The sequence below is a fragment of the Kitasatospora sp. NPDC098652 genome, assembly GCF_044760155.1.
Lineage (GTDB): Bacteria > Actinomycetota > Actinomycetes > Streptomycetales > Streptomycetaceae > Kitasatospora.
In genome coordinates, this window is the sequence record NZ_JBIWAQ010000006.1 from 1 (window position 1) to 56449 (window position 56449).

At 72.4% G+C, this 56449-nt stretch carries 51 protein-coding genes (1 of these 51 cut by a window edge); 36 read left to right on the forward strand and 15 right to left on the reverse strand.

The window, feature by feature from the left end; genetic code table 11:
• Nucleotides 1-204: 204 nt before the first annotated feature.
• Nucleotides 205-3351, reverse strand: coding sequence for an isoleucine--tRNA ligase (gene ileS / locus ACIQWA_RS15420; protein ID WP_402482466.1), 3147 nt, complete (start codon nt 3349-3351; stop codon nt 205-207).
• Nucleotides 3352-3987: 636 nt separating this feature from the next.
• Between ileS and ACIQWA_RS15425 the strand changes: the two genes are divergently transcribed.
• The 4 genes from ACIQWA_RS15425 to ACIQWA_RS15440 all read left to right on the forward strand — a co-directional run bounded on the left by ACIQWA_RS15425 (nt 3988) and on the right by ACIQWA_RS15440 (nt 6748).
• The gene (locus tag ACIQWA_RS15425; RefSeq protein ID WP_360244465.1) at nt 3988-4455 is read left to right on the forward strand and encodes a TraR/DksA family transcriptional regulator; all 468 of its coding nucleotides are present in this window, start codon (nt 3988-3990) and stop codon (nt 4453-4455) included.
• Nucleotides 4456-4601: 146 nt separating this feature from the next.
• Complete coding sequence (gene lspA / locus ACIQWA_RS15430) at nt 4602-5273, forward strand: signal peptidase II (protein WP_402483294.1); 672 nt, start codon at nt 4602-4604, stop codon at nt 5271-5273.
• 67 nt (nt 5274-5340) lie between these two features.
• A complete protein-coding gene (locus ACIQWA_RS15435; protein ID WP_402482470.1) occupies nt 5341-6279 on the forward strand; it encodes an RluA family pseudouridine synthase in 939 nt (312 codons plus the stop codon).
• Nucleotide 6280: 1 nt separating this feature from the next.
• Nucleotides 6281-6748 (forward strand): GNAT family N-acetyltransferase, encoded by a 468-nt coding sequence (locus tag ACIQWA_RS15440; RefSeq protein WP_402482473.1) that lies wholly within the window; start codon nt 6281-6283, stop codon nt 6746-6748.
• Between the two features lie 69 nt (nt 6749-6817).
• On the opposite strand, the gene ACIQWA_RS15445 is transcribed toward ACIQWA_RS15440, so the two are convergent.
• Nucleotides 6818-7837, reverse strand: a complete 1020-nt coding sequence (locus ACIQWA_RS15445) for a mechanosensitive ion channel family protein (RefSeq protein WP_402482475.1) — start codon at nt 7835-7837, stop codon at nt 6818-6820.
• Between the two features lie 127 nt (nt 7838-7964).
• On the opposite strand from ACIQWA_RS15445, the gene ACIQWA_RS15450 reads away from it, so the two are divergent.
• Nucleotides 7965-10838 carry an alpha/beta fold hydrolase gene (locus ACIQWA_RS15450; protein ID WP_402482478.1) on the forward strand — a complete coding sequence of 958 codons (2874 nt, stop codon included), beginning with the start codon at nt 7965-7967 and terminating at the stop codon, nt 10836-10838.
• Entirely contained in the window at nt 10835-11725 is an 891-nt protein-coding gene (locus ACIQWA_RS15455) for an ABC transporter permease (protein WP_402482480.1), read from the forward strand. The genes ACIQWA_RS15450 and ACIQWA_RS15455 overlap by 4 nt, the downstream gene beginning before the upstream one ends.
• Before the next feature lie 54 nt (nt 11726-11779).
• Here ACIQWA_RS15455 and ACIQWA_RS15460 read toward each other — a convergent pair whose 3' ends face one another.
• Nucleotides 11780-12397: a TetR family transcriptional regulator gene (locus tag ACIQWA_RS15460; RefSeq protein WP_402482483.1), complete on the reverse strand. Its 618-nt coding sequence runs from the start codon at nt 12395-12397 to the stop codon at nt 11780-11782.
• Between the two features lie 107 nt (nt 12398-12504).
• Nucleotides 12505-13773, reverse strand: a complete 1269-nt coding sequence (locus ACIQWA_RS15465; protein WP_402482486.1) for an MFS transporter — start codon at nt 13771-13773, stop codon at nt 12505-12507.
• Between the two features lie 158 nt (nt 13774-13931).
• On the opposite strand from ACIQWA_RS15465, the gene ACIQWA_RS15470 reads away from it, so the two are divergent.
• The 3 genes from ACIQWA_RS15470 (at nt 13932) to ACIQWA_RS15480 (ending at nt 15837) form a co-directional block, all read left to right on the forward strand.
• Nucleotides 13932-14309 carry an ArsR/SmtB family transcription factor gene (locus tag ACIQWA_RS15470; RefSeq protein ID WP_402483297.1) on the forward strand — a complete coding sequence of 126 codons (378 nt, stop codon included), beginning with the start codon at nt 13932-13934 and terminating at the stop codon, nt 14307-14309.
• Between the two features lie 83 nt (nt 14310-14392).
• Nucleotides 14393-14971 (forward strand): dienelactone hydrolase family protein, encoded by a 579-nt coding sequence (locus ACIQWA_RS15475; RefSeq protein WP_360244441.1) that lies wholly within the window; start codon nt 14393-14395, stop codon nt 14969-14971.
• A gap of 107 nt (nt 14972-15078) precedes the next feature.
• Nucleotides 15079-15837, forward strand: a complete 759-nt coding sequence (locus tag ACIQWA_RS15480) for an HAD family hydrolase (RefSeq protein ID WP_360244438.1) — start codon at nt 15079-15081, stop codon at nt 15835-15837.
• Between the two features lie 35 nt (nt 15838-15872).
• Here the strand turns inward: ACIQWA_RS15480 and ACIQWA_RS15485 are convergent, their stop codons facing one another.
• The gene (locus tag ACIQWA_RS15485; RefSeq protein WP_402482490.1) at nt 15873-16319 is read right to left on the reverse strand and encodes an Lrp/AsnC family transcriptional regulator; all 447 of its coding nucleotides are present in this window, start codon (nt 16317-16319) and stop codon (nt 15873-15875) included.
• A 93-nt stretch (nt 16320-16412) separates the two neighbouring features.
• Between ACIQWA_RS15485 and ACIQWA_RS15490 the strand changes: the two genes are divergently transcribed.
• The gene (locus tag ACIQWA_RS15490; protein WP_402482493.1) at nt 16413-17228 is read left to right on the forward strand and encodes an LLM class flavin-dependent oxidoreductase; all 816 of its coding nucleotides are present in this window, start codon (nt 16413-16415) and stop codon (nt 17226-17228) included.
• Complete coding sequence (locus tag ACIQWA_RS15495) at nt 17225-17662, forward strand: nucleoside deaminase (RefSeq protein ID WP_402482495.1); 438 nt, start codon at nt 17225-17227, stop codon at nt 17660-17662. The genes ACIQWA_RS15490 and ACIQWA_RS15495 overlap by 4 nt, the downstream gene beginning before the upstream one ends.
• An 84-nt stretch (nt 17663-17746) precedes the next feature.
• Here ACIQWA_RS15495 and ACIQWA_RS15500 read toward each other — a convergent pair whose 3' ends face one another.
• Nucleotides 17747-19858, reverse strand: coding sequence for a transglycosylase domain-containing protein (locus tag ACIQWA_RS15500; RefSeq protein WP_402482498.1), 2112 nt, complete (start codon nt 19856-19858; stop codon nt 17747-17749).
• A 567-nt stretch (nt 19859-20425) separates the two neighbouring features.
• Here ACIQWA_RS15500 and dnaE point away from each other — a divergent pair.
• The gene (dnaE, locus tag ACIQWA_RS15505) at nt 20426-23959 is read left to right on the forward strand and encodes a DNA polymerase III subunit alpha (protein WP_402482501.1); all 3534 of its coding nucleotides are present in this window, start codon (nt 20426-20428) and stop codon (nt 23957-23959) included.
• 28 nt (nt 23960-23987) lie between these two features.
• Here the strand turns inward: dnaE and ACIQWA_RS15510 are convergent, their stop codons facing one another.
• Complete coding sequence (locus tag ACIQWA_RS15510) at nt 23988-24875, reverse strand: LysR family transcriptional regulator (RefSeq protein WP_360244420.1); 888 nt, start codon at nt 24873-24875, stop codon at nt 23988-23990.
• 72 nt (nt 24876-24947) lie between these two features.
• On the opposite strand from ACIQWA_RS15510, the gene ACIQWA_RS15515 reads away from it, so the two are divergent.
• The 6 genes from ACIQWA_RS15515 to ACIQWA_RS15540 all read left to right on the forward strand — a co-directional run bounded on the left by ACIQWA_RS15515 (nt 24948) and on the right by ACIQWA_RS15540 (nt 31333).
• A complete protein-coding gene (locus ACIQWA_RS15515) occupies nt 24948-25835 on the forward strand; it encodes a dihydrodipicolinate synthase family protein (RefSeq protein WP_402482503.1) in 888 nt (295 codons plus the stop codon).
• A 113-nt stretch (nt 25836-25948) separates the two neighbouring features.
• Nucleotides 25949-26995, forward strand: a complete 1047-nt coding sequence (locus ACIQWA_RS15520; RefSeq protein ID WP_402482506.1) for an aspartate-semialdehyde dehydrogenase — start codon at nt 25949-25951, stop codon at nt 26993-26995.
• 249 nt (nt 26996-27244) lie between these two features.
• On the forward strand, nt 27245-28537 hold the full coding sequence (locus tag ACIQWA_RS15525; protein ID WP_402482509.1) for an NYN domain-containing protein: 1293 nt from the start codon (nt 27245-27247) through the stop codon (nt 28535-28537).
• Nucleotides 28538-28638: 101 nt separating this feature from the next.
• Nucleotides 28639-29640: an ABC transporter ATP-binding protein gene (locus ACIQWA_RS15530; protein WP_402482512.1), complete on the forward strand. Its 1002-nt coding sequence runs from the start codon at nt 28639-28641 to the stop codon at nt 29638-29640.
• Nucleotides 29637-30446, forward strand: a complete 810-nt coding sequence (locus tag ACIQWA_RS15535) for an ABC transporter permease (RefSeq protein ID WP_402482514.1) — start codon at nt 29637-29639, stop codon at nt 30444-30446. Before ACIQWA_RS15530 ends, ACIQWA_RS15535 begins: the two co-directional genes overlap by 4 nt.
• Nucleotides 30447-30553: 107 nt before the next feature.
• Nucleotides 30554-31333: a hypothetical protein gene (locus ACIQWA_RS15540; protein WP_402482517.1), complete on the forward strand. Its 780-nt coding sequence runs from the start codon at nt 30554-30556 to the stop codon at nt 31331-31333.
• A 105-nt stretch (nt 31334-31438) separates the two neighbouring features.
• On the opposite strand, the gene ybaK is transcribed toward ACIQWA_RS15540, so the two are convergent.
• The 3 genes from ybaK to ACIQWA_RS15555 all read right to left on the reverse strand — a co-directional run bounded on the left by ybaK (nt 31439) and on the right by ACIQWA_RS15555 (nt 34482).
• On the reverse strand, nt 31439-31933 hold the full coding sequence (gene ybaK / locus ACIQWA_RS15545; protein ID WP_380407525.1) for a Cys-tRNA(Pro) deacylase: 495 nt from the start codon (nt 31931-31933) through the stop codon (nt 31439-31441).
• A gap of 25 nt (nt 31934-31958) precedes the next feature.
• Nucleotides 31959-32699: an LON peptidase substrate-binding domain-containing protein gene (locus ACIQWA_RS15550; protein WP_402483300.1), complete on the reverse strand. Its 741-nt coding sequence runs from the start codon at nt 32697-32699 to the stop codon at nt 31959-31961.
• Between the two features lie 400 nt (nt 32700-33099).
• A complete protein-coding gene (locus ACIQWA_RS15555; protein WP_402482520.1) occupies nt 33100-34482 on the reverse strand; it encodes a sporulation protein in 1383 nt (460 codons plus the stop codon).
• A gap of 193 nt (nt 34483-34675) precedes the next feature.
• Between ACIQWA_RS15555 and rfbB the strand changes: the two genes are divergently transcribed.
• From rfbB to ACIQWA_RS15570, 3 genes are read left to right on the forward strand one after another with little or no spacing between them, the layout of a single operon-like run.
• Complete coding sequence (gene rfbB, locus ACIQWA_RS15560) at nt 34676-35701, forward strand: dTDP-glucose 4,6-dehydratase (RefSeq protein WP_402482523.1); 1026 nt, start codon at nt 34676-34678, stop codon at nt 35699-35701.
• A complete protein-coding gene (locus ACIQWA_RS15565) occupies nt 35691-36920 on the forward strand; it encodes an ATP-grasp domain-containing protein (protein WP_402482525.1) in 1230 nt (409 codons plus the stop codon). Before rfbB ends, ACIQWA_RS15565 begins: the two co-directional genes overlap by 11 nt.
• Nucleotides 36917-38050, forward strand: a complete 1134-nt coding sequence (locus tag ACIQWA_RS15570) for a DegT/DnrJ/EryC1/StrS family aminotransferase (protein ID WP_402482527.1) — start codon at nt 36917-36919, stop codon at nt 38048-38050. The genes ACIQWA_RS15565 and ACIQWA_RS15570 overlap by 4 nt, the downstream gene beginning before the upstream one ends.
• A gap of 71 nt (nt 38051-38121) precedes the next feature.
• On the opposite strand, the gene ACIQWA_RS15575 is transcribed toward ACIQWA_RS15570, so the two are convergent.
• Nucleotides 38122-39291, reverse strand: a complete 1170-nt coding sequence (locus tag ACIQWA_RS15575) for a UDP-N-acetylglucosamine--N-acetylmuramyl-(pentapeptide) pyrophosphoryl-undecaprenol N-acetylglucosamine transferase (protein ID WP_402482530.1) — start codon at nt 39289-39291, stop codon at nt 38122-38124.
• A 316-nt stretch (nt 39292-39607) separates the two neighbouring features.
• The gene (locus ACIQWA_RS15580; RefSeq protein ID WP_402482533.1) at nt 39608-41185 is read right to left on the reverse strand and encodes an oxidoreductase; all 1578 of its coding nucleotides are present in this window, start codon (nt 41183-41185) and stop codon (nt 39608-39610) included.
• 90 nt (nt 41186-41275) lie between these two features.
• Between ACIQWA_RS15580 and hisD the strand changes: the two genes are divergently transcribed.
• The 8 genes from hisD to hisF are packed head-to-tail and all read left to right on the forward strand — an operon-like array spanning nt 41276 to nt 47082.
• Nucleotides 41276-42610 (forward strand): histidinol dehydrogenase, encoded by a 1335-nt coding sequence (gene hisD / locus ACIQWA_RS15585; RefSeq protein ID WP_402482535.1) that lies wholly within the window; start codon nt 41276-41278, stop codon nt 42608-42610.
• Nucleotides 42607-43719: a histidinol-phosphate transaminase gene (locus ACIQWA_RS15590; protein WP_402482538.1), complete on the forward strand. Its 1113-nt coding sequence runs from the start codon at nt 42607-42609 to the stop codon at nt 43717-43719. Before hisD ends, ACIQWA_RS15590 begins: the two co-directional genes overlap by 4 nt.
• A gap of 6 nt (nt 43720-43725) precedes the next feature.
• On the forward strand, nt 43726-44319 hold the full coding sequence (gene hisB / locus ACIQWA_RS15595; protein WP_360245228.1) for an imidazoleglycerol-phosphate dehydratase HisB: 594 nt from the start codon (nt 43726-43728) through the stop codon (nt 44317-44319).
• On the forward strand, nt 44316-44468 hold the full coding sequence (locus tag ACIQWA_RS15600; RefSeq protein ID WP_188302392.1) for a hypothetical protein: 153 nt from the start codon (nt 44316-44318) through the stop codon (nt 44466-44468). Before hisB ends, ACIQWA_RS15600 begins: the two co-directional genes overlap by 4 nt.
• Before the next feature lie 31 nt (nt 44469-44499).
• Nucleotides 44500-45135, forward strand: a complete 636-nt coding sequence (gene hisH / locus ACIQWA_RS15605) for an imidazole glycerol phosphate synthase subunit HisH (RefSeq protein WP_360245222.1) — start codon at nt 44500-44502, stop codon at nt 45133-45135.
• Nucleotides 45136-45152: 17 nt separating this feature from the next.
• Complete coding sequence (gene priA, locus ACIQWA_RS15610; protein ID WP_402483303.1) at nt 45153-45878, forward strand: bifunctional 1-(5-phosphoribosyl)-5-((5-phosphoribosylamino)methylideneamino)imidazole-4-carboxamide isomerase/phosphoribosylanthranilate isomerase PriA; 726 nt, start codon at nt 45153-45155, stop codon at nt 45876-45878.
• Nucleotides 45875-46315 (forward strand): RidA family protein, encoded by a 441-nt coding sequence (locus ACIQWA_RS15615; RefSeq protein ID WP_402482542.1) that lies wholly within the window; start codon nt 45875-45877, stop codon nt 46313-46315. Before priA ends, ACIQWA_RS15615 begins: the two co-directional genes overlap by 4 nt.
• Nucleotides 46312-47082, forward strand: coding sequence for an imidazole glycerol phosphate synthase subunit HisF (gene hisF, locus ACIQWA_RS15620; protein ID WP_360245216.1), 771 nt, complete (start codon nt 46312-46314; stop codon nt 47080-47082). Before ACIQWA_RS15615 ends, hisF begins: the two co-directional genes overlap by 4 nt.
• Before the next feature lie 110 nt (nt 47083-47192).
• On the opposite strand, the gene ACIQWA_RS15625 is transcribed toward hisF, so the two are convergent.
• Nucleotides 47193-47972, reverse strand: a complete 780-nt coding sequence (locus tag ACIQWA_RS15625; protein WP_402482546.1) for a VOC family protein — start codon at nt 47970-47972, stop codon at nt 47193-47195.
• 215 nt (nt 47973-48187) lie between these two features.
• On the reverse strand, nt 48188-49174 hold the full coding sequence (locus tag ACIQWA_RS15630) for a LuxR C-terminal-related transcriptional regulator (RefSeq protein ID WP_360245210.1): 987 nt from the start codon (nt 49172-49174) through the stop codon (nt 48188-48190).
• Between the two features lie 355 nt (nt 49175-49529).
• On the opposite strand from ACIQWA_RS15630, the gene ACIQWA_RS15635 reads away from it, so the two are divergent.
• The 7 genes from ACIQWA_RS15635 (at nt 49530) to aspS (ending at nt 56177) form a co-directional block, all read left to right on the forward strand.
• The gene (locus ACIQWA_RS15635) at nt 49530-49745 is read left to right on the forward strand and encodes a hypothetical protein (RefSeq protein WP_360245207.1); all 216 of its coding nucleotides are present in this window, start codon (nt 49530-49532) and stop codon (nt 49743-49745) included.
• A gap of 37 nt (nt 49746-49782) precedes the next feature.
• Nucleotides 49783-50058, forward strand: coding sequence for a hypothetical protein (locus tag ACIQWA_RS15640; RefSeq protein ID WP_360245204.1), 276 nt, complete (start codon nt 49783-49785; stop codon nt 50056-50058).
• 103 nt (nt 50059-50161) lie between these two features.
• On the forward strand, nt 50162-51598 hold the full coding sequence (locus ACIQWA_RS15645) for an FG-GAP-like repeat-containing protein (RefSeq protein WP_402482551.1): 1437 nt from the start codon (nt 50162-50164) through the stop codon (nt 51596-51598).
• 98 nt (nt 51599-51696) lie between these two features.
• A complete protein-coding gene (locus tag ACIQWA_RS15650) occupies nt 51697-52836 on the forward strand; it encodes an FG-GAP-like repeat-containing protein (protein ID WP_402482554.1) in 1140 nt (379 codons plus the stop codon).
• A gap of 291 nt (nt 52837-53127) precedes the next feature.
• A complete protein-coding gene (locus ACIQWA_RS15655; protein WP_402483306.1) occupies nt 53128-53607 on the forward strand; it encodes a SigE family RNA polymerase sigma factor in 480 nt (159 codons plus the stop codon).
• Between the two features lie 95 nt (nt 53608-53702).
• On the forward strand, nt 53703-54263 hold the full coding sequence (locus tag ACIQWA_RS15660) for a PASTA domain-containing protein (RefSeq protein WP_402482557.1): 561 nt from the start codon (nt 53703-53705) through the stop codon (nt 54261-54263).
• A gap of 603 nt (nt 54264-54866) precedes the next feature.
• Complete coding sequence (gene aspS / locus ACIQWA_RS15665) at nt 54867-56177, forward strand: aspartate--tRNA(Asn) ligase (RefSeq protein ID WP_402482560.1); 1311 nt, start codon at nt 54867-54869, stop codon at nt 56175-56177.
• A gap of 57 nt (nt 56178-56234) precedes the next feature.
• Here aspS and ACIQWA_RS15670 read toward each other — a convergent pair whose 3' ends face one another.
• On the reverse strand, nt 56235-56449 hold the 3' end of the coding sequence (locus ACIQWA_RS15670) for a TIGR03085 family metal-binding protein (RefSeq protein WP_402482563.1). Its footprint extends 424 nt past the window's final position; only the last 215 of its 639 coding nucleotides appear in the window; its start codon lies off the right edge, out of view; it ends in the stop codon at nt 56235-56237.

Consider the following 56449-nt stretch of genomic DNA (forward strand, 5'->3'; position numbering starts at 1 on the left):
GGCGCCGTTGGCGGTCTGAAAATCACCCGTCACGCCCCTCTCCGCACCCACCCCCTCCACCGCCCCCTCCCGCAGCGCGTCCCTCTCGCCTGGGGTGGGGGAGGGGGTGGGGGGTGGTGGGGGTGGGGGTGGGTGGGTTGGTGGGGGTGGGTGGGGGAATGCCTACGGCCCCCGGCGGGGTGCCGGGGGCCGCGGGGGTGGGGGTCAGGCCTTGCGGAGTTGGAAGGCGAGGCCGAGGGAGTCGTCGGTGAAGGTGTCGGAGGTCCAGTCGGCTGCGCCGGCGGCGAAGTCGGTGGCGAGGACCTCGTCGGCGACGAGGGGGCCGTGTTCGGCGATGGCTTCGGCGGTTTCTTCGGAGGTGGCGCGCCAGCGGAGGATGATGCGGTCGGCGACGTCCAGGCCGGAGTTCTTGCGGGCCTCCTGGATCTGGCGGATGGCGTCGCGGGCGATGCCGAGGCGCTTGAGTTCGGGGGTGATGGCCAGGTCGAGGGCGACGGTGGCGCCGGACTCGTTGGCTACGGCCCAGCCCTCGCGGGGGGTCTCGGTGATGATGACCTCGTCGGGGGAGAGGGTGATCGGCTCACCGTTCAGGTCGACGCTGGTCTCGCCGGTGGCGCGCAGTTCGGCGGCGAGGCGGGCGGCGTCGGTGGCGGCGACCGCCTTGGCGACGTCCTGCACACCCTTGCCGAAACGCTTGCCCAGGGCGCGGAAGTTGGCCTTGGCGGTGGTGTCGACGAGTGAGACGCCGCCCGCCCCGGACGGGGACAACCCAGTGAGGGATTCGAGGGTGGCGACGTTGAGCTCCTCGGCGATCTGCGCGCGCAGGTCGGCGGGCAGCTCCTCCCAGCCCTGGGCGGCGACCAGCGCGCGGGAGAGCGGCTGACGGGTCTTCACGCCGGACTCGGCGCGGGTGGCCCGGCCGAGTTCGACCAGGCGGCGGACCAGGGCCATGTGGCGGGAGAGGTCGGCGTCGATCAGGGTCTCGTCGGCCTCGGGCCAGGTGGCCAGGTGGACGGAGGAGGGGGCCTGGGGGTCGGTGGGGACGACGAGGTCCTGCCAGACCCGTTCGGTGATGAAGGGGGTGAGCGGGGCCATCAGGCGGGTGACCGTCTCCAGCGCCTCGTGCAGGGTGGCGAGCGCGGCGGCGTCGCCCTGCCAGAAGCGGCGGCGGCCGCGGCGGACGTACCAGTTGGAGAGGTCGTCGACGAAGCCGGAGAGCAGCTTGCCGGCCCGCTGGGTGTCGTAGGCCTCGAAGGCCGCGTCGACCTCGCGGACCAGGGTGTTCAGCTCGGAGAGCACCCAGCGGTCCAGCTGCGGGCGGTCGGCCGGGGCCGGGTCGGCCGCGGAGGGCGCCCAGTTGGAGGTGCGGGCGTACAGGGCCTGGAAGGCGACGGTGTTCCAGTAGGTGAGAAGGGTCTTGCGGACCACCTCCTGGATGGTGCCGTGGCCGACCCGGCGGGCCGACCAGGGCGAGCCGCCGGCCGCCATGAACCAGCGGACGGCGTCGGCGCCGTGCTGGTCCATCAGCGGGATCGGCTGCAGGATGTTGCCCAGGTGCTTGGACATCTTGCGGCCGTCCTCGGCCAGGATGTGGCCCAGGCAGACGACGTTCTCGTAGCTGTTCTTGTCGAACACCAGGGTGCCGACCGCCATCAGCGTGTAGAACCAGCCGCGGGTCTGGTCGATCGCCTCGGAGATGAACTGCGCCGGGTAGCGCTTCTCGAACAGTTCCTTGTTCTGGTACGGGTAGCCGTACTGGGCGAAGGGCATCGAGCCCGAGTCGTACCAGGCGTCGATGACCTCGGGCACGCGGGTCGCGGTGCCGCCGCAGTCGCGGCAGGCGAAGGTGACCGCGTCGATGTACGGGCGGTGCGGGTCGAGGCCGCTCTGGTCGGTGCCGGTGAGCTCGGACAGTTCGGCCAGCGAGCCGACGCAGGTGAGGTGGCCCTCCTCGCAGCGCCAGATCGGCAGCGGGGTGCCCCAGTAGCGGTTGCGGCTGAGCGCCCAGTCGATGTTGTTGTTCAGCCAGTCGCCGAAGCGGCCGTGCTTGACCGTCTCCGGGAACCAGTTGGTGGCCTCGTTCTCGCGGATCAGCGCGTCCTTGACGGCGGTGGTCCGGATGTACCAGGACGGCTGCGCGTAGTAGAGCAGCGCGGTGTGGCAGCGCCAGCAGTGCGGGTAGCTGTGCTCGTACGGCAGGTGGCGGAAGAGCAGGCCGCGCTCCTTGAGGTCCGCGACCAGGGCCTCGTCGGCCTTCTTGAAGAACTGGCCGCCGACCAGCGGGACCTCGGGGGCGAAGGTGCCGTCGGCCAGCACCGGGTTGACCACCGGCAGGCCGTACTTGCGGCAGGTCGCGAGGTCGTCCGCGCCGAAGGCGGGGGACTGGTGGACGATGCCGGTGCCGTCCTCGGTGGTGACGTAGTCGGCGTTGAGGACGTAGTGGGCGTCCTCGATCTCGACCAGGTCGAAGGGGCGGCGGTAGGCCCAGCGCTCCATCTCGGCACCGGTGAAGGACTCGCCGGTGGTCTCCCAGCCCTCGCCGAGGGCCTTGGCGAGCAGCGGCTCGGCGACGACCAGGTTCTCCGTGCCGTCGGTGGCCACCACGTAGGTGACCTCCGGGTGGACGGCGGCGGCGGTGTTGGAGACCAGGGTCCACGGGGTGGTGGTCCAGACCAGCAGGGCGGCCCGGCCGGCGAGGGGGCCGCTGGTCAGCGGGAAGCGGACGAACACCGAGGGGTCGACGACGGTCTCGTAGCCCTGGGCCAGTTCGTGGTCGGACAGGCCGGTGCCGCAGCGGGGGCACCAGGGGGCGACGCGGTGGTCCTGGACGAGCAGGCCCTTGTCGAAGATCTGCTTGAGCGACCACCAGACGGACTGGACGTAGGAGGGGTCCATCGTCCGGTAGGCCTCGTCGAGGTCGACCCAGTACCCCATGCGGGTGGTCAGCTCGGCGAAGGCGTCGGTGTGGCGGGTCACCGAGTCGCGGCACTTGGCGTTGAACTCGGCGATGCCGTAGGCCTCGATGTCCTGCTTGCCGGAGAAGCCGAGCTCCTTCTCGACGGCCAGCTCGACCGGGAGGCCGTGGCAGTCCCAGCCGGCCTTGCGGGCGACGTGGTAGCCCTTCATGGTCCGGTACCGGGGGAAGACGTCCTTGAAGACGCGGGCCTCGATGTGGTGGGCCCCGGGCATGCCGTTGGCGGTCGGCGGACCCTCGTAGAACACCCACTCGGGGCGCCCCTCGGACTGCTCCAGGCTGCGCTGGAAGACCTTGTTGTCCTGCCAGAACGAGAGGATCTGGTGTTCGAGGGCGGGGAGATCGACCTGTGCGGGGACGGGGTTGTAGGAGCTCATCGCGGGTGTCTACCTCCGGCGGATGCTGGGACTGAATCCTCCGGAGGGACGAGACGGCCTTCGCCGACCCGCGGTACCACCCTCCTTGGCCGCGGTGGTGCGGTGCGGCCCTCTTGTTTGGGGTTGCTGCCGGGTCTAGTGGGCCGCTGGGTGGCGGCCGTTCTTCCGGCGGCTCCGGGGTGATCTTCCCGCCGTGCACACCCCCGGGCTCGCACCGTCCCCGGGTCGCTGGTGGCTGCGTACGTCGGTACTCGTCCCATCTGCGCCTTGCAGGGCCAGTGTATCGGCCGGGCGAGACGGTTTGTCCAAAGGGATTCGGGGGAGTGGGTGCCGGGGGCCCCATCCGGGCTGGTCGGCGGGGGCGGTTAGGCGGGGGTGAGGTGGGCACAAGTCTGTCAGCGCGCGGGGCGTGGCGGCTGGGGCGGCTGCCTGGGTGGGATCATCCTGAGGCGCCGGTATGTCATGTTGTGACCGGTTTTGATCGGGATTATCGTTCCGGCACTGGAAGCCGCCGGGAACCGGCGGCTCGATTCGTTCGTAGATGGGGTCGAAGCCATGGCTGAGAAAGCAACCGGCGCGGGTACCGCCACCAAGCGGGCACGCAAGGCCGTGGCGGCCGATCCAGGGGAGGGGACCGTGACCACTACCGCACCTCAGAACACCAGCACCGACACCGTCACCGTGCCGCGCGGCGCGGAGGCGGTCGACCCGGCCACGCTGCCCGTCCGGCCCGGAGAGGACCCCTGGACCTCGGAGGAGGTCCACGAACTGCACGACGAGCTGATCAACGACCTGGAGCGGCTGCGCGGCGAGATCGACGCCGCCGACGCCGCCATCGCCGGCCTGATGCGCGACTCCAACGACGGAGCGGGCGACGACCAGGTGGACGCCGGTACGAAGAACATCTCGCGGGAGAGCGAGCTGGCGCTCGCCAACAACGCGCGGGACAGCCTCGCCCAGACCGAGCGCGCGCTGGAGCGGCTGGAGGGCGTCGGCTTCGGCACCTGCGAGTCCTGCGGGCAGGCCATCGGCAAGGCCCGGATGCAGGCCTTCCCCCGGGCCACGCTCTGCGTGCAGTGCAAGGCCAAGCAGGAACGCCGCTGAGGAAGTCCGCCGACCGGACCGGCGGGCCGGGCGACCGGGGCGACGCGGGGGGTCGGGCTTGCCGTACGCTCGACCCCGTAACCTCGCCTGACCCGTCGGTACGGACGCGTTCAGGCCCTCGTCGGCTCACATCGGCAGCGGAGCGGATCATCAGTACGCAAGGTTCCCCCCAGACCCGGGACGAGGCCGTCCCGAACCCCGCCGATGGCGTGGAGGTGGCCGTGGCCGAGTCCAGCGGGCCCGCGGGCGGCGAGTCGGCTCCCGGCGGTGACACCGCCGTCGCCGGTGGTGCCACGGCGGTGGAGAAGCCCAAGGGCCCGCGCCGGATCGGGGTGCTGCTGGTCGTCGCCGTCCTCGCGTTCCTGATCGACCTGGCCAGCAAGCTGCTGGTCGTCGCCAAGCTGGAGAACCACGCGGCGATCAAGGTGGTCGGTGACGTCGTCACCCTCCAGGTGATCCGCAACTCCGGCGCCGCCTTCGGCATGGGCCAGGCGCTGACCGTGGTCTTCACCATGATCGCCTCCGCCGTCATCGTGGTGATCTGGCGGATCGCCCGCCGGCTGTACAGCCTCCCGTGGGCGATCGCGCTCGGGCTGCTGCTCGGCGGCGCCCTCGGCAACCTCACCGACCGGCTGTTCCGCGCGCCGGGCGTCTTCCGCGGCCACGTCGTGGACTTCATCTCGGTCCAGCACTTCGCGGTCTTCAACCTCGCCGACTCGGCGATCGTCTGCGGCGGCATCCTCGTGGTGCTGCTCTCCTTCCGCGGCAGCAACCCGGACGGGACCGTCCACCAGCAGGCGGAGAAGAGCGGCAAGTAGCCCTCCGGCCGCTGCCCGGAGCAGCGAGCGGGAAGGGGCGCGGCGGGTTTCCGGCATACTCGTACGGGTGAGTACCGCAGCGCAGATCCGCAGCCTCCCCGTTCCCGACGGCCTGGAGGGCGAGCGTCTCGACGCCGCCCTCGCCCGGATGTTCGGCTTCTCCCGGACCAAGGCCGCGGAGCTGGCCGCCGACGGCAAGGTGACGCTCGACGGCGCCGTGGCCGGCAAGTCGGACCGGGTGACCGCCGGTTCCTGGCTGGAGGTCGAGATCCCCGCCCCCGCCGCCCCGGTGCAGATCGTCGCCGAGCCGGTCGAGGGCATGCGGATCGTCCACGACGACGACGACATCGTGCTGATCGACAAGCCGGTCGGCGTCGCCGCGCACCCGAGCCCCGGCTGGACCGGCCCCACCGTCATCGGCGGACTCGCCGCGGCCGGCTACCGGATCTCCACCTCCGGCGCCGCCGAGCGCCAGGGCATCGTGCACCGGCTGGACGTCGGCACCTCGGGCCTGATGGTCGTCGCCAAGTCCGAGCGGGCCTACACCGACCTCAAGCGGCAGTTCCACGACCGGATCACCGACAAGCGCTACCACACGCTGGTCCAGGGCCACCCGGACCCGCTGAGCGGCACCGTCGACGCGCCGATCGGGCGCCACCCCAGCTCGGACTGGAAGTGGGCGGTGACCCGCGACGGCAAGCCGTCCGTCACCCACTACGACCTGATCGAGGCGTACCGGGCGGCCTCCCTGATGGCGATCAAGCTGGAGACCGGCCGCACCCACCAGATCCGCGTCCACATGTCGGCGCTGCGCCACCCGTGCGTCGGCGACCTGACGTACGGCGCCGACCCGACGCTGGCCAAGCGGCTGGGGCTGACCCGGCAGTGGCTGCACGCCGTCTCGCTCGGCTTCGAGCACCCCTCGGACGGGCAGTGGGTCGACTTCAGCAGCGAGTACCCGGCCGACCTGCAGAAGGCGCTGGACATCATCGCGGCGGAGAGCTGAGATGACCGACTCGGTGCGGGTCCGGGTCGCCGAGGGCGAGGCGGACCTGGAGCTGGTCCGGGCGATCCGGCGCGAGGTGTTCGTGGTCGAGCAGAACGTGCCGGAGGAGCTGGAGTACGACGCGTACGACGCGACCTCGGTGCACGTGCTGGCCGTGGGCGCGGACGGGGCCGGGCTCGGGACCGGGCGGCTGATCTTCGGTGCCGAGGCGCTGGAGCTGACCGGGGGTGTCGAGGGCCGGGTGCTGCTCGGGCGGCTCGCGGTGGTGGCGGCGGCGCGGGGGACGGGGCTCGGGGCGGACCTCGTCCGGGCGATCGAGGCGGCCGGGCGTGAGCGCGGGGCCGTCGAGGTCGAGCTGCACGCGCAGGTGCAGGCGCTCGGGTTCTACGAGCGGCTGGGGTACGCGGCGGAGGGGCCGGTGTACCAGGACGCCGGGATTCCGCACCGGACGATGACGAAGGCGATCTAACGGCGGTTGGTGCGAATCCCCGTGTCCCGAGAGGGGCGCGGGGATTTCGTGTTTGGAGGGCGTGCGGGGTCAGTCGGGGGTGGTGCGGAGGCGGGGGAGGGCGTGGGGGTGCTCGTCGCGCAGGTGGGCGATGAGCTGTTCGCGGATGTCGAAGCGGAGTTGGGCGGCGTCGTCGGGGGTGCGGGCGGTCATGGTGGCGCGGACGAGGATGGTGCTGGGGGTGGTGTCGGTGACGACGAGGGCCCACTCCTCGCCGTCCCAGCGGGGGTGCTGCTCCAGCAGGGTGTGCAGGGTGGCGCGGAGCTCGTCGACCCGGGTGGTGTGGTCGAGGTGGAGCAGGACGGCGGCGAGCAGGCCGGGGTCGCGGCGGGTCCAGTTCTCGAAGGGCTTGTTGACGAAGTAGGAGACCGGGACGACCAGTCGGCGGTAGTCCCAGAGCCGGACCACCAGGTAGGAGAGGGTGATCTCCTCGACGGTGCCCTGCTGGCCGTCCACCACCACGGTGTCGCCGATCCGGACGGTGTCGCCGAAGGCGATCTGCAGGCCGGCGAAGAAGTTGCCCAGGGTGCTCTGGGCGGCGATGCCGGCCACGATGCCGATCAGGCCGGCCGAGGCGAGCAGGCTGGCGCCGACGGTGCGCATCGCGGAGAAGGTCAGCAGCATCACGGCGAGGGTGACCACGACGATCACCGCGCTGACCACCCGGCGCAGCATGCCGATCTGGGTGCGCACCCGCTGCACCCGGGCCGGGTCGTCGGAGACCGTCTCGTACCGGCGGAGCAGCGCCTCCAGGGCGGCGGCCGCCACCCGGACGGTGAGCCAGCCGAGGGAGGCGATCAGGAGCAGCAGGAGCAGGTGGCGGGAGCCCTCGTCCGCGGTTCGGTGGAAGATCCGTCTCAGCGGGTTGGCGGCGAGCAACAGGGCTGAGACGACGGCGAGTTGGAGCGGGATCCGGCAGCGGCGGAGCAGTGCCCAGACCGGGGCCTCCGGGTGGCCGGCGCTGATCCGCTGGAGGGCCTGGTCGACGGTCCAGCCGACCGCGAGGGTGGCGGCGACGGTGGCGAGCAGGGTGATCAGCGGCCAGAGCACGGGGACCTTCTCGATGGGGGAGAGGCGGGTGAGCCGTACGATACCGGCGTTTAGCGGGTGGAACCGGACGAAAAGGGGTGGTGGCTTTATCGGGCGCCTACCCCGGCGGCGGATACGATCAGCCCCCATGGAGCTCGGTGGGGCATGGCGTCGATGGCGCGGACGGGGAACGTCGGTGCGGCGCAGGCTGCTCGCCGGGGTGGTGGCCCTGGTGGCGGTCGCCGGGGTGGGCACGGTGGCGGTGGCGTCCGACGGCGAGCAGTCGGTCCGTGAAGAGGATCGTTTCCTCAGCATGCCGGAGACGCCCGGCAGCACCCAGCAGGTCCAGTTGGACACCTCCTTCTTCACCACCGGCAGCGCCCCGCGACCCGCCGTCCTGCTCGCGCACGGCTTCGGCGGCTCCAAGGAGGGCGAACGGGACCGCGCCCAGCAGCTGGCCCGGCAGGGCTACGCGGTGCTGACCTGGTCCGCGCGCGGTTTCGGGCACTCCGGCGGGAAGATCGGGCTGAACGCGCCCGACCGGGAGGTCGAGGACGTCAAGCACCTGGTGGACTGGCTCGCCCAGCGGCCCGAGGTGAAGCTGGACGGGCCCGGCGACCCCAGGGTCGGGATCACCGGGGCCTCGTACGGCGGGGCGATCTCGCTGCTGGCCTCGGCCTACGACCACCGGATCGACGCGGTGGCCACCCAGATCACCTGGTGGAACCTGGCCGACGCGCTGTTCCCCCAGGGAGTGCAGGGCTCGGGCGCGGCGGACGGCGTGTTCAAGAAGCTGTGGGCCGGGATCTTCTTCACCACCGGCTCGGCCGGGGACCTCGGGCCCTCGGGCGGTGCGCCGCGCAGTGGGGCCAGCACCGGGAGTGGGAGTGGGAGCGGGGACGGGGCTGGGCCTGCCGCCCCGGGGGCTGCCCCGGCCGACGGGCAGGTGGGCTGCGGGCGGTTCCTGGACTCGCTCTGCCAGATGTACGACCGGGTGGCGACCGCCGGGCACGCCGATCCGGAGGCCGTCGCGCTGCTGGACAGGTCCAGCCCGTCCTCGGTGGCGGCGCAGCTCAAGGCCCCCACCCTGGTGGTGCAGGGGCAGCAGGACTCGCTGTTCCCGCTCGACCAGGGCGACCGGATCGCCCGGGCCGTCGCCGCCAACGGCGCGCCCGTCTCGGTGGACTGGTTCGCGGGCGGGCACGACGGTGGGACGGACACCAGCGCCCGGGTGGACGACCGGGTCACCGCCTGGTTCGACCACTACCTCAAGGGGCGCGGCAACGACACCGGGCCGCAGTTCCGGGTGACCCGGACCGGCGGGGTCGACTCGACCGGCTTCCAGGCCGTGCTGCGCGGCGCCGACGCCGACCGGTACCCGGGGCTCGGCGGGACGGGCACCCGCTCCGTCGAGCTGACCGGCGGGGAGAAGCCCGTCGCCAACCCGCCCGGCGGGGCGCCGCCGGGAATCTCGACGCTGCCGGGGATCGGCGCGCTGAGCCAGGCGGCCTCGCTCGGGGCCGGGCTCTCACTGGACTTCCCCGGGCAGAACGCCGCCTTCGAATCCGCGCCGCTGGAGAAGTCGCTGCACCTGACCGGGCAGCCGACCGTACCGGTGCGGGTGAAGGCCGACCGGCCGGACGCGGTGCTGTTCGCCAAGCTGTACGACGTCGGGCCGGACGGCAAGGCGGTGCTGCCGCAGCAGTTGGCGGCCCCGCTGCGGGTGACCGGCGCGGACGCGGACGGCGGGAGGACGGTGACCGTCCAACTGCCCACGGTGGACCACGACTTCCCGGCCGGGCACCGGCTGCGGCTGGTGCTGGCGGCCACCGACCTGGCGTACGCCTCGCCGGTCGAACCGGCGACCTACCGGGTGGCGGTGGCCGGGGCGCTCGCCGCGCCGACCGTCGAGGAGTTGGTCACCGAGGCGGCGCCGTTGCCCGCGCGGACCTGGCTGCTGCCGGTGGTCGCCGTGGTGGTGGCCGCCGGGCTGGTGCTGGTGCCGTTGCTGCGGCGGCGCCTGGCGGCCGGTCGGCCGTCGGGGTCGTCGGGGCCGTCTGGGTCGTCTGGGCCGTCGGGGCCGGAGTTCGATCCGGAGCTGGCCGGGGTGCCGCTGCGCATCAGCGGCCTGAGCAAGCGCTACAAGGGCTCCCAGGACCGTTACGCGGTGCGGGAGTTGGGCTTCCGGGTGGAGCAGGGCCAGGTGCTCGGCCTGCTCGGTCCGAACGGGGCGGGCAAGACCACCACGCTGCGCATGCTGATGGGACTGATCCGGCCCGACGCCGGGGAAGTCCGGGTTTTCGGGCACCTGATCCGCCCCGGGGCGCCGGTGCTCTCGCGGGTCGGCGCCTTCGTGGAGGGCGCGGGCTTCCTGCCGCACCTCACCGGGCGGGCCAACCTGCGGCTGTACTGGCAGGCCACCGGGCGCCCGGAGGCCGACGCCCGCTTCGACGAGGCGCTGGCGATCGCCGGGCTCGGCGAGGCGCTGGACCGCGCGGTGCGGACGTACTCCCAGGGCATGCGCCAGCGGCTCGCCATCGCGCAGGCGATGCTCGGGATGCCGGACCTGCTGATCCTGGACGAGCCGACCAACGGGCTGGACCCGCCGCAGATCCGGGAGATGCGCGAGGTGATGATCCGGTACGCGGCCGCCGGCCGGACCGTCATCGTGTCCAGCCACCTGCTGGCCGAGGTCGAGCAGAGCTGCACCGACCTGGTGGTGATGGACCGCGGGCGGCTGGTCACGGCCGGGCCGGTCGGCGAGATCATCGGCGCGGGTGAGCTGCTGATGATCGGCGTGGCCGCGGGCTGCGACCCGGAGTCGGTGGTCGAGAAGGTGGGAGCCCTGGCCGGGGTCGGCTCGGCGGAGGCCGTCGCGGGCGGGCTGCTGGTCCGGCTGGACGGGCTCGCGGCGAGCGAGCTGCTGGCGGAGCTGGTGCGGCTGGGGGTGCCGGTGGAGAGCGCCGGACCGCAGCGGCGCCTGGAGGACGCGTTCCTGTCGTTGATCGGAGGTGCGGCGTGAGCGCCGGTACTACGGATCGGGTCCCGGCCGGGCCCGGGCCCGTCCCGACGGACCATGCGCAGGGGTACCGGGCGAGCCGGACCCTGCCGCTGCGGGTCGAGGCGATGCGGCAGCTGCGCCGGCGCCGCACGATGGTGATCGGCGGGGTGCTGGCCGCGATGCCGTTCGTCATCCTGGCGGCGTTCCAGATCGGCGGCACCCCAGGGCGCCCCGACCGGACCACCTTCATCGACCTGGCCACCGCCTCGGGCGCCAACTTCGCCGTCACCATGCTGTTCGTCGGCACCGGCTTCATGCTGGTGATCCCCGTCGCGCTGTTCTGCGGGGACACCGTGGCCTCCGAGGCCAGCTGGTCCTCGCTGCGCTACCTGCTGGCCGCGCCGGTGCCGCGGGCGCGGCTGCTGGTGCGCAAGTTCGCGGTCGGGCTGGCGTTCTCGGCGGTCGCGATCGTCATGCTGCCCGCGATCGGACTGGTCGTGGGCACGGTGGCGTACGGGTGGGGGGACCTCAAGCTGCCCGCCGGGGCCAGCCTGCCGGCCGGGGAGGCACTGCCCCGGATCGCGATCGCGGTGGCGTTCGTGTTCCTGAGCGAGCTGGTGATCGCGGCGCTGGCGTTCTGGCTGTCGACGGCGACGGACGCGCCGCTGGGGGCGGTCGGCGGGGCGGTGTTCCTGTCGATCATCACCGGGGTGCTGGACGCCGTCACGGCCCTGGGCGACCTGCGGGAGTGGCTGCCGGCGCACTGGCAGTACGCCTGGGCGGACGCCCTGCAGCCGCAGTTGGAGTGGGGCGGCATGGTGCAGGGGGTGTCGTTGTCGCTGTCGTACGCGGTGATGCTGTTGGCGCTGGCGTTCCGGGGGTTCGCCCGCAAGGACGTGGTGTCGTAGCGGGGGTTCGGCCGGTGGGGCGTTCGGTTCAGCCGGGTGTCGGGGTTCGGGGCGTCAGGGGCAGGGGAGCGCGGGGGCCGGGGTGCCGGACAGGGCGTCGAAGAGGAGGCGCCACAGCGGCTCCCCGCCGGGGGTGCGGGTGCCGGTCACGTCCCCTTCGGCGCCCTCCGTACGGGTGTTCAGCAGTCCGCGGATCACGGTCAGCAGCAACTCGGCCACCAGGGAAGCACTGTGGGCGGGGAAGCCGCTGTCCCGCTGGGCCCGGCGGACCAGGTCGGTCAGCGAGACGTGCATCTCGGCGAGGACGTCGTCGGGGGAGTTCGCCAGGTCGGGGCAGTCCGCGGCGAGCCGGAGCGCGGCGCGCAGCCGGAGGTCGGAGCGCAGCCGGTCGGCGAGGGCGACCATGATGCCTTCGAGGGCCCCGGCGGGGTCGGCGCCCGGGGTGTCGTACTCGGTCCGCAGGCTCGCCCAGGTGCTCCGGGACTCCTGGATCAGGGCCCGGGCCAGCGAGGCCTTCGAGGGGAAGTGGCCGTAGAGCGCGCCCTTGGTCATGCCGATGCGGTCGGCCACGGTGTTCAGCGTGGTGCTCTCGTAGCCCTGGGCGGCGAAGATCTCGGCCGCCGCCGTCAGGACCTTCTCCCTTGTGCGGCGCGCCCGTTCCTGCTGTGCCATGCCACTGCCCTCCCTCGTCGCGACAGCCCATACATACCATCGGGATGGAATGTTGTTGCAAAGCTTCCTCCATGGGAGGGGGTGCTCCGGGAGTGCCTCCCGGACCGTCAGGCCGGGTCGGTCACCCCGCGCCCGGTGGCGAGGACCAGCAGGCCGCCGAGGACGGCCAGGCCCAGCAGGACGGCGCCGAAGACCGTGGCGCCGGTGGTCAGGCCCACCGCGTCGCTGAGGAAGCCGGCCGAGACGGGCAGCAGGCCGGCCGGGAGGTAACCGCCCACGTTGAGCGCGGCGTTGGCCTCGGCGAGGCGCTGCGGCGCAACCCCGCTGTTCAGCAGTGACAGGCCGCCGAGCTGGCCCGCGCCCTGGCCGGCGCCGGCCAGCAGGGCGGCGAGGAGCAGCGCCGCCGGGCTCCCGGTGTGCACGGCGGTGACCAGGGCGGCCATGCCCAGTGCGGTCGCCGCCGCACCGGCCGTCAGGATGCCGCGACGGCGCAGCCGCTGGACGGCGAACTGCACCCCGGTCGCGGCGAGGAACATCACGAAGGCCATCGCCCCGGCGACGATCCGGTTGGTGCTGCCGAGCAGGTCGGACAGCAGCGAGGGGCCCAGTGAGAGCACGAACGAGGTCGCGGTGATGCCCGGCGCGAACACCGCGATGCCGAGGGCGAGTCGGCGGCCGTTGCCGCGAGGGACCCCGGGCACCCGGATCCAGGGGCCGTGGCCGCGGGACTCCGGGCGGGGCACCGGCATCCGCAGCACGACCAGCACCGCGGCGGCCAGCAGCACGGCCTCGACCGCGAAGACGGTGCCGGTCGGCGCGGGGGCCAGCTCGGAGAGCAGGCCGGCGAGCAGCGGGCCGAGTCCGGCGCCGAAGACCATCGCGCAGGAGGCGAGCAGGGCGGCCGTCCGCCTGCGCTCCGGCCCGGCGACGTCGGTCACCGCGGCCATTCCGGCCGAGACGACGGCGCCGACCGCGATGCCGGTGAACAGCCGCGCCACGATCAGTGCGGCGACGCTGGTGGCGGTGCCGAAGACCAGGCAGGCGGCGAGGGCGAGGGCCAGGGCGGGCAGCAGGACGGGCTTGCGGCCGATCCGGTCGGAGAGCACGCCGGAGACCAGCAGCGAGCCGATCAGGCCGGCGATGTAGCACGCGAACACCACGGTGAGGGTGCCCTTGGAGAAGCCGATGTCGTGCTGCCACAGCGCGTACAGCGGGGTGGCGGCGTTGGACAGGACGAAGACGGCGGTGACCGGCCAGGCGGCGAGCCAGATCCACCATCGGGGGGCGGTTGGGGTCGGGGTGGTGGCGGGTGGGGTCGGGGCGGTGGCCTCCGGGGTCGGGGTGGTGGCGGCCGGGGTGGTCCTGGTTGCGGGCATGACGGGTCCCTCCCGAGGCGGGCTGCGGGGCTCCGCAGCTGTACGAGTTGAGTCGAACTTAGCATCCAGTACGATTGGAGTCGTACTGAAATCCGGGATCGCCTCGCGGGCCGTCGGGCCGGTGGAGTCGAGGAGTTGAGGAGTTGAGGACCGTGCCGATGCCGACGAGCGCCGCTGCCGCACCCGCCGTCAAGGTGCTCCCCGAGCCGTCCGGCCTGCCCGAACCGCTGCCCGAGCCGGGCCGCGACGAGCTGCGGTTGGAGACCGTCCTGGGCGCGCTCAGCGACCCGTTGCGGCTGACGATCGTGCGCAAGCTCCTGCTGGAGTCCGAGGACTACGACCACTCCTGCGGCTGGTTCGGCCTCGACCGGCCCAAGTCCTCGCTCACCCACCACTTCAAGGCGCTGCGCGAGGCGGGGGTCACGCGCCAGCGGCAGTACGGGCTGGAGCGGCGCAGCCATGTGCGGGTCGAGGACCTCGACGCCCGCTTCCCGGGGCTGCTCGCGCTGGTGGCGGCCTGGAGCCCGCAGGGCTGACGGGCCTCGTGGTGAGGGGTTCGCCGCCGGGTGCGGGATCATGGGTGGGTATCCCTGAACTCGTTCGTCGAAGGACCCGAACCGTGGCCCAGATCGTCCTCTTCCACTCCGCCCACGGCCTGAGCCCGGCCGTACGGGCCGCCGCCGACCGGCTGCGCGCCGCCGGGCACACCGTGCACACGCCGGACCTGTTCGAAGGGCGCACCTTCGACGACAACGAGGCCTCCCAGGCGTACCAGGAGGAGATCGGCGGCGGCGACGAACTGCTCCGGCGCGCGGTCGCGGCCTCCGCCCCGCTCTCCGAGGGCGGGCTGGTGTACGCCGGGTTCTCGCTCGGCGGCGCGATCGCGCAGAACCTGGCGCTGGCCGACGAGAAGGCGCGCGGGCTGCTGCTCCTGCACGGCACCTCGGACCTGCGCGAGGACGCGGTGACCTCCGTCCCCGTCCAGCTGCACATGGCGGAGCCGGACCCGTTCGAGCCGGAGGACTGGCTGAACGCCTGGTACCTGCGGATGCTGCGGGCGGGCGCGGAGGTCGAGGTGCACCGCTACCAGGGTGCCGGGCACCAGTTCACCGACCCGGACCTGGACGACTACGACGCGGAGGCCGCCGAGCGGGCCTGGGCGGCGGCGCTGGACTTCCTGGCGGACCTGGAGGCGTAGCGCCGGTTGGCGACGGCCGGTCGCGGACGGACGGTCGCGGACGGCCGGGGGCGCCCGGGCTCCGGTGGCGGTGCGGCCACGATCCGTCCGGTGGATATCATCCGGTAATGGCTGAACTTCGCTCCCGCACGGTGGTTTTCGACATAGACGGCACGCTCTGCTTCGACGGGCGGACGATCGACCGGCGCATCCTGGACGCGATCGGGGAGTGCGAGCGGGCCGGGTTCCGGCTGGTGTTCGCCTCCGCGCGACCGGTGCGGGACCTGCTGCCGGTGCTCGGCGGGGCGTTCCCCGGTGCGGTGCTGATCGGCGGGAACGGCAGCCTGGTGTCCGTCGACGGGCGGGTGGAGGCCCGGGCCGCGTTCCGGGCCGCCGGGTTCGGGGCGCTGATGGAGGCGGTCGGGCGGCACGGGGCGACGTACCTCGCGGACGGGCCCTGGGACTACGCGTACACCGGGCCGGCGGACCACCCGATCCGCGGCCGGGTGGACCAGGGCGGGCTGGCCCGGCGGGTCGAGCTGGCCGAACTGCCCGAGGTGGTCAAGTTCCTGGTCGTCGGCGGCGCCGACCCGGCCGGGCTGGCCGAGGTCGGCCGGGGGCTCGGACTGACCGTCAACCACCACCTGGACGAGGCGATCATCGACTTCGCGCCGGGGGCGACGAACAAGTGGGAGGCGCTGCGGTCGCTGGGGATCGCGGAGTACGTCGCCTTCGGCAACGACATCAACGACCTCGACCTGCTGCGGAACGCGGAGCGGTCCGTACGGGTCGGTGCGCACGCCGGGCTGGACGGGGTCGCGCAGGTGACGGTCCCCGCCGAGCCGGCGGCGGTGGCGGCGGAGATCGGCCGGGTGGCGGTCGGCTGACCGTTCGCCGCGGGTGCGGTTACGGGCGGGTGCGGTCAGGGGCGGGCCGGGCCGCGGCGGGGGAGGGTCTGGCTGTAGACGACGCTGGTGGTGGTGGAGCCGAAGCCGGCCAGCGCGTCGATCAGGGTCTCCAGGTGTTCCATGGAGGTCGCGGCCACCTTGAGGGTGTAGCAGTCGTCGCCGGTGGTGCGCAGGCACTCCAGGATCTCGCGGCGCTCCGAGAGCAGGTGGTGCAGCGGCTGGTGGCGGTTGCCCGGGTACTTGAGGCGGACCACGGCGAGCACCGGGTAGCCGACCTTGGAGAGGTCGACGCTGGCGTGGTAGCCGGTGATCACACCCAGCGACTCCAGGTTCCGCACCCGCTCGGTGGTGGCGGACGGGCTGAGGTTGACCCGGCGGCCCAGCTCGCTGAGCGAGATCCGGGCCTCCTGCTGGAGCTGGTCGATGATCGCCCAGTCGGTGTCGTCGAGGTTCACGGCCATTCCGCGATTTTACCGGGGGATTCGCGGCCGGAGGCCGGTTCTACCGTGATCATCGGGTTCCCCGCCGGATGCGGCCGGGAATAGCCTCATGGCATGCAACTAGGCGTCAACGTACCGAACTTCGGGCCGGGGACCGACCCCGGCATGCTGCGCGACTGGGCGCGGGTGGTGGAGGGCCTCGGGTTCGACCTGCTGATGGTGTCGGACCACGTCGCCGTGACGGCGGACGTGGCCGAACGCTACCCGGAGCCCTTCTACGACCCCTTCGCCACGCTGTCCTGGCTGGCGGGGGTGAGCGACGGGCGGATGCGGCTGGGCACCACCGTCCTGGTGATGCCGTACCGGCACCCGCTGCTGGTGGCCCGGATGGCCACCAGCCTGCACCGGCTCAGCGGCGGGCGCTTCGTGCTCGGCGTCGGAGTCGGCTGGGCGCGGCAGGAGTTCGAGGCGCTCGGGGTGCCGTTCGGGGCGCGGGGGCGGCTCACGGACGAGTACCTGTGGGCGGTGCGGGACGCGTGGGCGAAGCAGGGGGAGGGCGCCGCCGCCCCGGTCTGGGTCGGCGGCCACAGCGAGGCGGCGATCCGTCGGGTGACCGAGCTCGGCGACGCCTGGCACCCGCTGCGGCTGCCGCTGGCCCGGATGCGGTCGGTGGTGACCCGCCACCAACTGCCGGGCTTCGCCCCGCGGATCGCGCTGCGGCTGACCGACGGGCCGCTCGACGACCCGGACCGGCCCGCCGGGGTCGGCAGCCTGGCCCAGGTCGTCGACGACCTGCGGGAACTGCGCCGACTCGGCGCGGAGGCCGTGGTGTTGGACCCGTACCATGCGGACCCGGAGGAGACCCGCCACCCCGAGACGGCGTGGCGCGCCCTGACGGCCGTGGCCGAGGCATGGAGGAGGACGGCGTGATCACGACTGCCGACGAGGCGCTGCTGCGGCGCGCGATCGGAATCGCGGCCCGGGCCGTGGAGTCGGGCGACGCACCGTACGGCTCGCTGCTCGCCGGGCCGGACGGGACGGTGCTCGCCGAGGCGCACAACACCGTCCGGCGGGACGACGACATCACGGCGCACCCGGAGTTGAAGCTCGCCCGGTGGGCGGCCCGGGAGCTGGACGAGGAGGCGGCCGCCCGTACCACCATGTACACCAGCTGCCAGCCCTGCGGGATGTGCACGGGGGCGCTGGTCCGGTCGGGGATCCGGCGGGTCGTGTACGCGCTCGCGACCGAGCAGTTGGTGGAGCTCAATCCGGCGTCCGGGGCCTGGCCGGTGGTGGCGCAGGAGGGGCCGGCGCTGTTCGAGGAGGCGCGGGTGCCGATCGAGCTGTACTACCGGGGGGACTGAGGGCGGGCCGCCGGCCGGTCGAGCCGGCGGCCCCTCGGGGAGTGAGGGGCCGCCGGGGGTGGGGGTGCGATCGGCCGGCAGTGGTCAGTTGTCGTCGGACGGGGCGCCGGTCCGGGAGCCGGACGGGGGGCCGGACGGCGGGGTCGTGCCCGTCCCGGTGCTGCTCGGGTCGGGCTTCGGCGGGGCCGGGTCGGGGATGTCGGCCATCGGGAGGGACTGCTTGGGCGTGCCGCGCAGGGCGTCGTTCATGGCGTCCCGCCAGATCGGGCCCGGGCCGTCGGCGCCGAACACCTCGGTGTGGAAGTCGCCGTTGATGGTGATGTTGCGCATCTCGACGCCGCCGGCCGGGCCGCCCAGCCAGACCGCGGTGGCCAGCTGCGGGGTGTAACCGTTGAACCAGGCGGCCTTCTTGTGGTCCGAGGTGCCGGTCTTGCCCGCGATCTGCCGGCCGTCCTTCAGGTTGAGCGCGGCACCGGTGCCCTTGTTCTCGGTCACCCCGTTCAGGACGGTGTTCATCGCCCGGGCCGTCGAGTCGGAGAACACCTTCTCGCAGTGGCCGGGCGGGGCGGGGACGTCCTTGCCCTCCACCGTGGTGATCCTGGTGATGGCGACCGGGTCGCAGTGGGTGCCCTCGGCGGCGAAGGTCGCGTAGACGTTCGCCATGGTCAGCGGGCTCATCTCCTCGACGCCCAGCGCCATCGCCGGGACCTCCTCCAGCGGCTTGCCGCTGGCCTTGGTGGTGATGCCGAACTTGTTGGCCATCTGCTTGACCGCGCAGAGGCCGATGTCCTGCTCCATCTGCACGAAGTAGGTGTTGACCGAGAGGGCCATCGCCATCTTGAGCTGGTACGGGCCCTTCTCGTTCACGGACTCGTTGGGCACCACCGTCCTGGGGTGGCCGTCGTTGCGCCACGTCCCCTCGCAGGTCTTCATCGTCGGGTACTCGAGCTTGTTCGGCGCCGAGTACTCCTGGGTCGGTGGCAGGCCCGCCTCCAGGGCCGCGGCCGCGACGATCGGCTTGAACGTGGAGCCGGGCTGGAAGCCGCTGCCGCCGCCCATCGCCTGGTCGACGTTGAGGTTGACGACGGTCTGGTTCTTGGTCGTGTCCAGGCCGTACGGGCGGGTCTGGGCCATGGCGACGATCTTGCCCGTCCCGGGCTCGACCATGGTGGCGGCGGCGGAGACGGTGTCGGTGACCTTCACGTTGTCGCTCACCGCGTTCTGGGCGGCGGCCTGCTTGTCCGGGTCCATCGTGGTGTAGATGTTCAGGCCGCCCTTGTCCCAGAACTTCTTCCGGTCCTCGGCGGTCTTGCCGAAGGCCGGGTCCTGCTTGACCACGTGGCGCACGTAGTCGCAGAAGAAGCCCATGCCGGCCTTGGCGGTGATGCAGCCGTTCTGCGGGTCCTTGTACTTGAGGCCCAGCGGGGCGGCCTTCGCCTCCTTCGCCTGGTCGGCGGTGATGTGCTTGTTCTCCAGCATCTTGTCGATGACGGTGTCCCGGCGCTTCTGCGCGGCCACCGGGTGGAGCTTCGGGTCGTACTGGGAGGGGTTCTGCACCAGGCCGGCGAGGGTGGCGGCCTCGGCGACGGTCAGGTCCTTGTTGCTCTTGCTGAAGTAGCGCTGGGAGGCGGCCTCCACGCCGTAGGCGCCGTTCCCGTAGAAGGTGATGTTGAGGTAGTTGGTGAGGATCTGCTCCTTCGGCAGTTCCTCGTCCAGCTTGATCGCGATCTTGAGTTCCTGGATCTTGCGGCCCAGGGTCTTGCGCTGCGCCTCCTTGACCGCGTCCTTGTTCTCGCCGGCGTTCTCCACGTTGACGTTCTTGACGTACTGCTGGGTGAGGGTGGAGGCGCCCTCGGCGGCGGTGCCCTTCTCCGCGTTCTTGCCGAGCGCGCGCAGGACGCCCTTGAGGTCGACGGCGCCGTGCTCGTAGAAGCGGGCGTCCTCGATGTCCACCTGGGCGTGCCGCATGTACGGCGACATCTGGTCGGCGGCGAGGACGGTGCGGTCGCGCTCGTAGACCTTGGCGATCAGGCCGCCCTTGGCGTCGAAGATCTGGGTCGCCTGGGTGAGCGGCGGGGTCTTGAAGTCGTCGGGAATGTCGTCGAAGCCTTCCGCGGTGCTCTTGGCGGTCAGCCCGACGCCTCCGGCGACCGGCAGCACCAGGCCCGCCAGCAGCACGCCGGACACGACGCTCACACCCACGAAGGTCGCACCGAGACGGGCCAGCCGGAGCGGCGACCTGCCGGCCGGCCGGGTATCGGCGGTATCGGCACGGTCGGAGGAATTTCGTATCGGCGGGAGTTTCGATTCCATTCCGGAATGCTAACCGTCGGTCCTCGCTGGGCGAACGACTTTTCGGCCGGGACTGTCACGGCCTTGCAACAGATGGGCGCCGGGCCTTCGAGAAGGAGAATCGCATACGAACTCAATGAATTCGGGGGAATTATTCGCTACGTACTCGAATTGACGCACCCGGCGGTGCGGCCCTCCCCTCCCCGTGACCCCTCCCACCACTCTGATGCGGTGGGAGCGGCGAAACGTTGCGCCGCAGGACGATCCGGGGGAGGAAACGGCGCTCCGCGCAGGCGCCGGGGTGGCCCTCTCCAGGGGCGGGCGGGCTAGAGTGGACGGGTGAACGCGTGAGTGACGGTCCGGACCCCGAGAGGCGTTCCGGGCCACCTCCATTTCCAGGGCTTTCTCCCCCTGTGACCTGCGCGTTCGCCGGCCCGCCAGATCAGCACCAGAGCCTCCGGAGGCCCCGCCTTGAGCGATCAGCCGTTCGCGCATCTGCACGTTCACACCGAGTACTCGATGCTGGACGGTGCCGCCCGGCTGAAGCAGATGTTCAAGGAGGTCGAGCGGCTGGGGCAGACCCACGTCGCGATGACCGACCACGGGAACATGTACGGCGCCGCCGAGTTCCACAAGCAGGCGACCGAGGCCGGGATCACCCCGGTGATCGGGATCGAGGCGTACGTCGCCCCCGAGTCCCGCTCCAACACCAAGCGCATCCTGTGGGGCCAGCCGCACCAGAAGCGGGACGACGTCTCCGCGTCCGGCGCGTACACCCACAAGACCATCTGGGCCCGGAACAAGGAGGGCCTGCACAACCTCTTCAAGCTGACCTCGCGCTCCTACTCCGAGGGCTGGCTGGTGAAGTGGCCCCGGATGGACAAGGAGCTGATCTCCGAGCTGTCCGGCGGCCTGATGGCCACCACCGGCTGCCCGTCCGGCGAGGTGCAGACCCGGCTGCGGCTGGGGCAGTTCGAGGAGGCGCTCAAGTCCGCGGCCGACTACCAGGACATCTTCGGCAAGGAGAACTACTTCCTGGAGCTGATGGACCACGGCCTGGAGATCGAGAAGCGGGTCCGCGACGGGCTGCTGGAGATCAGCCGGAAGCTGGACATCCCGCCGGTGGTCACCAACGACTCGCACTACACCACCGAGGCCGACGCCGGCGCCCACGACCTGCTGCTCTGCGTGCAGACCGGCAAGAACCTCTCGGACCCGGACCGCTTCCGCTTCGACGGCACCGGCTACTACATCAAGTCCGCCGCCGAGATGTACGCGCTGGACTCCTCGGACGCCTGGCAGGAGGGCTGCCGCAACAGCCAGCTACTCGTCGCCTCCCGGGTCGACACCGAGGGCATGTTCAAGTTCAAGAACCTGATGCCCCGGTTCCCGATCCCGGAGGGCTTCGAGTCCGAGGCGGACTTCTTCAAGTCCAAGGTCTGGGAGGGCATGGACTGGCGCTTCCCGAACGGGTACGACGAGGAGCACAAGAAGCTCGCCGAGTACGAGATGGACACCATCATCCAGATGGGGTTCCCGGCGTACTTCCTCGTGGTCGCCGACTTCATCATGTGGGCGAAGAGCCAGGGCATCGCGGTCGGCCCGGGTCGTGGTTCGGCGGCCGGTTCGCTGGTCGCCTACGCGATGGGCATCACCGACCTCGACCCGATCCCGCACGGCCTGATCTTCGAGCGCTTCCTCAACCCCGAGCGCATCTCCATGCCCGATGTCGACATCGACTTCGACGAGCGCCGGCGCGGTGACGTGATCCGGTACGTGACGGAGAAGTGGGGGTCCGACAAGGTCGCCATGATCGTCACCTACGGCACCATCAAGGCGAAGGCCGCCATCAAGGACTCCTCCCGGGTCCTCGGCTACCCGTACGCGATGGGCGACCGGATCACCAAGGCGATGCCGCCGGACGTCATGGGCAAGGGCATCCCGCTCTCCGGCATCACGGACAGCAGCCACCCCCGCTACAGCGAGGCGGGCGAGATCCGCGCACTGTACGAGAACGACCCGGACGTCCGGAAGGTCATCGACACCGCGCGCGGCATCGAGGGCCTGATCCGCCAGCCCGGCGTGCACGCGGCCGGCGTCATCATGTCCGCCGAGCCGCTGACCGACCACATCCCGGTCTGGACCCGGCACACCGACGGCGTCACCATCACGCAGTTCGACTACCCCACTTGCGAGGGCCTCGGCCTCCTCAAGATGGACTTCCTCGGCCTGCGCAACCTGACGATCATGGACGACGCCGTCAAGGCGATCGAGAAGAACAAGGGCATCAAGATCAACCTTCTTGAGCTGCCCCTCGACGACAAGCCGACCTACGAACTCCTCGCCCGCGGCGACACGCTCGGCGTCTTCCAGCTCGACGGCGGGCCGATGCGCTCGCTGCTGCGCCTGATGAAGCCCGACAACTTCGAGGACATCTCCGCCGTCCTCGCGCTGTACCGACCGGGCCCGATGGGCGTCAACTCCCACACCAACTACGCGCTGCGCAAGAACGGGCAGCAGGAGATCACCCCGATCCACCCGGAGCTGGAGAAGCCCCTGGAGGAGGTGCTCCGGCCCACCTACGGCCTGATCGTGTACCAGGAGCAGGTGCAGAAGGCCGCGCAGATCCTGGCCGGCTACTCGCTCGGCCAGGCCGACCTGCTGCGCCGCGCGATGGGCAAGAAGAAGAAGGAGATCCTGGAGGCGGAGTTCGTCCCCTTCCAGAAGGGCTGCCGCGAGCGCGGCTACTCCGACGCGGCCATCCAGGCGGTGTGGGACGTCCTCGTCCCCTTCTCCGGCTACGCGTTCAACAAAGCGCACACCGCCGGGTACGGGCTGGTCTCGTACTGGACGGCGTACCTCAAGGCCAACTACCCGGCCGAGTACATGTCCGGGCTGCTCACCTCCGTCAAGGACGACAAGGACAAGTCGGCGGTCTACCTCAACGAGTGCCGCAAGATGGGCATCCAGGTGCTGCCGCCGGACGTCAACGAGTCGGACTCGGACTTCACGCCGCACGGCAGCGACACCGTCCGGTTCGGCCTGACCGCCATCCGCAACGTCGGCGGGCCGGTGGTCGAGTCGATGATCCGCACCCGGAAGGCGAAGGGGAAGTTCAGTTCCTTCCCGGACTTCCTGGAGAAGGTGGAGTCGGTGGTCTGCAACAAGCGGACCGTCGAATCCCTCATCAAGGCCGGGGCGTTCGACTCCCTCGGGCACACCCGCAAGGGCCTGAGCGCGCAGTTCGAGCCGATGATCGACAACGTCGTCGGGGTGAAGCGCAAGGAGGCCGAGGGCCAGTTCGACCTGTTCGGCGGCGACACCGCCTCGGACGAGCCGAGCTTCGGGCTGGACGTGGTGTTCTCCGAGGAGGAGTGGGAGAAGTCCTTCCTGCTCACCCAGGAGCGGGAGATGCTCGGCCTGTACGTCTCCTCGCACCCGCTGCACGGCATCGAGCACGTGCTCGCCGACAAGGCGGACTGCGCGATCGCGGACCTCGCGGAGCGGCCGGACGGGACGATCGTCACCATCGGCGGCATCATCTCGGGCCTCCAGCGGAAGATGACCAAGCAGGGCAACGCCTGGGCGATCGCCACCGTCGAGGACCTGGCGGGCTCGATCGACTGCATGTTCTTCCCGGCCAGCTACCAGCTGGTCTCCTCCCAACTCGTCGAGGACGCCGTGGTGTTCGTGCGCGGCAAGCTGGACAAGCGGGAGGACGTGCCGCGGCTGATGGGCATGGAGCTGTCCGCCCCGGACCTGTCGAACGCCCACGCCGAGGCGCCGATCACCATCAACATCCCGACCGGGAAGGTCACCCCGCCGCTGGTCGCCCGGCTCAGCGAGGTGCTGACCCACCACAAGGGCACGACCGAGGTGCGGGTGCGGCTGGAGGGCCCCACCAAGACCACGGTGCTGAGGCTGGACCGGCACCGGGTGAAGTCCGACCCGGCACTGTACGGGGACTTGAAGCAGCTGCTCGGGCCGAGCTGCCTGGCGGTCTAGCAGAGGGGCTTGGGCAGCCGGGCGTTCGTCAGCCCCCGCTGCCCAGCCCCGGCGGGACGGCCGTGTGGAGGGCCGAGACGAAGGCCGAGATGGCCGGGTGGGAGCCCGCGCCGGCCCGGAAGGCGGCGCGGGTGCGGCGGTACATCGCCAGCCTGGTGAGGACCACGCCGGGCGGGGCCCCGGCGGTGCCCAGGTGGGGGACCAGGGCCACCCCCTGGCCCGCGGCGACCAGCGAGAGCACCGTGGTGAAGTCGTCGATCTGGTGCCGGATCCGGGGAGCGAAGCCCGCCGCCTCACAGGCGCGGACGGCCATGGTGTGGCAGAGCGTGCCCGGCGGGGAGGTGATCCACGGCGCGCCGCGCTGCTCGGCGAGCACCGCCGGGGTGCGGGCGGCCAGGTACATCGGCTCGGTGAAGACCGGGCGGGTCACGGCCAGGCCCGGTTCCGGGTCGGCCGGGACGAGGTCGTACTCGTGCACCAGCGCCACGTCCAGCTCGCCCGCGCGCAGCGCCGCGCCGACGGCCGCAGGGTCCACCTCGGTGACCATCGGCTCCAGGTCCGGGTGCCAGGAGGCCAGCCCGGCGAGCACCGCCGGGATGATCGCGCGGGCCGCCGAGGGGTAGGTGCCGATCCGCAGCGGACCGGCCAACCCCCGCTTGGCGTGGGCGAGTTCGGCGTCCGCCTGTTCCAGCAGGGCCAGTACGGATTCGGCGTGGCGGACCAGGCCCCGGCCGGCCGGGGTGAGGGTGACCCGCCGCCCGGTGCGCTCCAGCAGCGGGACGCCGGCCTCCTTCTCCAGGACGGACAGCTGCTGGGACACCGCGGAGGCGCTGAACGACAGCGCCTCGGCGACGGCCGCGATGGTGCCGAGGTGGGCGAGTTCGCGCAGCAGGCGCAGTCGTCGGACGTCGAGCATCGGCTCAGCTTACGAGAAGCGTCACACATGTGAACTGGACCCGGGCGATCGACGGGCCGCAGGATCGTCGGTATGGAACTCAAGGGCATCCACGTCCCCCTGGTCACCCCCTTCGCCGCCGACGGCTCCGTCGCCCTCGACGCGCTGGAGAAGCTCGCGCACGAGGTGCTGGACGCCGGGGCGGCCGGCCTGGTCGCGCTCGGCACCACCGGCGAGCCCGCCGCGCTCACCGCCGAGGAGCGGGACGCGGTGGTCGGCGTGGCCGCGGCCGCCTGCGCGGAGCGCGGGGCGCAGCTGACCGTCGGCGCCTCCGGCGGCGACACCCGGGCCGTCGGCGAGGCGCTGGCCGTGCTCGGCGCGCGGGTGCCGCGGGCGGCGGCGCTGGTCACCACGCCCGCCTTCGTCCGGGCCGGCGAGGCCGGGACGGTCGCGCACTTCCGGGCGCTGGCCGCGGGCAGCCCGCTGCCGCTGGTCGTCTACCACATCCCGTACCGCACCGGGCAGCAGCTCTCCACCGCCGCGCTGCGCGAACTGGCCGCGATCGACGGGGTGGTGGGCGTCAAGTACGCGACCGGCGGGCTGGACCAGGCGGCGGCCGAGCTGCTCGCCGACGCCCCGGCCGGGTTCGCCTTCCTCACCGGGGAGGACGCCTTCCTGTCGCCGATGCTGGCGCTGGGTGCGGCCGGCGGCATCCTCGCCTCCGCGCACCTGGCGACCGCCCGCTTCGTCGAGCTGTACGAGGCCTGGCGGGCCGGCGACGTCGAGCGGGCCCGGGAGCTGGGGCACCGGCTGACCGGGCTGGCGCTGTCCGCCTTCACGGCCCCGAACCCGACGGTGACCAAGGGCGTGCTGCACGCCCAGGGCCGGATCCCGACCCCGGACGTACGGCTGCCGCTGCTGCCGGCCGGGGAGGCGGAGGTCGCGGCCGCGCTGGCCCTCGCCAATGGTCTGGACCACTGAGGGTCGTCCGGGCCCCCTCTCACACCGTGGAATACCAGGTCGCCCCACCCGCGTGACAAGGCATGATGGGCAGAGTGCGGCTGTAGACAGCACCATGCAGAGGAGTAGTCGGAATGAAGATCGGCATTGTCGGTGCCACCGGCCAGGTCGGCGGCGTGGTCCGCGAGATCCTGGCGGAGCGGGCTGGTCGTGAAGGTGGACTGGGCCCGGTGGAGCAGCTGCGGCTGTTCGCCTCGGCCCGTTCGGCCGGGCGCACGCTGCCCTGGCAGGGCACCGAGGTCACCGTCGAGGACGCGGCCACGGCCGACTACACCGGCCTGGACATCGTGATCTTCTCGGCCGGCGGCTCCACCTCCAAGGCCCTGGCCCCCAAGGTCGCCGCCTCCGGCGCCGTCGTCATCGACAACTCCTCCGCCTGGCGCCGTGACCCCGAGGTCCCGCTGGTCGTCTCCGAGGTCAACCCGGAGGCCATCGCCGACCGGCCCAAGGGCATCATCGCCAACCCCAACTGCACCACCATGGCCGCCATGCCCGTGCTGCGCCCGCTGCACGAGGAGGCGGGGCTCGCCGCCCTGGTCGTCTCCACCTACCAGGCCGTCTCCGGCAGCGGCGTCGCCGGTGTCGCCGAGCTCCAGGACCAGGCCGCCAAGGTCGTGGACGGCGCCTCCGCGCTCGCCCACGACGGCTCCGCCGTCGAGTTCCCCGAGCCCAAGGTCTACCGGCGGCCGATCGCCTTCAACGTGGTGCCGCTGGCCGGCTCCATCGTCGAGGACGGCTCCAACGAGACCGACGAGGAGCAGAAGCTCCGCCACGAGAGCCGCAAGATCCTCGGCATCCCCGAGCTCAAGGTCGCCGGCACCTGCGTGCGCGTCCCGGTCTTCTCCGGCCACTCGCTCCAGATCAACGCCCGCTTCGAGCGCCCGATCAGCCCCGAGCGGGCCGCCGAGCTGCTCGCCGCCGCCCCCGGCGTCGAGCTGTCCGAGATCCCCACCCCGCTCCAGGCCGCCGGTCAGGACCCGAGCTACGTCGGCCGCATCCGGGTCGACGAGACGGTGGAGCACGGCCTGTCGCTGTTCGTCTCCAACGACAACCTGCGCAAGGGCGCCGCGCTCAACGCCGTCCAGCTCGCCGAGCTGGTCGCCGCCGAGCTCAAGGGCTGATCCGGGTCAACCCCGCGTGACGTTTGGCGGGCCCCGTCGTTGAACGGGGCCCGCCTTCGTGTTTCTTTGCGACTCATTGGGGCGGCTGTTGCGTGACCGGGACATCCGCCGAGGTTCGGGCCGCGAACCTGGGGGAAAAGGTGACCCAACGATCGGGCGGTCAGGGGCCCCCTCACCCCGCACGCCGGGTCGACGGGCGGACCGCCCACCCAGACCGACCTTCGAGGGCGAGCGGAAAGAGGTGCGCGGATGGACCGCTGTGTCGTCCTGGTGGATGCCGGATACCTGTTGGGTGCCGCCGCCAGCCTGCTCGCCGGAGACCCCTCCCGCTCCAAGGTCACCGTCGACCACACCGCGCTGATCAGCGCCCTGCGCGAACGCGCCGAGGCCGAGACCGGGCTGCCGCTGCTGCGGATCTACTGGTTCGACGCGGCCCCCGACCGCCGCCCGATGCCCGAGCACCGGCGGCTGCGGGTGCTGCCCCGCGTGACCGTGCGGCTGGGCGCCCTCACCCGGGCCGAGGGGCGCTGGGTGCAGAAGGGCGTCGACGCGGCGATGCACGCCGAACTCTCCGAACTCGCCCGTAACCGGGCCTGCGCGGACGTCGTCCTGATCACCGGCGACGGGGACCTGCTGCCCGGCATGATGACCGCCAAGGAGCACGGCGTGGCCGTGCACCTGTGGGCGTTGCAGGCCGCCGACGGGGACTTCAACCAGTCCGAGGACCTGGTCGGCGAGGCCGACGAGCGGCGGGTCCTGGACCGCGAGTGGATCGAGGGGTCCTTCTCGCTGCGCGACCACTCCACCGTCTTCCCGGCGCCCGGGACGGGCGGCGCCCGGCAGGAGATCGCCAAGATCCTCGCCGCCCCGCCGGCCCCGCTGCCCAGCGTGGTGCCCCCCGGCGTCCGGCCGGCCGCCGCCGAGGTAGCGCCCGAGGCGCCCGCCGCGAACGGGCGGCCCCAGCCGGCCGCCGCCCTGCGGGTGGTGCCCACCCCGAAGGACCTCGCCGGGCGGGTCTCGGCCGTCACCCCGATCACCGCGGCGGCGAACGGGCACGCCAACGGACACGCCAACGGACACGCCGCGGCCGGACAGGCCGCCAACGGGCAGCCGACCGGCGGACCGGTACTGCGCTGGTCCTCCGACCGGGGCTGGGTCGACCGGCCCGCCCCCGAGCCGTCCGTCACCGCCGGGGACGGCCTGCCCACGCTGGCCCAGCTCACCACCGCCGAACAGCGCTGGGCCGACCGCGAGGAGGACATCACCACCATCGGCGGCGACGCCCACGAGGTCGGGCAGGTCTTCGCCCGCCGCTGGAGCGACCGCCTCGGCGACCTCGAACGGCTCACCGTGCTCTGGCCCGACTACCCGCGCATCCCGCACCGGGTCGACGGCGAGCTGCTGCGCTACGCGGCCCGCTTCGGACTGCTCGCCCACAAGGACGACCAGATCGACGAGCACGACCGCTACGCCATCCGGGCGGGGTTCTGGAAGGAACTGGCGGCCCGGGTCCCGGGCGGGTCGATGGTGGTGGACGACTGACGCGTCCCGGCGGCCTCCGGCGACCGGCCCCCGGCGACCGGCCCCCGGCGACCGGCCCCCGTTGTCCGGTTCGCCCGTGTGAGCGCGTAAAGTCTCCGGTCGTGGAAGAGACGGCCGGGCGAGCACCCCAGGACACCCCCGCGCCGTGCGTGGCCGTACGCGATCTGGTCCGGACCTACCGCACCGGGCGCGGCGCCGCCGCCACCGAGATCCGGGCCAACGACGGGATCAGCCTGACCGTCCGCGAGGGCGAGGTGTTCGGGCTGCTCGGGCCCAACGGCGCCGGGAAGTCCACGCTCGTCCGCCAGCTCACCGGCCTGCTGCGGCCGGACTCCGGCACCGTCGAACTCCTCGGGCACGACATCGTGCGGCACCCGGAGCGGGCCGCCCGGCTGCTCGGCTACCTCGGGCAGGAATCCACCGCGCTGGACGAGCTGACCGTCGCACTGGCCGCCGAGACCACCGGACGGCTGCGCGGGCTCTCGCGCACGGCCGCCCGCGGCGCGGCCGCGGAGGTGCTCACCGAACTCGGGCTGGAGCCGATCGCCGGCCGACCGCTGGCCAAGCTGTCCGGCGGGCAGCGGCGGCTCGCCTGCTTCGCGGCCACCCTGGTGGGGGAGCGGCCGCTGCTCGTTCTGGACGAACCCACCACCGGCATGGACCCGGTCGCCCGGCGGGCCGTCTGGTCGGCCGTCGACCGGCGGCGGGCCGAGCACGGGACGACGGTGCTGCTGGTCACCCACAACGTGATCGAGGCGGAGACCGTGCTCGACCGGGTCGCCGTGATCGACGAGGGCCGGGTGATCGCCTGCGACACGCCCGGCGGGCTCAAGGCCCTGGTGGACGGCGACGTCCGGCTCGACCTGGTCTGGCGGGACGAGGCGCCGATCGGCGTCCCCGCCGTCGCCGAACTGGCCGCGCGCGCCGAACGCACCGGGCGCCGCTGGACCGTCCGCACCACCCCCGAGCAGGCCCGCGAACTGGTCGCCGCCGTCACCACCGGCCCGGCCTTCGCCGCCCTCGACGACTTCACCCTCGCCACCCCGAGCCTTGAGGACGCCTACCTCAAGCTGGGCGGCCGCCACGGAGGACTGGCCAAGTGACGCTGCTCTCGGTGCCCCCGCGGACCGGCCGGGCCACGGCCGGCGCCGCCCCGCTCGCCCCCGCCGCCCGGCTGCTGCCCGCCCTGGCCGCGGTGTACCGGGCGCAGCTCACCCGGGCGAAGGTCGCGCGGATCCCGCTGCTGTTCGTGGCCACCTTCCAGTCCGTCGGCATCCTGGTGATGATGCGGGGCGTCGTGGACGGCGGGCAGACCTCGGCGGCGCGGTCGGTGGTCGCCGGGTCGAGCGTGCTGGTGGTGGCGTTCGTCGCGCTCAACCTGCTGGCCCAGTACTTCGGGAAGCTCCGCGCCACCGGCGGCCTCGACCACTACGCGACCCTGCCCGTCCCGGCCGCCTCGGTGGTGCTCGGCGCGGCCGCCGCGTACGCCTCGTTCACGCTGCCCGGCACGCTCGTCACGGCCGGCATCGGCGCGGTGATGTTCGGGCTGCCGCTCGGGCAGCTGTGGGTGCTGCTCGCCGTGGTACCGCTCGCCGGGGCGGCGCTGTCCGGGCTGGGCGCGGCCTGCGGGCTGCTGGCGCCGCGGCAGGAGATCGCGACGATGCTGGGGCAGCTCGGCATGTCGGCGGCGCTGCTGCTCGGGGTGCTGCCGGTCGACCACCTGCCGCAGCCGGTGCTGTGGCTGCGCGACCTGCTGCCGTCGACGTACGGGGTGGAGGCGTTCGCGCGGACCTTCGCGCCGGATCCGGACTGGGGCATGGTGCTGGCCGACCTCGGGGTGTGCGCAGGGGTGGGCGTGGTGTCGCTGGCCCTGGCCACCTGGGCGTACCGGCGGGCCGTCGCGCGGTAGGGCGTTGCCGCGGGTGGGTTCGGCGGATCCTGCCGGGGCTGCGGTGCGGTCTGCGGTGCGGTGGGCGGTGCGGCCGTTCGGACGGGCGTCGTGAAACGATGGGACCCGTGACCGTACCGAACACACCTCCGGAACCCGCCCGCGCCGATGTGCCGGCCGAGCCGGGAGCCGTACCCGACCCGTTCGCACCGCCGCCGGCCTCCGACCAGGAGCCGCCCGCTGGCCTGCCCACGGCGCCGCCCGCGGGCGGGCACCGGGTGCCGGACGAGCTGCGGATCGGCGCCGGGGTGGTGCTGGTGTGCCTGTTGGCCGGACTGGTGATGGCCGGGCTGTGGGCCTGGCTGGCGCCCAAGGTGCCGCTGGTCGTGGACGGCGACCGGATCCTGTACGTCGACCCCGAGGGCGAGCAGCGGGCCGGCGCCGACGCGGTGTTTGTGCTGATCGGGCTGGGCGCCGGCATCCTCACCGCGCTCGGGGCCTTCCTGGTGACCCGCAAGCGCGGCGGCGGGATCTCGGTCGCGCTGGGGCTGGCGATCGGCGGACTGCTCGGCTCGTACGGGGCCTGGAAGCTCGGCCGCTGGCTCGGGCCGAGCGACAACCTGATCGGCGAGGCCCGGCGGGTCGGCAACGGCGGGCACTTCGACGCGAGCATCGACCTGGGGGCGATGGGGGCGCTGCTGGTGTGGCCGATGGTGGCGATGGTGGTGCTGCTGGCGCTGTCGGCGGCGTTCGGGAAGCGGGAGGAGGACCCGCCGCCGTACTGGGGGGTGCCGGCCGGGTCGTACGGGGACCCGGCGGGGCCTCCTGCGGAGGTCGCTCCGGTGGACGCCGGGCCGGTCGCCCCGGTGGACGCCGCTCCGGCGCCGGAGGACCGGCGGCAGGGCTGAGCCCTTGAGCGGGGCGCAGGGGCGCCGGGCCGGGTACCGGTCGCAGCGCCCCGCCCCGCGCAGTTCCCCGCGCCCCCCTTGGCGGTTTCCAGGGGTCGCTGCTCCTCAGCGGGCGATCGGGGCGGTGCGGGCGCGGGTGAGGGCGATGAGGTCGGCGGGGGCCAGTTCCACTTCGAGGCCGCGGCGGCCCGCCGACACGTAGACGGTGGGGTGGGTCAGGGCGCTGGCGTCGACCACGGTGCGCAGCGGACGGCGCTGGCCGAGCGGGGAGATGCCGCCGAGGACGTAGCCGCTGCTGCGTTCGGCGGCGGCCGGGTCGGCCATCGCGGCGCGCTTGCCGCCGACGGCCGTGGCCAGGGCCTTGAGGTCGAGCTGGCCGGCGACCGGGACGACGCCGACGGTGAGGGTGCCGTCCACGTCGGCGACCAGGGTCTTGAAGACCCGCTCGGCGGCCACGCCCAGGGCCTCGGCGGCCTCGCCGCCGTAGGAGGCGGCGGCCGGGTCGTGCGCGTAGGCGTGGACGGTGTACGGGACGGCGGCGGTCTCCAGGGCGACGGTGGCGGGCGTGCCCTGGCCGCCCTTCTTCGGCTTCTTGGCCATGCGCGGGTGCCTCGGGTCGGTGGGGTCAGTTGGGGCTGAACGACTGGCGGGTGAGGTCCACCGCGGGCAGCGAGGGCAGCCAGCTGAGCACCGCGCTCTCGCGGCGCAGCAGGTCGAGTTCGATGCGCAGCCGCTGGGCGGTGTCGGGGCAGGCGAGCAGCCGCTGCTTGACCGGGGTCTCGAAGACCGAGGCGGCGGCGACCAGGTAGGAGAGCACCTGGGGGTCGTCGGGCAGCTGCTGGCGGCCGTGGGTGCTGGCCTCGCGGGCGCCCGCCAGGCGCTTCTGGTAGACCCGGAAGGCCCGCTCGACCTCGGCGGCGAGGGCGCCGGAGCCCTCGCCGGGGCGCTCCTCGACCGGCTCGATCTCACCCGTCAGGTACGGGCCGCCGACGTCGACCGAGCTGAGCCGGAACCGGGTGGTGCCGGTGACCAGCAGCTCGTAGCGGCCGTCGGGCTGGGGCTGGACGGAGGAGACGTCGGCGACGCAGCCGATGTGGTAGACCGCCTCCAGCGGGTCCCCGGTGACGGTGCCCAGGCCGTCGAGCGGCCCGGCCGGGCCGTCCTCGGCGGGGCGGACCGGGGCGACCTCGCGGCCGTCCTTGATGGCGAGCACGCCGAAACGGCGCGGCTCGTCCTCGGGCTGTTCGAGCAGGTCGGCGACGAGACGGCGGTAGCGCTCCTCGAAGACGTTCAGGGGCAGCACGAGGCCCGGGTAGAGCACGGTGTTCAGCGGGAAGAGCGGCAGCCGTTCTGTCACGGCGGACAGCGTAGTTCCCCGGGCCCCCACCGTGTCGCGCGGTCAACCCCTCGGCCCCGATCGCCGGGCACCCCGGAGGCCCCGGCCGACGGGTTCAGCCGCGCTGGAGAGCGATCATGCACACCCGACCGCCGAGGAGTCGGCTCCTTGGCTGCGGGTCGTATTCAAGCGACAGCGAAGGCTGTGCCCGCGCAGGGCTGCGCGGGCACGGGCGGCGCCGCCGGGCGTGGCACTGACGCCACTGCCGAGCGCGGGGGTCCTGGCGTCGCCGAGGCCTGCGCAGCGGCGGCAGATGCCGGGGCGGGGCACCGGATCGTGGCACTTGGTGCACATCGTTCGCGACAGCTGGTGGAGTCCGGCCGGCGACACCATCTGGACCGGCTGACCCCAGGCCGGCGTGCATGGCCGCTCAGCTGGCCATGGCCAGCTCCGTGCGTGCCCGCTGCAGCAGGTCCCGAACCGCCGGCTCCTTCGGCCAGCGCCGCAACTCCGTCGTGTAGTCCCGCACGTAGTCCCGCGCCCGCGTCGACTGCACCCGCGCGAGGATGTCGACCGCCCGGTGCCCCATCGCTACGCCTTCCTCGAGGCTGCCGCCCTGCAGGTGCACCGTTCCGAGCACCGTGAGGCGTAGCCCGACCGAGCGGGCGAAAGAGCCCTCGGGCATCGCGTCGGCGTGCCGGTTCCACGTGAACGCCGCCTTCGGGTTGCCGAGGTCCCGCCACACCTCGACCGCATCCGATGCGAGCCGGGTGTGGGTCATGTAGCTGATCCACTCCGGATCGTCGTCGGGCCGGGCACGGCCGAGGAGCGTCTCCGCCTCCGACAGGGCGCGCGACGCCGCCCGCGGGTCCCGTGACCGGCCGTGCGCCCGGGCCTCGACCATCTTTGCGAACGCCAGCACCCGCGGGCTCGCCGACCCCTTTGCGCGCTCGTAGCCGCCCTGGACCATGTCGATGGCCTCGCTCGGGTAGCCGCGCAGGACGGCCTGCAGCGCCATCGTGGACATCACGTGGCTGCCGACCTCGGTGTCGCCGGCCGCGCGGGCGAGCGCGAGGGCCTGGATGAAGTGCCGCTGCGCGGCGTCGTGCTGGCCCATGTCCAGCGCGGCCCAGCCGACGACCCGGGCGAGCTCGGCGGTCACGCAGTACAGCTCGGCGCCGATCTTCTCCGGGTAGGTGCCGACCAACAGCGGGCTCGCGCGGTGCCGGAGGCAGTCCGCGACGCTGCTGGAGCGCCAGCTGCCGCCGCCGTACTTCGAGTCCCAGGAGCGGGCCTCGCTCGCGGCCTGCCACAGTTCCTCCAGGTCCGCGCGGCCGACCTGGAGGCTGCCACGGTGCCCAGGGAGCGGCGCGGAAGGCCGGACCAGCCAGCGGGTGACCGGGGTGGTGTAGGCAGCGACGGCGAACGCACCGCCGATGAAGTCGCGTCGGTGCACGGTGCTCCAGAAGTTCGCGGCGTTGCGCACGGCGTCGCCGGCGTCTCTGGGGAAATCCAACCCCATCGCGGCCGGGTCAGCAGGGAGGCCAGCCATACCCATCTCCGTAAGGGTGACAGGCCGTCCGAGGCGTTCTCCCAGCGCAACGGCGATGAGTTCGGGCGCCGGGGCGTCGGGGATCATGCCCTTGTCCACCCAGTTGCCGACACTCGTGTGGGTGTATGCGCGCGGCTGACCGCGCTGCGCGGAGAGCTCGTTCACCCGCTGCGCGAGGCCCTTGCGGCTGCGGCCGCTCGCGGCCAGGAGCGCGCCGAGACGGTGGTTCGGTTCGCGGGTCCTGCGTGGTGCCGGCGCCATGAGGGGTCTCCTGCCTGCCGGTGGCCGGGCTTCGAGGGTAGGCCCGCAGGCAGCAACATCGTTACCGCTTCTGCGCTTTGTGGGCCCCCTCTGTGTGCCTGCCGGGCACCACCCTTCCGGGAGTGTTCTGGAAGCCGGTCGGACCGCTCCTCGCGACAGGGCAGGGCGGCCGTCCCCCGGAATGGAGGCGCGCATGCGCCAGCTGCTTGTCACCGGCGGTGCCGGTTTCATCGGATCCCACTTCGTCAAGCGGATGCTTGCCGCCGACGACGTCGAGCGGATCACCGTCCTCGACGCCCTCACGTACGCGGGCAACCTGGACAACCTGGGTTCGGCGCTCGACTCGCCGAAGCTCACGTTCGTCCACGGTGACATCCTCGACACCACGCTCGTCACCGACCTGATGGCCCAGCACACCGCGGTCGTGCACTTCGCCGCCGAGTCCCACGTCGACCACAGCTTCGCCGACGCCGGGGCGTTCGCGGCGACGAACGTGCTGGGCACCCAGCGGCTCCTGGAGGCCGCGGCCAAGGCCGAGGTGTCCAAGTTCGTCCACGTGTCCACCGACGAGGTCTACGGGCCGCTCCTGGACGGTGCCGCGACCGAGGACGCGCCGCTGCGCCCGACGGTCCCCTACGCCGCGAGCAAGGCCGCGTCGGACCTTGTCGCCCTGTCGTACGCGGTCACGTTCGGGCTGCCGGTGTGCGTCACCCGCTCCTCGAACAACTACGGGCCCGGCCAGCACCCGGAGAAGGTCATCCCCCGGTTCATCTCCGCCCTGATGCGGGGCGACAAGGTCACTGTTCACGGGCAGGGTCAGCACGTGCGGAACTGGCTGCACGTCGAGGACAACTGCGCCGGCGTCGAGCTCGTGCTGCGCGACGGCATGCCCGGCGAGGCCTACAACCTCGGCCTCGGGACGGATCTGACGAACCGGGAGCTGACGGCGCGCCTTCTGCGGGCCTGCGAAGCGGACTGGAGCCGCGTGGTGTACGTCCCGGATCGGACCGCGAACGACCTGCGGTACGCGATGGACTGCGCCAAGGCCGAACAGCTCGGCTACCGGCCGCGCCGCTCTCTCGATGACGGTCTCGCCGAGACCGTCGCCTGGTACCAGCACCACCCGGACCGCTGGGCCCCGCAGGCCCGCAGCCCGCAGCCCCCGGTGCCCGCCGTCCACGTCACGGCCCCGAGCCCGGAGCGTGACCGTGTCCGATGACCAGTTGCCCCAGAACGCGCTGCTCGTGCTCGGTGCATCGGAGGAGCACATCCCTCTCTACCAGGAGGCGGGACGCCGAGGAATCCCGACCATCGCTGTCGATATGCGCTCGGACGCCCCCGCGTTCCCCTTCGCCGATGCGGCCATGAAGGTCTCCACCCGGGACGCGGGTGCCATCACCGAAGCGCTGGGCGACACGCGGCCCGTAGGGATCGTGGCCGGTGCGAGCGACGCTGCGCTGCTCACCTGGCGAGTCCTGGGCCTGCGCTACGGCATGACCTACGTATACCCGGAGGCGGCCTTGGCGGGCCTCGACAAGGCCGCCTTTCACAGGGTTGTCGCGTCCTGCGGTGTCGCCGGGTACGGGTGGGTCGCGTCAGACGACCCGGGGGAGGTCGCCGCGAAGGCGGCAGAGTTGCGTTTCCCCCTCATGGTCAAGCCGGTGGACGGATCGGGCAGCAAGGGTGTCACCCGTGTCACTCACCCTGACGGCCTCCCTGCCGCCATCGCCCGTGCGCGCGCCTACTCCGCTTCTCGGACCGTGATCGCCGAGGAATTCATCCACGGGCGACAGTTGACCATCGATCTCTTCCTCCGCGACGGCAAGTCGCTCATGACCTGCATCAAGGATCAACACCTTGTGCCCGGGAGAAGCGTCGTCAGGCGGATCAGCACGGCGCAACTCTCCCCGGCGGAACACCGCCACCTTGAAGGAGTCGCCGAGCGGCTGTGCCGTGCGCTGGGCATCGTCAACGGGCCCGCGAACTTCGACCTCGTCCTTGGCGAGGACGGCCAGGGCCGCGTCGTCGAAGCCAACCCGCGCCTGAGCGGGGACAGCATCCCGCGCCTGCACGAGGCGGCCTACGGCGTCAACGTCGTGGGCGCGCTCGTCGCACTCGCGCTCGGTGAGCCGTTCGACGCCTATCTGAGGCCGACGCGCAACGCGCACGCAGGCGTGGAACTGCTCGGCTCCCCCCTTGACGTGGAAGGCGAACTCGCCACTTGGGAGGGGGTCGCCGAGGCCCGCAACGTCCCGGGTGTCACCGGTATCGAGCTGTACGCCAAGCTCGGAGACCCTGTGCACCCGCATGACCAGTCCGGCCACAAGATCGGCATGATCACCGCCGCCGGACCGTCGCCCGCAGACGTGTCCGTGGCCCTGGACAAGGCCAGCTCACTGCTCCGACCGATCATCCGACCGACCCGGGAGTTGTCGTGATCACCCCGTCGCGGCCCGACGCCGCACGCAACGCCAGCCCGTACCTGTACGGGACGGAACTGGAGGCCGTGGGGCGCGTCCTGGCTGACGGCCAGTACGGGCACACCGCCGTCACCGAGCAGTTCGAGCAGGAGGTCGCCCGGTTCCTCGGTGTCCCGGACGCCGTGGCCACCGCCTCCGGCACGGCCGCGCTGCACTGCGCCCTGCTGGCTGCCGGGGTCGGCGCGGGGGACGAGGTGATCGTGCCGTCCATGACGTTCTGCGCCACTGTCCAGGCGATCCGCGCCGTGGACGCGGTCCCCCGCTTCGTTGAGGTCAACCCCGACACCCTGTGCGTGGAGGCCGCCACGGTCATGGCCGCCGTGACCGACCGCACGCATGCAGTGCTGCCGGTGCTGTACGGCGGCCGGGCCGTGGATCTGGGCGAGGCCTACGGCACCCTCCACGAGCGCGGCATCGCCGTGATCGAGGACGCGGCGCACGCCTTCGGCTCGCACCTGAACCACCGGCGCGTCGGCGCGACCGGAGCCCTGACGTGCTTCTCGTTCGGGCCCATCAAGAACCTCACCTGCGGTCAGGGCGGCATGGTCATCCCGCGCAACCCCGGCGAGGCCGACTTCCTACGCGGCGTGCGGATGCTCGGTGTGGTGCAGTCCCAGGCCGAACGCCAGGCCATCACCACCTACAGCGTGGAGGGTTTCGGGCTGCGGTACCAGATGTCCGCCATCAACGCCGCCATCGGCCTCGCGCAGCTGCGCCGCTTCGCCGAGACGGAGAAGACCCGGCGGGAGCTGTGGGTCGCCTACCGCGACGCGCTGCGCGGCATCCCGGGGGCGGAGCTGGTGGACGTGGACGTGACCCGCACGGTGCCGCACCTGTGCGTGGTCCGGGTGCCGCACCGCGAGGACGTGTTCCGGATGATGAAGTCCCGGGGCATCGCGGTGGGCGTCCACTACCCGCCCAACCACCTGCAGACAGCCTTCAAGCCCTGGCGCCGGCCGCTGCCGGTCACCGAGAAGGTCAGCGAGGAGATCCTGAGCCTGCCGTTCCACCAGCACCTCACCGAGACCGACATCGACCGGGTGATGGACTCACTCGAACAGGCCCTCACATCGGCGGGAGGACCGTGATGCGCAAGACCTTGACCGTGTGCCTCGGCAACAGCCCTGCACACCGGACGCCGACGTCCCGGGCCTGCTGATTAGGCGGAGGCGGCGGACAGCAGCACGTCGACCAGGCGCTCGGCGGCGTCGGGGCGGCCCAGCTGCCGGGCCTGGTCGGCGATCTGCCCCCGCAGCCCGGGGTCGGCGAGGAGCGGCCCGATCGCGCCTTGCAGCATGGTGGCGTTGACCTCTCCGGTCAGCGCCACCGCTGCGCGTCGCTGCTGCAGGTGCATCGCGTTCTGGGCCTGCTCGTTGCCGGCCGACGTCGCGAGCGGCACGAGCACGGCGGCCTTGCCCAGGGCGGTGAGCTCGGCGATCGTTCCGGCGCCGCTGCGGGACAGGACGACGTCGGCCAGCGCCAGCACGTCGGGGAGCTCGGGGCCGACGTAGCCGGTCAGGCGGTAGCGGGCGGCCAGGTCCGGCGACAGGGCGTGCACCGTCGCGCTGAGGGCGTCGAGGTTCGCGGGCCCGCACTGATGGATCACGTTCGCCCGCGAGAGGAGCCACGGAAGGGTGTCCCGCACCAGTTCGTTGATCTGCTGCGAGCCCTGGGCGCCGCCGGTCACGTACACGGTCGGCAGCCCGGAGGCGAAGGAGTGCAGACCGAGCGCGTCGACCGCCTTCCGGGCGTGGCCGGCCAGCACCTCGGGCCGGACCGGGTTGCCCGTCACCATCGTGGTGCCGCGCACCGACTCCGGCAGAAGTTCGAGGGTGGCCTCCGAGGAGACCGCGAACCTGGTGGCCGCGCGCGCGAGCGACCGGTTCGCCAGCCCGAGCCGCACAGTCTGCTCGTGAACGACCAGCGGCCTGCGGCACATCTTCGCCGCCAGACCGACCGGCACCGCCACGTACCCGCCGGTGGCGAGGACGACGTCCGGCCTGAAGTCGGCGACGATCGCGCGGGCCTGGGCCACGCCGAGCGGGACGCGGCTCATGTCGCGCACGTTCGCGGGCGACACGAGCTTGAGGGGGTTGGACGAGCGCCGGACCTTGCCCGTCGCGACCGCGCGAAAGGGGATGCCCTCGCCGGCGGCGACGCGGTTCTCCAGGCCACCGTCGACGCCGACCCACAGCACCTCCAGCGCGCGGCCGGCCGCGGCGAGCCGAGCCTGGAGGGTCCGGACCGCGGTCAGGGCCGGGTACGTGTGACCGCCGGTGCCGCCTCCGGTCACGATCAGCCGGAACGGCTCGCTGCTGCGCTGCGTCACGGGGCGCTTCCTCTGTTCGCGGACGTCGTCCGGTCCACGCTAGCGCCTGCCCGGAGAGCCCAGTTGGACCGTCACACCTGAGGGGGAGACGTCCCGGTGCGCGTGCGCGGTTGCCGTCCGGGCCGCGCTTCTTGGTCGTGCATGGCCGGAGCCGACCATCGGCATGGGTGGCCATTGAGGCGTCGAGTGGGCCTGCCGGCCCGGAGTGAATGGTTGATCCGGATACAAGATTTCAAGGCCTTCTCGCCGTCTGCACAGGAAGTCGGTCTGAACGACTTCCTGTGCAGACGGCGGCGATGGGTGGTGCGGGGCCGGGTCAGCCGCGTTGGAGGAGGCGGGTGGCGCCGGTGACGACGGTGGAGGCGAGGAGCCAGCCGACGACGACGAGGCCGGCGGCGATCCACTGGCTGGCGCCGCCGGGGTTCCAGGCGCCCTGGTTGAGGTCGACGATGGGCAGCAGCCGGTCGAGGGTGTAGAGCACCGCGTTCCAGTGGGGTTTCTCGTCGGCCTTGAGCGGGTCCAGCGGGTGGGTGGCGAACCAGATGCTGCCGAGGGCCCAGGTGAGCAGGAGCCACAGGCCGGCGCGGCCGGGGCGGTAGCCGTAACCGACGGTGACGTCCTGGACCAGGCCCCAGCCCCGGGCGGGCAGTGGCAGGGTCTCCCGGCGGCGGCGCTGCTTGGCGTACAGCACCTCGCGGGCGTCGTCGTCGGCGCCGTCGCGGCGCAGCGCGGTGGCGAGCTGCTCGTAGGACTCCGGCTGGAACTCGACCGCGGAGCCCTCCAGCCAGGCGATCCGCTGCTGGACGGTGAACTGTCCGACCGGGCGGAGGTTCTCGTAGACGAAGCCGGTCAGCCGCAGGTGCTTGCCGAGCGGCCAGGCGTCCGGGGTGTCGACCAGGTTGCCGACCCGGGCGCGGGAGAGGGAGACGGTGCCGGTGGGCCGGATCTTGCAGGTGAACCGGAGTTCGGGGGTGTGGATGCGGCGCAGCGAGAGCTCGTCGTCACCCTCCAGGTGGAATTCTCCGGAGATCAGGCAGGCGGCGTCGAAGCGGGCGTCCGAGAGCCGCACCTGGCCGTAGGCGCGGAACGGGGTGCTGGGCGCGTCGGGCGGGGGGCTCTGGCCGTAACCGGAGCCGTAGTAGCTGCGGGAGCCGAACCAGCCGCCGTCGGCCGAGCTGGTCAGGTAGAGGGTGTGGCCGACGTTGAGCCGGACGGCGTTGAGGCAGACCCGGTTCTGCGGGTCGGCGTGCAGCTGGGCGCCGCGGAGCGAGAAGCGGCCGCCTATTCGGGCCGTGCGGACGCTCAACTCGCCCCGGGTCTCCAGGCGTTCGGCCTCGAAGTCCTGGTGGACGGTGATCCCGTCGGCGGACACCGCGCGGCCGTAGCGGTCGCCGCCGATGACGGCCAGGTTGAGGAGCAGGTCGGTGCCGATCTTGGCGTCGGTGAGCCGGATGCCGTCGGGGATCCGGCAGCGGGCCAGGTGGACGTCGCCGGTGGTGGCGAGCCGGGAGGCCTCCAGTCGGGGGATCAGGCAGTCGACCATCCGCAGGGTGGTGGCCGAGGCCTCCGAGATGAGGATCTTGTGCTCGAAGCGGCAGCCGCGCAGTTCGACGTACCGGTCGATGTGGCCGCCGGCCAGGTTGAGCGCGCCGGTGACGTACACCCCGCTCATCCGCAGCGAGGCGACCCGCCCGGCGGTGGGCCGCGGGCCGGCCAGCAGGAGGTGGGCGAGGACCTCGGCGCTCACCGTGCGTTCGGGGCCCCAGACGGTGTCCCCGAAGGGGTCGTCGATGTCGGTCCGGCCACACCGGAGGTCGAAGACCTCGCCCTCGCGGAAGGCCTCCCAGAGCTCCCGCTCGGTGTCGGTCCAGCACTCCGGAGCACTCTCCGCCATCGTTTCCCCGTCCCCCCGGTCGTCTCGCCTTTCGTATCACGGACTGAAATGCGGGACCAGCCGTTCCGGCCACTCCTTACACTGGGTGGCGTGATCTCTCGAATCGACCTCCGCGGCTCGCTGGACGACCCGCGTGCCCTGCTGCCCCGTGCCGAGTTCGACGTGGCGGCCGCCCTGGAGAAGGTGCGGCCGATCGCCGAGGACGTACGCCATCGCGGGGTCGCGGCGCTGATCGAGATCACCGAGCGTTTCGACGGCGTCCGGCTGGAGTCCACCCGGGTGCCCGCCGAGCAGCTGGCCGAGGCCCTGGAGACGCTGAACCCGAAGGTGCGGGCCGCGCTGGAGGAGTCGATCCGCCGCGCCCGGGCCGTGCACGCCGACCAGCGCCGCACCGGGCACACCACCCAGGTGGTGCCGGGCGGCACGGTCACCCAGCGCTGGGTGCCGGTCGAGCGGGTCGGCCTGTACGTGCCGGGCGGGCTGGCGGTCTACCCGTCCTCCGTGGTGATGAACGTGGTGCCGGCCCAGGAGGCGGGCGTCCGGGGCATCGCGGTGACCTCGCCGCCGCAGAAGGAGTTCGGCGGGCGGGTCCACCCGACCATCCTGGCGGCCTGCGCGCTGCTCGGCGTGGACGAGGTCTACTCCGTCGGCGGCGCCCAGGCGGTCGCGATGTTCGCCCTGGGCACCGAGGAGTGCGCCCCGGTGAACATGGTCACCGGCCCCGGCAACATCTACGTGGCCGCCGCCAAGCGGCTCTTCGCCGGCCGGATCGGCATCGACTCCGAGGCCGGCCCGACAGAGATCGCCGTCCTCGCCGACGACAGCGCGCTGCCGAGCGACGTCGCCGCCGACCTGATCAGCCAGGCCGAGCACGGCCCCACCTCCGGCTCGGTGCTGGTCACCGACTCCCCGGAGCTGGCCGACGCGGTCGAGGTCGAGCTGGTCACCCAGGTCGGCCGGACCAAGCACGGCGAGCGGGTCGCCGAGGCGCTCGGCGGCCGCCAGTCCGGCATCATCCTGGTCGACGACCTGGAGCAGGGCCTCGCCGTGGTCAACGCCTACGCCGCCGAGCACCTGGAGATCCAGACCCGCGACCCGCACGCGGTGGCGGCGAAGGTCGTCAACGCCGGCGCGATCTTCATCGGCCGCTGGACCCCGGTCTCGCTGGGCGACTACGCGGCCGGCTCCAACCACGTGCTGCCGACCGGCGGCTGCGCCTGCCACTCCTCCGGGCTGTCGGTGCAGACCTTCCTGCGCGGCGTCCAGGTCGTCGAGTACGACCGGCAGGCGCTGGCGGACGTCGCCGCGCACGTGGTCAACCTGGCGGAAGCCGAGGACCTCCCCGGACACGGGGACGCCATCAAGGCACGTTTTGTCGGAGACGAACAGAACTGGCAGAGCGACTGGACGGTGCCGGGCACGTGACCATCCGTACGACCCGTATCGACGACCTGCCCATCCGGGACGAGCTGCGCGGCCAGTCCCCGTACGGCGCACCGCAGTTGGACGTCCCCGTCCAGCTGAACACCAACGAGAACCCGTACCCGCTGCCCGAGGAGCTGGTGGCCCGGATCGCCGAGCGCGTCGCCGAGGCCGCCCGCCACCTCAACCGCTACCCCGACCGGGACGCGGTCGAGCTGCGCGAGGGCCTCGCCGCGTACCTGACCCGCACCACCGGTTTCCCGGTCACCCGCGAGCAGGTGTGGGCCGCCAACGGCTCCAACGAAGTCCTCCAGCAGCTGCTGCAGACCTTCGGCGGCCCCGGCCGCACCGCGCTCGGCTTCGAGCCCTCCTACTCGATGCACGCGCTGATCTCCCGGGGCACCGGCACCGCCTGGATCTCCGGCCCCCGCGACGACGACTTCACCATCGACGTGGACGCCGCCCTCGCGGCGATCGCCGAGCACCGGCCGAACGTGGTGTTCATCTGCTCGCCGAACAACCCGACCGGGACGGCCGTCGAGGCGGAGACCGTCCTGCGGCTGTACGAGGCCGCGCAGGCCGCCCGGCCAAGCCTGGTGGTCGTGGACGAGGCGTACGTCGAGTTCTCGCACCGCGCCTCGCTGCTGCCGCTGGTCGAGGGCCGCCCCAACCTGGTGGTCAGCCGCACCATGTCCAAGGCCTTCGGCGCCGCCGGGCTGCGCCTCGGCTACCTGGCCGCCGACCCGGCCGTGGTCGACGCCGTCCAGCTGGTCCGGCTGCCGTACCACCTGTCGGCCGTCACCCAGGCCACCGCGCTGGCCTGCCTGGAGCACACCGACACCCTGCTGGGGTACGTCGGCCGGCTCAAGGAGGAGCGCGACCGGCTGGTGGACGCGCTGCGCGGGATGGGCCTGGAGGTGACCGACTCGGACGCCAACTTCGTCCAGTTCGGCCGCTTCGCCGACACCCACGCCGTGTGGCGGGCCATCCTCGACCGGGGTGTCCTGGTCCGTGACAACGGGGTCCCCGGGTGGCTGCGCGTCACCGCCGGCACGCCCGCCGAGAACGACGCCTTCCTGGACGCCGTCCGTAATGTGATCAAGGAGCTGTAACCCCTCATGTCCCGCATCGGACGCGTCGAGCGCACCACCAAGGAGACCTCCGTCCTGGTCGAGATAGACCTCGACGGAACCGGCAAGACCGACATCTCCACCGGCGTCGGCTTCTACGACCACATGCTCGACCAGCTCGGCCGCCACGGCCTGTTCGACCTCACCGTCAAGACCGACGGCGACCTGCACATCGACACCCACCACACCATCGAGGACACCGCCCTCGCGCTCGGCGCCGCCTTCAAGCAGGCGCTCGGCGACAAGGTCGGCATCTACCGCTTCGGCAACTGCACGGTGCCGCTGGACGAGTCGCTCGCCCAGGTCACCGTCGACCTCTCCGGCCGGCCCTACCTGGTGCACACCGAGCCCGAGGGCATGGCGCCGATGATCGGCAGCTACGACACCACGATGACCCGGCACATCCTGGAGTCCTTCGTGGCCCAGGCGCAGATCGCGCTGCACGTGCACGTCCCGTACGGGCGCAACGCGCACCACATCGTGGAGTGCCAGTTCAAGGCACTGGCCCGGGCGCTGCGCTACGCCGCCGAGCGGGACCAGCGCGCGGCCGGAATCCTTCCCTCGACCAAGGGTGCGCTGTGAACAAGACCGCGACGATCCTCCTCTTCGTCGGCCTCTTCCTGGCGGGCGGGGTGATCTCCTTCTGGAAGCAGAAGCTCCCGAAGGGCGTCATCCTGGTGTTGGCCATCGGGGCCGTGATGTGCCTGGGCTCCGGCCTCATGCGCCTGTAACACCCGTAGCAGAGAGACTGGACACCTGAACATGGGCAAGAACGTCGTCGTCCTCGACTACGGCTCCGGCAACCTCCGCTCCGCGCAGCGCGCCCTGGAGCGGACCGGGGCGAACGTCACGGTCAGCTCCGACTACGACACCGCGATGGCCGCGGACGGCCTGCTCGTCCCCGGCGTGGGCGCCTTCGAGGCCTGCATGCGCGGCCTCAGGTCCGTCCGCGGTGACTGGATCATCGGCCGTCGGCTCGCCGGGGGCCGCCCGGTCATGGGCATCTGCGTGGGCATGCAGATCCTCTTCGAGAAGGGCGTCGAGCACGGGGTGGAGACGCCCGGCTGCGACGAGTGGCCCGGCACCGTCGAACCGCTGGACGCCCCGGTCGTCCCGCACATGGGCTGGAACACCGTGGACGTGCCCGAGGGCAGCCGGATGTTCGCCGGCCTCGACCCGGAGACCCGCTTCTACTTCGTGCACTCCTACGGCGTGCGGCACTGGGAGCTGGAGACCCACAGCGCGCGGATCAACCCGCCGCTGGTCACCTGGGCCACGCACGGGCAGCCGTTCGTCGCCGCGGTCGAGAACGGCCCGCTCTGGGCCACCCAGTTCCACCCCGAGAAGTCCGGCGACGCCGGCGCCGCCCTGCTGACCAACTGGGTCAACACCCTCTGAACGTCTGAGAGTTGTTACTGATGAGCCTTGAGCTGCTGCCCGCCGTCGACGTCCGCGACGGCCAGGCCGTCCGCCTGGTCAAGGGCGCCTCCGGCACCGAGACCTCCTTCGGCGAGCCGCTGGCCGCCGCCCTCGCCTGGCAGAACGCCGGCGCCGAGTGGCTCCACCTGGTCGACCTGGACGCCGCCTTCGGCACCGGCACCAACTACGAGCTGCTGCGCGAGGTCACCGGCCAGCTGGACCTCAAGGTCGAGCTGTCCGGCGGCATCCGCGACGACGAGTCGCTCGCCCGCGCCCTCGCCACCGGCTGCACCCGGGTCAACCTCGGCACCGCCGCCCTGGAGGCCCCCGAGTGGGTCGCCAAGGCCATCGCCGAGCACGGCGACAAGATCGCCGTCGGCCTGGACGTGGTCGGCACCACCCTGCGCGGCCGCGGCTGGACCCGCGACGGCGGCCAGCTCTTCGACGTCCTGGAGCGGCTGAACGCCGAGGGCTGCGCCCGCTACGTCGTCACCGACGTCAACCGCGACGGCACCCTCACCGGCCCCAACCTCCAGCTGCTGCGCGACGTCTGCGGCGCCACCGACCGCCCCGTCGTCGCCTCCGGCGGCGTCTCCTCCCTCGACGACCTGCGCGCCATCGCCGGTCTCGTCGACCTGGGTGTCGAGGGCGCCATCGTGGGCAAGGCACTCTACGAGCAGAAGTTCACCCTCGAAGAGGCCCTGGAGGCGGTTTCCGGATGACGGAAGGTCGGATCGTACGCGGCCGGGTGACGGGTTTCTCCCCCTGGGAGGAGGAGTTCGGCTACTCCCGGGCGGTCGCCGCGGGCGACCACGTGCACGTGGCCGGGTCCACCGCCTGGGTGAACGGCCGGATCGAGCACGAGGGCGACCCGTACCGGCAGACCCTCGCCGCGTTCGGCGTCGGGCTCTCGGCCCTCGCCGCGTACGGTCTGACCGCGGACGACGTGGTCCGCACCCGGATGTACATCACCCACGCCCGCGACGCCGAGGAGGTGGGCCGCGCCCACCGCCGACTCTTCGACGCCGCACGCCCGGTGGCCACCATGGTGGTGGTCGACGGGCTGATCGACTCCCGGATGATGGTCGAGGTCGAGCTCGACGCGTACCGCACCGGGCTGGCAACGACCCTGGAAGCCCTGGAAGGCAAGCAGCTGTGACCCTCGCCGTACGTGTCATCCCCTGCCTGGACGTGGACGCCGGGCGGGTGGTCAAGGGCGTCAACTTCCAGAACCTGCGCGACGCCGGCGACCCGGTCGAGATGGCCAAGCTCTACGACGCCGAAGGCGCCGACGAGCTGACCTTCCTCGACATCACCGCCTCCTCCGGCGACCGCGAGACCACCTACGACGTGGTCCGCCGCACCGCCGAGCAGGTGTTCATCCCGCTCACCGTCGGCGGCGGCATCCGTGCCGTCGACGACGTGAACCAGCTGCTGCGGGCCGGCGCCGACAAGGTCGGGGTCAACACCGCGGCCATCGCCCGGCCCGAGCTGATCCGCGAGATCGCCCAGCGGTTCGGGCGGCAGGTGCTGGTGCTGTCGGTCGACGCCCGGCGCTGCGCCGAGGGCGTGGAGACCGCCTCGGGCTACGAGGTCACCACCCACGGCGGGCGCCGCGGCACCGGTCTGGACGCCGTCGAATGGGCCGGCCGGGCGGCCGAGCTGGGCGCGGGCGAGATCCTGCTCAACTCGATGGACGCCGACGGCACCAAGGACGGCTACGACCTGGAGATGATCCGGGCCGTGCGCAAGGCGGTGTCGGTGCCGGTCATCGCCTCCGGCGGGGCGGGCAAGCTCGCCGACTTCGCCCCGGCCGTCGAGGCCGGTGCGGACGCCGTCCTCGCGGCCAGCGTCTTCCACTTCGGGGACCTGCGGATCGGCGAGGTCAAGAACGCGCTGCGGGAGGCCGGGCACCCGGTGCGGTGACCTGCGCTGTCGTGGAAGAGGGCCCGTCGCCGGTGTGCGGCGGGCCCTCACGCGTGTTCACGACTCGCGCGGGTGTCACGACCCGCGCGTGTTCACGACCCGTGCGTTGTTCACGACTCGCGCGGTTCGCCCTTGATCAGGGCGAACGGGGCGCCGTTGGGGTCCGCCAGCCAGGCGATCCGGCCGACGTTCTCCACGTTCTCGGCCGCCATCAGCACCTGGCCGCCGGCCGCCGTCGCCTTGCGGATCAGCGCGTCCACGTCGTTGGCGGCGAAGTACGGCGTCCAGGCGGACGGCTGGTCCGGCTGCATCGTCGGGGCGATGCCGCCGAAGCTCGTCTGCTGCTGGTCGCCCTCGGCGGTGGAGATCACCCGGTAGCTCATCCCCGGGGACGGCTCGAAGTTCTCCACCCGCCAGCCGAACAGCCCGTGGTAGAAGGAGAAGGCACCGTCCTGGTCCTTGGTGTGCAGCTCCGACCAGACCAGCGTGTTGTCCTCGGACACGGCGTCCAGGCCGACCGTGTTCCCGGCCTGCCAGACCGCGAACTCGGCGCCCTGCGGATCGGTCAGCGCCGCGAACCGGCCCTCCTGCATGACGTCCATCGGCGGGACCCGGACGGTGGCACCGGACTGCTCGGCCGCCTTGACCGTTCTCTCCACGTCGGCGGTGCGGAAGTACGTCGTCCAGGCGGACCGGGCGCCCGCGTCGAGGTTGCCGAGCGCGCCGACGGTCTTCCCGCCCGCCTGGAGGAACCCGTAGCCGCCCGCTTCGGGAACCTCCTGGAACGTCCAACCGAAGACCTTGCCGTAGAACGCGGCGGTGGCCGGGATGTCCGGGGTGCCGAGGTCGATCCAGCAGGGCGAGCCGATGGGGAAGTCGGTGGTGAGCATGAGGTGGTGCCCCTTCGATGGAGAGTGACCGGGGCGGTTCCGTCGGGCGCGCGCACGCCCCCTCCCCGGCCACCTGAGAGTCTGCACCCGGGTACTGACATCCGCAGCCGGGGCGCGCCCGGTCGGGCTGGGCCGTCGGGCGGCGGGGCGGCCGGTCGGCGGGGCTGTCGGTCGGCGGCCGGTCGGCTGGGCCGCGGGGCGCGGCCGGGCGCCGGCTACAGCCAGCCGCGCTGCGCCGCCTTGAGGCCGGCCTCGAAGCGACTGGTGGCATCGAGCCGCTCCATCAGGGCGGACATCTGGCGGCGCACGGTGCGCAGCGAGATGCCGAGCCGCTTGCCGGCGGCCTCGTCGGTCAGGCCCGTCCCGAGCAGGCGGAGCAGGTCGCGTTCGGACGGGGTGAGGCCGGTGTCGTGATGCGTGGGCTGGTCGGCGCCGAGCGGTACGGCGGTGGACCAGGCTTGTTCGAACAGGGCGACCAGGGAGGCCACCAGACCGGGCTCGCTGGTACAGAGCGCCCCGAGCCTGGTCCGCGTCGGGTCGATCGGGACGACGGCCGTGCGCCGGTCGAAGACCAGCAGCCGGGGCGGCAGCAGGGGCGCCGTCCGCACCTGGCCGCCGAGCTCGGTGAGCCACTGGGCGTACGCGTGGGTGGCCTGGTCGTTGCGGACGCTGTCCTGGTAGAGCGTCCGCATGGCGACGCCGCGCTCCAGGGCGTCCTGGTCGAGCGGGCGGGCGGCGTCCATGCTGGCCTGGGACTGCGCCCCGCCCGAGATCGCGGCGAGGAACTCCTCCTGGAGGCCGCGCGCCAGCATCTCGAGCTTGGCCTGGATCGCGTCCATCCCGACCAGGCGCTCGGTGGCGTCCGAGGCGGTGTTGGGTACCAGGTCCGCGTAGGCGGCGACGGCCCGGGCCACGGCCGCCTTGCTGGCGGCCAGCTCCTGCTGGCGGCGGGCCAGCTCGTCCTCCTGGCGGCGGAGGACGGCCTCCAGACCGACCGCCGGGCTGACCGGGCGCAGCGCGCCGGACACCTCCTGGGAGGGCCGCAGCAGCGTCAGGTCCGCGAGTTGGTCGAGGGCTTCCCTGACGGTGGTCTCGGAGAGGCCGAGCCGGCGGCAGAGGTCGGCGACCCCGCAGCCGGGCTCGACCAGCAGGGCGGTGTAGACGGCTTCCGCCGTCGGGTTCAGTCCGAGTACTTCGAGCACGATTCCCCCCGGTCACGGCGATGCGGGCGGCCCGGCAAACGTCAAGGCCACCTGCGTGATTCTCACAGTTCGAACACGTGCGTGCAAGGAGAGCTGACGGACCGTCGGAGGAGCCGGTGTGGTGGCGGTGGCGGCCCGGACCGCTGAGGCGGAGGTGGAGAGCCGGGGCTGGGGTGGCGCGATGGTGCCAGGCCTGATGGTGCCTCATGGAAGGCCTTCCGGAGCGCCGGTCGGGCTTGCAGGATAGGGATCACCGAGCCGCAGGGGCGCCGAGCCCCGGGCCGGTGGGAGACGGGAAAGCAGCCGTCGCCCGTTCGACGAAACTGATCGACCATCAACCAGGGGGTTGTTCTCCATGCGGATCTCCGCTCGCGTTTCCGGTGTCCTCGCGGCTGCGGCAGTGGTGGCCACGCTCGCTCTGCCGGCCGTCACCGCCGCCGCCACCGCACCGGTCACCGTGGCGGGCGTGTCCGCGGCGAGCGACCCCGGCACGGGCGTGCCCACCCCGAGCGGGACCGGCAAGCCCGGCCTGGGCGACCCGGGCAGCATCAGCTGGGACAGCAAGAAGTGACCACTGCCGTCGGCGCCGGCCACGCGGACCGAGCCCGATGCACATTGTCCGTCTCACCCTGACGAGCCCCGACCCGCGTCCGCCGACCGGGGCCGACGCCCATGTCCTCAAGGACGTGCTCTGGGCCCACGCAGATCCCTGCGGCGGCCTGGAGCACGTCCAGTCGAGAGTCCGTCAGGACTCCATCGACCTCATCATCTTCACCAGCGGCGGAAGCGGCGACAACGCCCCCGCCCATTCGCTGGCCATCTGTTCCGCCGCCCTCTCGCGGTCTCCGGTCTTCCGGTCCTGGCGTCTCTCCGTCGCCGGCTGACGGCCGTCCACATCCTGCCGGAGTTCCTCCGGCGCTTCCTCTTCCGGTGATCCGGGCGCTCTTCGCCGCACCGGTCCTCCGAATGCCCTTTCCAGGAGTTCTCATGTCCCGCAAGGCCTATCTCCGCACGTCCGCCGTCGCCCTCGGCCTGGCCGGCTCGCTGTCGCTCGGGCTGTTCGTCCAGGGCGGCGCCGCGTTCGCCGCCGAACCCGCCCCCGCGGATGCCGCCACGACCGCCACCGCGGTCGCGGGCGGCGAGTACGGCGGCGCCGGCCAGCCGGTCGGGGCCGGCAAGGGCGCAGGAGCCTTCCAGGCGCCCTCCGTTGACGGTTCGTCCGCCGCCGCTTCGATGCTGGCCCCCGCGGTCTCCCGGAGCGAGGCGATCCAGCGCGCCAAGACCTGGGTCGGCATCGGCCTCGACTACAGCTGGACCGGCTCGCACAACGGGTACCGCACCGACTGCTCCGGCTACGTCTCGATGGCCTGGAAGCTCGGCGACTCGCTGACCACCGACACCTTCGGCCCGCAGGGCGTCACCGAGGGGATCAGCAAGGGCGACCTCAAGGCCGGCGACGCGCTGCTCAACGACAACAGCGGGGCCAGCGGCCACGTGGTGCTGTTCGAGAAGTGGACCGACTCCGACCACTACATGGGCTACGAGTTCACCGGCAGCGGCGTCCACTACCGCGAGATCCCCTACCCGTACTACCCCGGCTACGGCACCTTCGTGCCGGTCCGCAACAAGTCCATCCGCGAGGACGGCCCGTCGGACCCGGGGATGACGAACCTGACGGCCGGTGACTTCAACGGTGACGGCAAGAAGGACCTGGTGGCGGTGGAGGTGTCGACGGGGAAGCTGTGGCTGTACCCGGGGTCGGGGTCGGGCACGCTGGGCAGCCGGGTGGAGATCGGTTCCGGTGGTTGGAACGGGATGAGCAACCTGGCGGCCGGTGACCTGAACGGTGACGGCAAGGACGACATCGTGGCGACCGAGAAGTCGACCGGGAAGCTGTGGCTGTACCCGGGGACGGGTCGTGGTCTGGGTGACCGGGTGGAGATCGGTTCCGGTGGTTGGAACGGGATGAACAACTCCGCGGTGGGTGACTTCAACGGTGACGGCAAGAAGGACCTGGTGGCGAGTGAGAACTCGACCGGGAAGCTGTGGCTGTACCCGGGCAACGGCCACGGTCTGGGTGACCGGGTGGAGATCGGTACCGGTGGCTGGAACGGGATGAACAAGATCGTCAGCCCTGGGGACATGAACAAGGACGGCAAGGACGACCTGGTGGCGACCGAGACGTCCACGGGGAAGCTGTGGCTGTACCCGGGGACGGGTCGTGGTCTGGGTGACCGGGTGGAGATCGGTTCCGGTGGTTGGAACGGGATCTCCGACTACGCGGGGGCGGACTTCACCGGTGACGGCATCGGTGACCTGGCGGCGGTGGAGTCCGCGCCGGGTGAGACCGGAAAGCTCTACCTCTACAAGGGCACCGGCAACGGTCTGAGCTCCCGCACCGAGATCGGCACCGGCGGCTGGTGAGCCGTCGAACCCAACGAAGTCGAACCCAGCGAAGTCGAACGCAACGAAGCAGTACTGAACGAACGTCAGCCAATACCGATTCCAGGGGGAGAACACCCATGTCCGCACACACCCGCATGCGCAGGAGCCTGGCCGTCCTCGTGCTGAGCCTCGCACCGCTCGGCCTCGCCGGCACGGCCGATGCCGCGTCGGTCAGCACCTGGGACAAGGTGGCCGCCTGCGAGAGCAGCGGCAACTGGTCCATCAACACCGGCAACGGCTACTACGGCGGCCTCCAGATATCCGAGGACAACTGGCGGCACTACGGCGGCACCCAGTACGCGGCCTATCCGCACCAGGCGACCAAGAAGGAACAGATCCTGATCGCCGAGAAGATCCTCGCCGACCAGGGAGCCGGCGCATGGGGATGCAGCCCCGGCACCGGACTCTCGACCGACCATGCTGACCCGTACCCGGCAGGCCCGTCGGACCCGGGGATGACGAACCTGACGGCCGGTGACTTCAACGGTGACGGCAAGAAGGACCTGGTCGCGGTGGAGGTGTCGACCGGGAAGCTGTGGCTGTACCCGGGGTCGGGGTCGGGCACGCTGGGCAGCCGGGTGGAGATCGGTTCCGGTGGTTGGAACGGGATGAGCAACCTGGCGGTCGGTGATCTGAACGGTGACGGCGGGGACGACATCGTGGCGACCGAGAAGTCGACCGGCAAGCTCTGGCTGTACCCGGGCAACGGCCACGGCATCGAGGGCCGGATCGAGCTCGGTAGCGGCGGCTGGAACGGCATGAACAACACCGCGGTGGGCGACTTCAACGGCGACGGCGTCGCCGATGTCGTGGCGAGTGAGAACTCGACCGGGAAGCTGTGGCTGTACCCCGGCCGCGGCGGGTACCTGGGTGACCGGGTGGAGATCGGTACCAGTGGCTGGAACGGGATGAACAAGATCGTCAGCCCTGGGGACATGAACAAGGACGGCAAGGACGACCTGGTGGCGACCGAGACGTCCACGGGGAAGCTGTGGCTGTACCCGGGCAACGGCCACGGTCTGGGTGACCGGGTGGAGATCGGTTCCGGTGGTTGGAACGGGATCTCCGACTACGCGGGGGCGGACTTCACCGGTGACGGCATCGGTGACCTGGCGGCGGTGGAGTCCGCGCCGGGTGAGACCGGGAAGCTCTACCTCTACAAGGGCACCGGCAAGGGGCTGAGCTCCCGCACCGAGATCGGCACCGGCGGCTGGTAGGCCGAAGGTCGGACGGCGGGCCCGTCGGTCAGGGAGATCCCTGGCCGGCGGGCCCGACGTCGTCGACCGCCGGCGACGTCCTGCCAGGCGGTGGGGTGGCAGGCGGTGGGGTGGCGGGGCATCGGCGGGTGTGAGCCGCGTCACTTCCGCGGTGGTCGTGCAGCAGGGCGCGGCCGGCTGCCGTCATGGGGGTGGAAGTGACGGCGGGAGAGAGTGAGGCCGCGGGTGAGGCTGCGCAGGACCGGTCCCGGGATCGACTTCGTCGAGTTCGTGGAGCAGCGTTCGGGCGCGCTGTTCCGCACGGCGTACGTGCTCACCGGGGACGCCCACACCGCGGAGGACCTCGTTCAGGAGACGCTGGAGCGGGCCTGCCGCCACTGGCGGCGGGTGGCGCGCGCGGAGGTGCCCGAGGCGTACGTCCGTCGGATCCTGGTGAACCTGGCCAACGACCGCTGGCGGCGGCTGCACCGCTCGGGCGAGCGCCCCGCGCCGGAACCCGGCGTCGAGCACCCCGATCCCCGCGACGCCTACCGGTCGGTGGAGCTGCGCGCGGAGCTCGTCGCGGCGCTGCACACGCTGCCGATGGGGATGCGCACCGTGGTCGTCCTGTACTACCTCCACGACCTCGGGGACCAGGAGATCGCGCAGACGCTGGACATCTCTCCCGGCGCCGTGCGCTCACAACTCGCCCGCGGGCTCGCGAAATTGCGGGCCGCACTGCCTCGGCAGGATGTCCCGTCCGCGTCGTCGACCTCGCGTGAAGGTGCGTGATGATCCGTTTCCCGCCCCACGACCCCGGCCCCGCATCCGGCCCCGCATCCGATTCCGCATTCGGTTCCGCTTTCGACCAGGAGTTGCTCGCCGCCATGACTGCCTTCGCCGACGATGCCCCCGCCCCCGTGATCGACGCCGTGGGGATCCGGCGCGCGGTGCGCCGGCGCACCGTGCTCACCGGAGCCGCGGCGGTGGCGGCGGTGGCCGTCATCGCGACGGGCGCCGCCCTGCTCGTGCCCGGATCGACGGGTGGCGGGGACCGCCCGTCGGGGACCGGGCCGGCCCCGGCCGTCCAGTCGGCGCCCGCTTCCGCCTCGCCTTCCGGACCCGCGTCCGTCTCGGCATCGGCATCGCCCTCGGCGCCGGTGTCGGCGCCCGTCGGCGGGCCGACGGCGACCGAGGGCGCCCCTTCCCCGGCCGCCCCGCCCGCGTCCGGCGCCTCGACCGTGACCGTGCCCCCGCTCACCGGCCTGTCCCGGGACGCCGCCACCCGGCTGCTGGACGCGGCCGGGCTGCGCTACGAGGTCCACGAGCTCACCGACTGGAAGGTGCCCGCCGGATCCGTCGTCAACTCCGAGCCGCAGGCCGGGCGTACCGTGGCGGCGAACGAGACGGTCCAGCTGTTCATCTCCAAGGGCCGCCCCAAGGGCTGACCGGCCGACCGGGTCGCGGGGGGGCCCCCGCCCCCCCCCGGGGGCCCCCCCCCCCCCCCGGGGTGGGGGGGGGCCCCCCCCCCCCCCCCCGACGTTACAGCCGTGGGACCGCGGGCGCGGGGCCCGTAGCCACGGCCCAACCCCCCCCCGGCGGGGGGGGCGCCCGGGGGGCCCAACGTCCCGTCCCCTGGTGCCCCCCCCCCCCCCCCCCCCGGGGGGGGGGGGGCCGCCGGGGGGGGGGGCCCCCCCCCCCCCCCCGGGGGGCCCCCCCGCGACCGCGCGGGTTTCTCGGTTGCCGCTGCCGCCACCCGCTTCGTATCCTGCTGTGCAACGCGTCGACGGAGACGAGTAGCCAGGGAACACGCGAGCAGAGAGAACCGCCGGAAGCTGGGAAGGCGGTCTCGCGCCCCGAGGCGAAGACCCTCCTGAGCGCGGGGAGGAACGACCCCACATCCGGTGGTCCAATGCCCCGCCGGCCGGCCCCCGTCACCGGGCCTGAACGAGGCCGCCGCTCCGGTGGCGGCGAAAGTGCGGTGGTACCGCGAGTCACCCTTCTCGCCCGCACTCCCAAGGGATCATGACGATGTCCTTCGGAGGACCTCAATGATCCACAGCCGCGTCCGTGTCTCCGAGCTGCGGGAACACCTCGGCCGTACCGTCTCCGTCTGCGGCTGGGTGCACACCCTGCGCCTGCAGCGCGCCATGCAGTTCGTCCTCGTGCGGGACGGCACCGGCCTGGTGCAGGTGACCCACCGGCGGGACGGCGGGCCACTGGAGGCCCGGCTCGACGCCCTCACCCCCGAGTCCGCCGTGCGGATCACCGGCCGCGTCGTCGAGGCGACCCAGGTCAAGCTCGGCGGCCTGGAACTCGTCCCCGAGACGGTCGAGGTGCTGAACCCGGCCGCCACTCCACTGCCGATCGACGACCGCACCGGCCCGGAGCAGCGGCTGGACTGGCGCTTCCTGGACGTGCGCCGCCGCCCCGCCGTGCAGCTGCTGTTCGCCGTCCAGACCACCCTGGAACAGGGCCTGCGCGCGTACGCCCACGCGCAGGGCGCCACCGAGATGCACACCCCCAAGCTGATGGGCACCGCCTCGGAGTCCGGCGCGGAGGTCTTCGAGGTCGGCTACTTCGGCCGCAGCGCCTACCTGGCGCAGTCGCCGCAGTTCTTCAAGCAGATGGCGATCGCGGCCGGCATCGACAAGGTCTTCGAGATCGGGCCGGTCTTCCGCGCCGAACCGTCGTTCACCTCCCGGCACGCCACCGAATTCACCGGCGTGGACGTGGAGTTGGCCTGGATCGACGACGTCGAGGAGGTGATGGCCTTCGAGGAGCGGATGCTCGCCCACGCCATCGCCGAGGTCGCGGACCGGCACGGGGAGGCGATCGCCGAGCACTTCGGCGTCGAGGTCACCGTGCCCACGACGCCCTTCCCCCGGATCACCATGGCCGAGGCGCAGGAGATCCTCCGCGAGGGCGGCTGGGACCGGGAGGGCGTCAAGGACGACCTCGACCCGGAGGGCGAACGGGCCATCGCGGCCCACCTCAAGGAGGCCACCGGGCACGAGTTCGCCTTCATCACCCGCTACCCGGTCGGCATCCGCCCCTTCTACCACAGGCGCCCCGCCGACGACCCGACCGTGACCCTGAGCTTCGACCTGCTCTGGAAGGGCCTGGAGATCACCACCGGCGCCCAGCGCGAGCACCGGTACGACGTGCTGCTGGAGCAGGCCGCCGAGAAGGGCCTGGGCGCGGAGCCGATGCGGGACTACCTGAACGCGTTCCGGTACGGCTGCCCGCCGCACGGGGGCTTCGGCATGGGCCTCGGACGGGTGTTGATGGTCCTGCTCGGCCTGCCCTCGATCCGCGAGGCCACTTTCCTCTTCCGCGGCCCGAACCGGCTCACGCCGTAGGACGGGCGGGGGAGTTCGCGCAGGAGGTCGGTCGGGCCGACCTCCTGCGCGGAGCCCCTACGGCAGGGGCAGGACGTGGCGGAGGGCCTCGACGGCGTCCTGGGGGCCGTCGACGGTGAGGGTGGTGCGGGCGCCCCGGCCGTAGGCGAAGAGGACGAGCTCGCCGGGGTCGCCGGTGAGCTGGACGGTGGGGGCGCCGGCGGGGCCGACGGTGAGGGACCGGCCGTCGGGGCGGGCCAGGGTGAGGCGGACGGGGGAGCGGCGGCCGGCCT

What these genes read in the sequence shown, in the direction of transcription:
- ACIQWA_RS15470 (WP_402483297.1), top strand. Translation starts at nt 13,932, where the DNA reads ATGCCGACGAGCGCCGCTGCCGCACCCGCCGTCAAGGTGCTCCCCGAG.
- ACIQWA_RS15660 (WP_402482557.1), top strand. Translation starts at nt 53,703, where the DNA reads ATGACTGCCTTCGCCGACGATGCCCCCGCCCCCGTGATCGACGCCGTG.
- ACIQWA_RS15510 (WP_360244420.1), bottom strand. Translation starts at nt 24,875, where the DNA reads ATGCTCGACGTCCGACGACTGCGCCTGCTGCGCGAACTCGCCCACCTC.
- ACIQWA_RS15635 (WP_360245207.1), top strand. Translation starts at nt 49,530, where the DNA reads ATGCGGATCTCCGCTCGCGTTTCCGGTGTCCTCGCGGCTGCGGCAGTG.
- ACIQWA_RS15490 (WP_402482493.1), top strand. Translation starts at nt 16,413, where the DNA reads ATGCAACTAGGCGTCAACGTACCGAACTTCGGGCCGGGGACCGACCCC.
- ybaK (WP_380407525.1), bottom strand. Translation starts at nt 31,933, where the DNA reads ATGGCCAAGAAGCCGAAGAAGGGCGGCCAGGGCACGCCCGCCACCGTC.
- ACIQWA_RS15450 (WP_402482478.1), top strand. Translation starts at nt 7,965, where the DNA reads ATGGAGCTCGGTGGGGCATGGCGTCGATGGCGCGGACGGGGAACGTCG.
- aspS (WP_402482560.1), top strand. Translation starts at nt 54,867, where the DNA reads ATGATCCACAGCCGCGTCCGTGTCTCCGAGCTGCGGGAACACCTCGGC.
- ACIQWA_RS15580 (WP_402482533.1), bottom strand. Translation starts at nt 41,185, where the DNA reads ATGGCGGAGAGTGCTCCGGAGTGCTGGACCGACACCGAGCGGGAGCTC.
- ACIQWA_RS15520 (WP_402482506.1), top strand. Translation starts at nt 25,949, where the DNA reads ATGAAGATCGGCATTGTCGGTGCCACCGGCCAGGTCGGCGGCGTGGTC.
- ACIQWA_RS15555 (WP_402482520.1), bottom strand. Translation starts at nt 34,482, where the DNA reads ATGGCGCCGGCACCACGCAGGACCCGCGAACCGAACCACCGTCTCGGC.
- hisB (WP_360245228.1), top strand. Translation starts at nt 43,726, where the DNA reads ATGTCCCGCATCGGACGCGTCGAGCGCACCACCAAGGAGACCTCCGTC.
- hisH (WP_360245222.1), top strand. Translation starts at nt 44,500, where the DNA reads ATGGGCAAGAACGTCGTCGTCCTCGACTACGGCTCCGGCAACCTCCGC.
- ACIQWA_RS15640 (WP_360245204.1), top strand. Translation starts at nt 49,783, where the DNA reads ATGCACATTGTCCGTCTCACCCTGACGAGCCCCGACCCGCGTCCGCCG.
- ACIQWA_RS15460 (WP_402482483.1), bottom strand. Translation starts at nt 12,397, where the DNA reads ATGGCACAGCAGGAACGGGCGCGCCGCACAAGGGAGAAGGTCCTGACG.
- ACIQWA_RS15440 (WP_402482473.1), top strand. Translation starts at nt 6,281, where the DNA reads ATGACCGACTCGGTGCGGGTCCGGGTCGCCGAGGGCGAGGCGGACCTG.
- ACIQWA_RS15615 (WP_402482542.1), top strand. Translation starts at nt 45,875, where the DNA reads ATGACGGAAGGTCGGATCGTACGCGGCCGGGTGACGGGTTTCTCCCCC.
- ACIQWA_RS15480 (WP_360244438.1), top strand. Translation starts at nt 15,079, where the DNA reads ATGGCTGAACTTCGCTCCCGCACGGTGGTTTTCGACATAGACGGCACG.
- ACIQWA_RS15485 (WP_402482490.1), bottom strand. Translation starts at nt 16,319, where the DNA reads ATGGCCGTGAACCTCGACGACACCGACTGGGCGATCATCGACCAGCTC.
- ileS (WP_402482466.1), bottom strand. Translation starts at nt 3,351, where the DNA reads ATGAGCTCCTACAACCCCGTCCCCGCACAGGTCGATCTCCCCGCCCTC.
- ACIQWA_RS15465 (WP_402482486.1), bottom strand. Translation starts at nt 13,773, where the DNA reads ATGCCCGCAACCAGGACCACCCCGGCCGCCACCACCCCGACCCCGGAG.
- ACIQWA_RS15515 (WP_402482503.1), top strand. Translation starts at nt 24,948, where the DNA reads ATGGAACTCAAGGGCATCCACGTCCCCCTGGTCACCCCCTTCGCCGCC.
- ACIQWA_RS15525 (WP_402482509.1), top strand. Translation starts at nt 27,245, where the DNA reads ATGGACCGCTGTGTCGTCCTGGTGGATGCCGGATACCTGTTGGGTGCC.
- ACIQWA_RS15645 (WP_402482551.1), top strand. Translation starts at nt 50,162, where the DNA reads ATGTCCCGCAAGGCCTATCTCCGCACGTCCGCCGTCGCCCTCGGCCTG.
- ACIQWA_RS15650 (WP_402482554.1), top strand. Translation starts at nt 51,697, where the DNA reads ATGTCCGCACACACCCGCATGCGCAGGAGCCTGGCCGTCCTCGTGCTG.
- rfbB (WP_402482523.1), top strand. Translation starts at nt 34,676, where the DNA reads ATGCGCCAGCTGCTTGTCACCGGCGGTGCCGGTTTCATCGGATCCCAC.
- ACIQWA_RS15625 (WP_402482546.1), bottom strand. Translation starts at nt 47,972, where the DNA reads ATGCTCACCACCGACTTCCCCATCGGCTCGCCCTGCTGGATCGACCTC.